Raw genomic sequence first — 57671 nt, 5'->3', positions numbered from 1 at the left:
AGTCGGATTGGAAACTGGATGAATGAACCGAGCAATTCCTCTTCTATCTTCTGTTCCTTCTCATTGAAGGTATAGCGCATATTTTCCCAAATGGCACGTTCTACGTCGTGCTCATGACCAGTCTCGTCGCAAATGGTGATGATACCTTCTTCTTCGTCAAGGGCGACGACAACCCCTAAGGTACCATTGACCCATCGGTGTTCTTTGTCGTTCTTGATAAAGATCACCTGTGCGCCAGGTTTCACCTCAAGCGCAATAGGGGCAGGGTAGGAACTCTCAGGAAATTCTCCAAGGACTTTTCCGTTGAAGACGGTAGCTTTGCCTTCAAGAGCTGCCAGTTGTTCGTTGTTGATGTGTTCAGCAGTATCTCGACGGGTAGTCAAGGTAATAGCCATTTCATCTTGGCTGTTATGGAAAGAAGCCCCCAGTCGTTGATTGATGATTCGCAGGTCATGATCCGTTGTGGTATTGCTTCTGATTCGGTCCAGTATGTGGATGAAATCTTCATCCTTTTGCCGATATACTTTCCGTAATTCTATGCTAACGAGATCCATCTTTTGCCAAACGGAGGCAGAGAAGAAATAGGCAGAAGCATAGAATGGTTGCATGAGTTGCCATTCGTCAGACTTCACCACAGGCTGTAACTGGAAGATATCGCCAACGAGTAAGAGTTGTTTGCCTCCGAATGGCTCACGCATATTGTGGCAGTAGATGCGCAATACTTTGTCAATGAAGTCGATGATATCAGAACGAACCATCGATATTTCATCGATGATGATGAGTTCCAACTCACGCAACATCTTGATCGTGTCTCCGCTATATTTCAAACTTTTGCGGATATGGCGTGCATCATACCGGCTGTCGTTGGGAAGAAGCGGGTGGAAAGGGAGTTTGAAGAAACTATGGATTGTCTGTCCTCCTGCGTTGATGGCAGCAATACCTGTTGGTGCGAGGATGACGTGTTTCTTCTTTGTATGTTCAGACACATAACGCAGAAAAGTAGATTTACCCGTGCCTGCCTTCCCAGTAAGGAAAAGCGAGCGACGGGTAAAGTTGACAATCTGGAGTGCCGATTGCCACTCCGCATTGGTAGTGTCTATAGACGATTTCAATACAGAAGGTCTGTTAAAGGTCTTGCAATATTAAATTTCCGTATGTTTGGGCTCCTCTGCAGCCTTCGGTTGGGAGGGCGTTCCGTGTTGGTTACCATCAGGTGATGGCGTAACAGGAGCAGCAGGATCAACAGCATTCTCATTGGGCTGTTCCAGTTCGATATGCTGGATACTATCACTGGCAATAGAGTCTGAATCGGCAGGCTCTTTGAAATAGCCACCGCAACTATACATTTGCATGGTGATGTCGGTATCGTGTGGTTTGTCGAATTTAGCACGATACATTTTGAATGCAGGGTCTCCAAGAACCTGTTCTAAGAAGTCTCCACAGATGGGAAGAGCTGTCTTGGACCCTTGACCTAATGCTCCAGTACGGAAGTGGATACAACGGTATTCACCGCCTACCCATGCTCCGACAACGAGATGTGGGGAAACACCAACAAACCATGCGTCGGAATGGTTGTTAGAAGTACCAGTCTTACCGCCGAAATCTGTATCACGAGCAAATTGGTTGGTCCAGCGTCCCAATGCAGAACTTGTTCCTTGCATACCGCCCTGCAGCAATTGTTGGAGGAGAAAAGCACTCTTGTAGGTCAATACTTGTTTCTCCTCTTCAGGAGCAGTATAGATTTCTTTGCCGTCGCGATCTACGATACGGGTGACAAGGACGGGGTTGTGTGTTTTACCGTCATTGACCGGTGTACAATATGCATTGACGAGTTCAAGGAGGTTGACATCGCTACTACCCAAGGCGAGTGCAGGGGTAGCATCCAACTTACTTTTTATACCCATATCGTGTGCGGTTTTTACAATATTGGGAATACCACATTCTTGGCCGAGTTTGACAGCAATAGAGTTGATACTCATGGCGAAAGCCTGTTTCAGCGTGACATTAGCACCGGAGAAACGTCCGTTGGCATTGGTTGGGGCCCATAATACTTCTTCGTTTTTCTTGCTGTCGAAGACTTTCATAGAGAAATAGGAGTCCTCACGTGTGTCACAAGGAGTAATACCTTGGTTCATGGCCTCAGCATAGACAAAGAGCTTAAACGTAGAACCTGGTTGACGCATCGACTTCACCTTGTCGTACTTCCATGTTTTGAAATCGAGGTCACCGACCCATGCTTTTACGTGACCCGTCTCGGGTTCCATTGCAACGAATCCACAGTGCATGAAATGTTCCATATAACGGATGGAGTCGAGCGTTGAGATATTTTTCTCGATGATGCCTTCGTCGTAATCAAACAACTTCACAGGGTGTGGAAGGTTCAGATAGTAGTTGATAGAATCGGTATTATTGTCGTATCGTTGACTCAGATATTTGTAATAAGGCAATTTTTTGGCAAGATCTTCAATGAAATTAGGAATTTCCTGATGGCGCTCATCCTGCCATGGGTTCTGGCCAGACCAGTGGTTGTTGAAGTTACGTTGGATGATACGCATCTGTCGCTTTGCAGCCTGTTCTGCGTATTTCTGCATACGCGTATCAATAGTGGTGTAAATCTTCAAACCGTCTCTGTAGAGATCAATATCATTGTCCTTACACCAGTCGTGAAGTTCATCAGCAACGGCCTCACGGAAATACTGTGCCTGTCCATCGTAATTGTTCTCCACACTATAGTCGAGTTGGATAGGTTTCTTGGAAAGGGTGTCGTAAGCTTCACGTGTCAGATCCTTGTGTCGACGCATGTTGTCGAGTACCACATTACGACGTTTGAAGGAATTGTCGGGATTGGTTCGGGGATTATAATAGGTTGTAGCCTTGAGCAGACCGACAAGAATAGCAGCCTGTTCAGGGGTCAATTCCTTTGGTGTGGTACCGAAATATGTTTTTGCTGCAGTTTTGATGCCGTATGCATTGGACCCAAAATCCACTGTATTAGCATACATGGTGAGGATGTCTTTTTTATCGAAAAACATCTCAATCTTCACAGCGGTAATCCATTCCTTACTTTTCATGATGAGCATTTTTACACCAGGGATGTTGCCCAACAGACCTGTGGAATACTCAGTACGAACACGGAACATATTTTTCACCAACTGTTGGGTGATGGTTGAGGCACCACGAGCATCATGGTGAACCACAAAGTCTTTTGCTGCTGCAAAAACGCCCTGGAAGTCAATACCGAAATGATGGTAGAAACGTTCGTCTTCTGTGTCTATCAAAGCTTTCCAGAATACAGGGTTAATCTCTTCGTAGGCAACAGGGGTTCTGTTTTCGCTGAAATACTTACCAATCATGACACCGTCAGCACTGTATAGTTCTGATGCTTGTATGGTTTTTGGGTGCATAATAGCTCTCAAGGACGGTGACTTGCCGAAGAGCCACAGAAAATTGACATCTACCATGATGAGGTAGAAGATGAAGGCTATAATTAACGAGGCAAATCCTACACCACCTTTCACGTACCAGGCACGTCCCTGATACAAGCTTTTATACCATAGCCATGATTTCTTGAGCCACTGACGTGCTTTTGCTGTAAACTCAACGATTCTCTCTTTCATAGATTATCAATATACTTCAAAATGTCTTTTTCTTCTTCAGGATGAAACCATCTCATGGCTTCGTCACGTTTATACCAGGTCAATTGCTTACGAGCATAACGACGGGTGTTACCCTTGATACGCTCTATGGCTTCTTCTAATGACCAGCGCCCATCCATATAGTCAAACAGTTCCTTATAGCCAACGGTATTGAGTGCGTTGAGATGTCGGTATTCACGGAGTGCAGCAGCTTCTTCTAAAAATCCTTGCTGCATCATTTCGTCAACTCTCGCGTTGATCCGTTGATAGAGTTGTTCACGGTCTCTGTTCAGTCCTATCTTGATAATACGGAAGGGTCTTTGTTTTTTTTCTTGTGTTCTAAATGATGTGTAGGTCTTCCCTGTCTGATAGCAGATTTCTAATGCGTGTATCACGCGTCGATAGTTTTGCTTATCTACTATCTCATAGTGTTCTGGGTCCAGACGTTTGAGGTCTTCACATAAAGCCTCAAGACCTTCTTCTGTATAACGACGTTTCATCTCCTTTCTGACGTCATCACGTATGGTAGGAATATCGTCAATACCATTGCAGACAGCATCTATATACATCATGCTTCCTCCCGATAGGAGTGCATAAGGATGATGGTCGTCTTGGAGTAATTGCATCACTTCCTGCTCATACATAGAGGCATTATAATAGTCTGCAATACTCTTGGTGCCTACAAAATAATGATGTGCTTGTTGTTGCTGCTCTATGCTCGGTGATGCTGTACCGATTCTCATCTCCCGGTATATCTGACGGGAGTCGGCATTGATGATGGGAATACCTAAATGATTGGCCAAACGTATGGTCAATGCGGTTTTTCCCACTGCCGTAGGACCGGTGACGACAATCAACGTATGCATATTAGCGGATTACTCCACGCTTGGAGTTCTCTATGAATGAGCAGATATAATCGACCTCTTTTGAGTCGGGATATTTGGCACGTGCCTCTGCAACACCCTCTTTGAGGATTCCCTTAGAGTAGATGATGCGATAGCTGTCGTGAATGGCCTCGATGGTCTCGTTGGAGAATCCACGACGACGCAGGCCGATCAGATTGACGCCAGCATAGCGTACAGGTTCCTTACCTGCAATCACGAAAGGAGGAATATCCTGGCTGGTACGTGAGCCGCCTTGGAACATGATATAGCTTCCGATATGGATAAACTGGTGGAACAGGCAGCATGCAGAGATGATGGCAAAGTCGTCAACGATGACTTCGCCTGCAAATTTGGTAGAGTTACCAATGATACAACCGTTGCCAATCTCACAGTCATGACCGATATGCATATTCTCCATCAACAGATTGCCGTTGCCTACAACGGTCTTTCCTTTTGAGGCAGTACCACGGCTGATGGTAACGTTCTCGCGGATAGAGTTGTTGTCGCCAATCTCACAGGTTGTATCTTCACCTTTGAATTTCAAATCCTGAGGTTTGGTGGAGATTGATGCGCCAGGGAAAATCTCATTACCGTTGCCCAAACGTGTACCATAGTGTAGTGTGACTCCGTTGTAGAGCTTGTTGTTATCGCCAATGATAACATTCTTGTCAATGACACAGAAAGGTCCAATCACATTGTTGTCACCGAGTTTGGCCTCGGGATCAACGATAGCCATAGGATGAATCTGATTCATATATTATAAAATTAAGAGGGTCTGCATATGTTTGTGTATGCAGACACCGTGATGTTATTATTTGTTTTTTACTATTTGTGCGGTAAAGGTGGCTTCTGCTACCACGTGATCACCCACGAAGATGTATCCCTTCATGCTGGAAATACCGTGGCGTACAGGTGCCAACAGGTCAACTTTGAACAGCAACGTGTCGCCCGGTACTACCTTCTGGCGGAATTTTACATCGTCAATACGCATGAAATATGTGGACCAGCGCTCAGGTTCTTCCAGTGTGTTGAGTACTAGCAGACCGCCACATTGTGCCATGGCTTCAATCTGTAACACGCCAGGCATGACGGGTTCTTCGGGGAAGTGGCCTTGGAAGAAAGGTTCGTTGCTTGTCACATTCTTCACTCCGACAATGCTGCTGGCTCCTAAGGCGATAACCTTATCAACCAGTTGCATGGGATAACGATGGGGCAGCAATTCACGAATCTTGTTGATGTCCATCACCGGTTCGTCGTTGGGATCGTAGATAGGAGCTTGGATTTCGTGCTTGCGAATCTCCTTGCGCATCTGACGGGCAAACTTGTTGTTGATGGTATGGCCTGGACGGGTAGCTATGATACGTCCCTTGATGGGTTTGCCGATGAGAGCCATATCGCCGATGATGTCAAGCAATTTGTGGCGTGTACATTCATTCTCCCATACCAATGGCTTGTGCTGAATATATCCTAAATCCTCTGCGTTAAGGTGGGGCACCTGAAGCATGTCTGCCAGTTGGTCGAGTTGCTCTTGACTAATCTTTCTCTCATAGATAACGATGGCATTGTCCATGTCGCCGCCTTTAATCAGATTAGCTTGAAGCAGGGGCTGTATGTCTCTTACAAAGACGAAGGTACGTGCTGCAGCAATCTCTGTGGGGAAAGCTTCAATCTTTTCGAGGGTTGCAAACTGAGAGTTGATGAACTTCGACTCAAACGAGCACATGGCTGTGAGTGAAAATTCTTCGTCAGGCAGAATGGTGATGGTAGAGCCGCTTTGCTCATCTTTTACCTCAATCTTCTTGCGGATGATGTAATAGTCTTTCGGCGCATTCTGTTCCTCAATGCCCACTTCGTTGATTTTGTTGACATACTGTATAGCACTTCCGTCGAGAATAGGAAATTCAGGACCATTCACCTGAATACGACAGTTGTCGATGCCTAAGGCGTAAAGGGCGGCAAGACCATGCTCTACGGTACTTACGCGGGCTTCTCCTTTAGCAAGAACCGTGCCACGCTGGGTGTCAACGACATTCTCTGCAATGGCATCGATGACAGGCTCCCCTTCAAGGTCGATACGCTGGATTTTATATCCTGTATTCTCTGGAGCAGGATTGAAAGTCACGGTGAGGTTCAGACCGGTGTGCAGTCCTTTTCCGAAGAGGGAGAAACTGCCTTTCAAAGTTTTCTGTTTCATATTTATTTTTGTTTTTTCAATTCATCGAGTTCTTTACGAAGCATGTTGAGTTCACGATACATATCGGGCAACTTACGGAAAATGGCAGAGGATTTGAAGAATCCCTTTGGTTCAATGGCAGGAGAACCAATCAATTGCTCACCATTGCCTTTTGTGTTACTGATTACGCCAGCCTGTGCGCCGATGAATGTCTTGTCTGCCACGTGGATATGACCAGAGAATCCTGCCTGTCCACCTACCATACACCAAGCGCCTATCTTAGTAGAACCAGCAAGGCCAACCTGGGCAGACATTACCGTGTTCTCACCAATCTCACAGTTGTGAGCCACCTGGATGAGGTTGTCTATCTTCACACCTTTATGAAGTACGGTCTGTCCCATGGTAGAACGGTCAACACATGTGTTGGCACCAATTTCTACATGATCTTCGATGATCACGATACCAATTTGTGGTATCTTATCATAACCCTCTTGGCTGGGGGCAAAACCGAATCCGTCTGCACCAATCACGCTACCAGCATGGATTGTTACATCGTTACCCAGACGGCAACCCTGATAAATGGTGACGTTGGGATAGAGTAGGCAATCGTTGCCGATGCTCACGCCGTCGCCTACTACAGTATGGGGGTAAATCTGAGTGTTGTCGCCAACTGTTGTGCCGTCTCCAATGTATGCAAAGGCGCCAATATATACATCTGCGCCGATTTTTGCGGTTGGGCTAACGAATGCCAGTGGATCGATACCTTTCTTCTTGGGCATGCTTGCGGCATAGAGTTGCAACAATTTAGCCACACACTCATAAGCATTTTCCACACGGATGAGTGTGGCTTCTACAGAGTGGTCCAGAACCAAATCGTTGTTGACAAGAACAATACTTGCCTTGGTGTCGTAAATATACTGTGTGTATTTAGGATTTGACAAGAAGGTAATGGAACCTTTTGTGCCTTCTTCAATTTTCGAAAAAGTGTGTACAGTGGCGTTATCGTCACCTTCTACACGACCACCGATAAAATCGGCTATTTGTTTGGCTGTAAACTCCATATTTTTGTTTGTAATATTATTAAATTGGTGCAAAGTTACAATTTTTTTCTCAAACTCTTTGGTAACAAAGGTAATATTTGCGTATTTTTTTGGAAAGTAGTTGTACATTGAGAATTTCTGAAGCCTCTGAAATATCCTTAACGGTACCGTCTTTGTAAAGAATACCGATGCTGTCGTCTTCTGGATTGTACATATCTTTGCCTATTTCAGCGACGGATACCATGTATTCAGTTTCTTCGAGAGAGATGTCTAATGTGTCTGCAATATTCTTGCGTATCTCGTTGATAGTATGCTTGTCAGGAGCGTTTTCAAGAACTTCTACTTTAAATAGTCTTCTGTCGAGCATGTCTGTGGCAAGAGTGGAAAGAATTTTGTCTTCGTTGTATCTCCATACCTTGAGTGTACTCCATATATCGCAATCGTCAAGGTCGGCATAATGGCGTAATGCAGCACTTTGGGTCCGGAAGTCTTCTGCGCTGATGTCGTTGTTCAGAAAATAGGCGAGGGCGGGAGGGGCGAAAAGGGAATTTCCTTTTCTTACGAGGTCTTTTGCTCTTCGTAGTGTGTTGATCAATACTTTTTCGTATCCTACGGCGGTTTTGTGCAGATAGACCTGCCAGTACATCAGACGTCTCGTTGTCAGGTAGTTTTCTATTGAATATATACCTTTCGACTCCACCACGAGTTGTTCATCCACCACGTTGAGCATCTTGATGATTCTATCGCTGCCAATGTTTCCTTCAGTCACTCCGGTAAAGAATGAATCGCGACGCAGGTAGTCGAGACGGTCCATGTCCAATTGGCTGGAAATGAGTTGGTGGAATATCTTGTTGTGGTATTCGTCTTTGAAGATAGAAATGGCGAGGTTGAGAGCGCCATGAAAGTCTTCATTCATGCGTTCCATCATCATCATGGAAATCTCTTCGTGCGATATGTCGTGGATGAGCGTATTCTCCAGGGCATGTGAGAAAGGGCCATGACCGATGTCGTGCATGAGGATGGCTGCAAGAACAGCTTCCGCTTCCATGTCGAAGATATATACGCCTTTCTCAAGTAACGACTTGATTGCTTCTGACATCAAGTGGTAGGCGCCGATGGAATGCTGGAAGCGTGTATGTCGTGCTCCTGGATATACCACAGATGCGAGTCCGAGTTGGTTGATGCGATTCAAGCGTTGGAACAACTGGTGTTGCACGATATCGTAGTGCAGTCCTTTTCCGATTTTTATAAAACCGAAAACCGGGTCGTTGATGATGGAATATCCGTTCATGGGCAGGTGGTTTTCAAAATGATACACAAAGATACGCATAATATTTCTAAAAAGCAAATCTTCTGTGTTCTTTCGTTTATTTTCGTTGTACCCGTAAAAACTGAAGAGGAAAATAAGCCACACATTTTTTTTGTGGACTGGTTGATTATGTCCTGGTGGAAGCTATGTGGCTTGTGCAGTATTTTATGATATAGAAAAAGAGAGTCTTGTGGACTCTCTTTCTGTTAACCTTACTCTTGAGGTGCCTGGCGGATTCGAACCGCCGTAGACGGTTTTGCAGACCGTTGACTAAGCCACTCATCCAAGGCACCTTGTTGTTAAGCGAGTGCAAAGGTAATACTATTTTTTTGAACAACCAAATTTTTTCCTGTTTTTTTTGCTTAATTCGCATCCTTTGCAGCCTTGACATGGATTTTCGTGGTCAGAAAGCTGACGGTAAATGTGCCAAGCAATATATCCCACGCATAAGACAAGGACTATGAAGACAAGGGTGTATTGCATGTTTTTTATAATTTGGATAGTTTACGCAGCATTAGTTTGTTCATGGCTTGAATACGTCTGCCACTTTTCTCAATATCCTCGCGAACATTATTTATATTATTGAAGAAATCGCTGAATGCGTTGAGGAAAGGATTGGGTTGACAGGGGTCTTCCATGGCATTGGGGTTGGTGACGATACGGATTCCTGCCGGTTCGATATGCACATCGACATCGGAACTTGTCATGATCGGGTCTCCATCGTAATGGATGGCGCCAGGTTGGGAACGGTGGATATGAATGGACCGCGTCTTAAAGGTTTTGATTTTAGAATTGTTGGTCAGCGTCTTGTTCATCAGGTCGATGCTGATCTGTGGTGCTTCCAATGCTGTAAATGGCTCCATGATGATGACGTCCATCATACCGTCTTTCATGGTTGCGTTTGGTGCAATATAGGCATTGTTGCCATATTGTGATGCATTGGCACAGGCAATGAGGAATGCTTTGTAGCTTCGTGCACCGGTATCGTCGGTGACTTCATAGGTTTCTGGCTTGTATTTCAGACCTTCTTTTAGCACATTTTCTATATAGGTGAGCGGTCCACGCTTGCCGGCTTCTGCGAACTTGAGTGAGATGAACGCGTCGAATCCCATGCCACAGGTGCAGAAAAACGGCAGTCCGTTGATGACTCCATAGTCGAAACTTTCTACGACATCCCGGTTGATGACTCCTAATGCCTTGCGTGGATTGAGCGGCAAGCAAAGATGGCGGGCAAGGCCATTTCCAGAACCGCAGGGCACGATTCCCAAAGCCGTGTCTGTGTGGGTGAGTGATCGCGCCACTTCATTGACGGTTCCGTCGCCACCAACTGCCACGACGATGTCGGCACCATTGTCTGCACACTCGCGTGCGATTGATGCAGCATGGCCGGCATGTTCGGTCAATCGGATAGTAACATCGAAGCGTTGTGCATCGATTTCGCTGGCAATCATGTCAGGAATAGCATCCTTTCCATGCGTTCCCGATATGGGATTGACTATGAATGTTATTCTTTTCTTTTCGTTCATACGATGCAAATGTACTAATAATCGTTCAAAAAGTATGCAAAAATAGATAAAATTACATTTTAATAACGAATAATATTTCTTTTTTTGCACGTTTTGATAAAATTTGTGTAACTTTGCAGTTCGAAACGAATAAAAACAGCTCAGCTGTAGATAACTATTCTCATGGGACAATTACAAGAAAGATACAAAAACTATCGCGAGCCTCAGAAATTTATGGAGGCTGGTGTTTATCCCTATTTCCGTGAAATTACAGGAAAACAGGGTACGGAGGTAGAAATGGGCGGCCACAAAGTTTTGATGTTTGGCTCTAATGCTTATACAGGATTGACTGGTGACCAGCGAATCATTGATGCTGCTAAAGCTGCTTTGGATCAATATGGTTCAGGCTGTGCAGGTAGCCGTTTTCTTAATGGTACTCTTGATCTTCACGTCAAGTTGGAAAAAGAAATCTCGGCGTTTGTTCATAAAGACGACTGCCTCTGCTTGTCAACTGGCTTTAGTGTGAATCAAGGAGTGTTGGCAATGGTAGTGGGTAAGAACGACTACATTATCTGTGATGATCGTGACCATGCAAGTATTGTTGATGGACGTCGTCTCTCGTTTGCTCGTCAGCTACATTACAAGCATAATGATATGGCAGATTTGGAGCGTGTGCTTCAGAATCTTCCTCACGAGGCCGTGAAACTTATAGTGGTGGATGGTGTATTCTCGATGGAAGGTGATTTGGCTAAACTTCCAGAAATTGTAGAGCTGAAGCATAAATACAACTGTTCTATCATGGTTGATGAAGCTCACGGTATTGGAGTATTCGGAGACCATGGACGTGGAGTTTGTGACTATTTCGGTTTGACCGATGAGGTAGATCTTATTATGGGAACATTCTCTAAATCTTTGGCTTCTATTGGTGGATTTATTGCAGGAGATAAAGATACCATCAATTTCCTGCGTCATAATTGTCGTACCTATATTTTCTCGGCTTCTAACACTCCGGCAGCTACAGCCGCAGCTCTTGAGGCTCTGCACATCTTGCAGAAAGAGCCAGAGCGCATAGAGGCTTTGTGGAAAGTAACGAAGTATGCTTTGAAGCGTTTCCAGGAAGAAGGTTTTGAAATTGGAGAAACAGAGAGTCCTATTATTCCACTTTATGTGCGTGATGTGGAGAAGACATTCCTTGTAACAGCACTTGCCTTTAATGCAGGAGTATTCATCAATCCTGTTATTCCTCCTGCATGTGCACCTCAGGATACTCTCGTGCGCTATGCACTCATGGCTACCCATACTGAAGAGCAGGTGGAGCGCTCTGTAGAAATTCTGAAGAAGATATTTGTCGAGCAAGGCATTATCAAGTAAAAGAGAAAGCCAGTTTTTACCACTTTTTACGTCGGATGCATTTTGTAAACCCAATGTAGAGTGAGTGAATAAGCGGATAATAAAGTGGCAGATGAAAGACTAAAAGGTCTGAAGTCTTAAAATAATGTTAAAAACGAAAGATTTTTCTGTTTTTAGTCTTTTGTCTGCCAAATTATTTGTACCTTTGCACCCGCTTAGATAAAGCAACGAGGTGTAGCGCAGTTGGTAGCGTTCCTGGTTTGGGACCAGGCTGTCGCAGGTTCGAGTCCTGTCACCTCGACAAAACATAAGAAAGATCCTATGAATTTAATATTCATAGGATTATTTTTGCTTGCAGAATAATGCTTTCTAAATAGTTGAGTAACGAATTTATCTCAGCCGATGGCAAGGGGCATCCCGAACACATTCCGGGCACATCCCGAATGTCTCCTGAGTTCCTCCCTTGTTTCTTCCTAGTTTCTCCCAAATAGCTCCCTACGGTAAAAGCCATCTGTAGAATAATCAACAGAAGTGGAAAATAACAAGCATTTTGTACCTTACCAAGCAATTTTCGGTTCAAAAACTTGTTTTTCACAAGCATTTTGCTTAACTTTGCGACAAGTTACATGACTACTAAACCGAAAATGACTAAACGAACAATAATTTGCTGTGTGATAATAGCATTAATGCTGTTTTTTGAACCATTTTATACCAAAGCAAACGAAGCAGATCGGGTGTTCAGGGTTTATACCTCGTCACACGGCATGATAGATAATAGTGCGCAGACGATTAGTTGCACGACAACGGGCCGCATCATCCTCACCACACTTGGTCACGTGAACTTCTTTGATGGCGTGACATTCACACATATAGACCCACAGCCGTCTAATGTCTATCCCTTGGCAAAATACACAGGTTATTCGCATGTCTATTTTGATAATAATCAGCATCTCTGGGTTAAAGACACCCATCGTGTCACATGTGTGGATCTAAGAAAAGAAGAGTTTATCGATGATGTACAAGGCGTGTTCAACTCTTATGGTATCAAAAACAAGGTAGATGACTTATTTGCTGACGAGACAGCTACCGTTTGGGTGGTGTTGGGAGACAAATTGGTCAACATTCACACGAAGTGTACGCTTAAAATCAAGCGTTACCCTTTGCAGGATATTTCCCGTTTTGAAAATCGGCTATTTCTCTTTTATAACAATGGCGATGTAGATGTGTATGATATTAACACAAAAAAAATACTATACACGATACATACTTTGACAGCAGAAGCTGGCAAACGCTACAATGCAACCAGCGTCTTGTGTAAAACCGAACAAGGTATTTTTCAGATTCGTACAGGAGTCAATAAATCAATTTTGCTTTATTTAGATGTTAAGAAGCGGAGTGCCAAAACAATTCTCCAAACTCCTTACAGTCTAAACTCTATGGTCGTTCATGATAACAAACTCTATATTGCATGCGTAGAAGGTTATTGGACATATAACCTGGCAACTGAAGAAACAAAACACCATGCTGAAATCACATTAGACAACGGTCAACGAATGGTTCCTGACATTAATGCCCTTACCTTCGATAAACAAGGCGGTATGTGGCTTGGAAGTAAACACAGAGGATTACTCTATTGCAAACCATATGCGTCGCCTATACAACAATACGGAACCAATACCGATTTTTTTAAACGCTACGAGTCCCAGATGGCTAAAGCGATTAAAACCAATACAAAAAATCTGCCTCCAACAATCACTTGCTCGTTTGTAGATAGCAGAGGATGGACTTGGCAAGGAACCTATAGCGGAATACGTCTTATGAGACCTAATGCAAAGACTATAGAGTATGGCTACAAGGATGGGCTTGCCAATGAGGTAATACGTGCTGTGATAGAAGACAACAACCACAATATTTGGGTTAGTACAAGTTATGGTATAGCACATATAGATGTCAAGAACAACAAAGTCAAGCATATTGAGTACTTTGCAGGAATAGATAACGTACCTGACGAAGCGTTTACAGAAGGAGCAAGTCTCAAGCTGGCGGACGGTACCATCATTTTCAAGTCGCTTGACCACATGGTGACATTCCATCCTGACAAGTTCCACACACAGGCAATCAAAAAAATCCGGTTAACTCCCCAAATGTGCAAAATCCTGATGAATGGTCATGAAGTGCATCCGGGAGAGCGGTTTAATGATAACGTAGTAACCGATGTAGCTATCTCGCGTACACGTGATATGTACTTCAATTATGACCAAAACTCTATTACGTTGATGTTTGTCAGTCTGAACTATTTTCGTCCGTTTCAGACCTATTATAGAGTACGCGTAAAAGGATGTGAACCATATAACGAATGGACCGTTTTATCAACCTACAACGGAAGGGGATTGGTGGATAAGAAAGGCGCTTTGCATTTACCTTTGTCGGGAATAAGCCCCGGACATTATGAAGTGGAGCTACAAGCATCTATGAGTCCTGAGTATTGGACAGAAAAACCATACGTGTGGCATATTTACGTGAAAGAGCCATGGTGGCGCACCACTATCATATATGTCCTTTTAGGATTGACGCTGTGTGTGTTGATTGTAGGCAACCTAATGGTGTACAACAAATATATTCGTATGCGCGTGAAATGGATTAATGTTGAAGCGCAGGTAATGAAACGATTGAAAACATTTGTGCAACGCTGTAAACAACATGAGAACTCTGTACTTGAGCCATTAAACAATAATGGTGCCGCGGATGACAAGGGGGATGTAGGAGAATATATGTTCGAGCAAATGATGTTGAAAATCATGCCTCATCTGCTCATCGATCACAACGAACATCTTTCGCTCAGACGATTGGCTGAAAAGGCTGAAGTGGACGAAGTGGAACTTTCGAAAATGGTAATGGCTAACAGCCATAAAAACCCAATCCATTTCTTGATATCGCTACGCCTTGAAACATCAAAGAAGATGCTGAGTGAATCTACAATGGGTATTCCTGAAATTGCCAAAATGTGTGGTTTCGTATCGGCAAACTACTTTATTGCATGTTTCTATCATCGCTATCAATGTACTCCAATAGCCTATAGGACAGAACAAAGGAAGAATGTTCTTAAAACAACAAGACTATCTTGATAATAATTCGCAAAAGCCGACTAAAAGCCATGTTCGTCCACCTATAGGACGATAATATGCGAGCATCTGGTAGCTATTGCTTGTTTGGAAGAAATTTCCTTCTGTTTCTGCCGGAAGACCTTTATCATCAACATAGATATAGGAATAATAGCCTTGTTTCTGCATGATAGTTGCATGATATGATGATGTGGTATTATCATAGTACATCAAATAGTCTCGACTGTCTGACGAATTGGTCCATTGCCCAAAAATGTATCTGTTGCCATGATAGGGGGCTTGTAATTGATAGTTTACAGAAACATAGTCGCACGTTACATCATCTTCCTGTCGGTCGCTATTACGAACAAGTGAAAAACCTTTAGCGGCTTCATCGGTTAGGTAGAACGGTCTGGGAACATCGGGATGGAGATATGCGTCATATTGATGGCCATTCCATTCGATACGTTCTATGCCCATTGTTGGGTGGCTGGTGGCAAGTATTTCAAACTTGTGATATTCGTTGCCTGCCAAGAAAATGTAGTTTTCATCGTGGTCCCATTTCATTCCGCTTTTCATTTGATATGTAGGAGGAACGTTGATTCGTGGGCAATGCCAGTTCTGCATCATAACGGTATATAACTGTCGTTCTCGATCGGAAATATTAAGTGATGGATATTCTAAGGTCGCAGAAATCTGCTGATGTTTTCCGTTTACGTCCTTATCGGTAATGGTTGTCATAGTCAAGGCTACCTTAGCCTTCGGTTCAACAACCATGAAGCAAACTTCTGCTACGGGTTGATCAAGGCGATGATTCCTGTCGAATATTCTTAATCGGTAGTTTCCACTCATCGTAATCTGACATTGTTCGTTGGGAATCGTAATCGTATAGTGTGTATAGTCGATGGTGGTATTGATGGAATGTTGGTAATCCAATATCGGAAATTCTGAGAATCCTTGCATCCAGTCGTTTTCAAAAACAAATTGAGAAGTAGTCCAGTCGGGTTCACACCGTTCCAGTCTGCAAATGTAGTCGTGGACTTCGTGAGACATTTCATCAAAGCCAACTGTCATTCTTTCGTTTGTTGCATGAAGATGGAGTAGGGGCAACGTTTGCCAATTGTCATTCACAATAGCGGTAAGGGATTTTAATTGCGAAACATATAGTCGCGTGGAATTTACCCACTCGCCAGGACCTGACGTTTGGAAATGCTGACCATTGGCAACTGTAGAAATTGCTGTTATCAGGAATAGGAACAATAGAAAAAAGTTCCTTCTGCAATTGAACGTTTTCATCATAATGGCGCAAATTTAGTAATTTCTTGTTAGAAAACAGAATAGATTGAAAAAAAATTGCTACATTTGCATTCATGATGAAGAAATCTATAATTTGGGTAAGTGCTGTCTTACTGATGATGGCGTTCGGTTGTCGCAATCACAATCGAATGGCGGAGTATCAGCGTAAGATAGACAGTATTAAAAAAGCGGAAACCACGAAAGCTATGTTGCCTGTACCCGATAACCGTGAACCTTTGACTGTATTTTTCGACAGTCTTTCTATGATTGCGTTGCCTTTGTATTATACCCCTGAGTTTGTGGAATATCTTCCCCAGATGACGCCTGTTCCAAAACTATTCAATAGTAGTATGGGGTGTGAGGGAGACCAGAAACTCAAAGCTGCGATTCTTCCACCAACCCCTCATTTTAATATGGTACTGTTGGCAGAGCGTATGGATTCTATAACTCCACCAACTTTATACCTTTGTGTTTTTGATCACGATAACGTCATGCAAGACCGGTTGACCATTTACGAACGTGCCGATGGTGATCTGAATGGTGAAATTGGAAGTATGAAACTTGAATATTCTGTGACGAGCCGTTACGAAGTGACATTAATGCGCTTCTTTCGTTCGGACAATAAGCCGGATGCTGATTTTGAATGGAAAGAAAGTCGTAAATTCCATATCAATCGTGAAGGTCATTTTGAAGAGGAACCGGCAGATTTATAATTATCGATAATGAGTATGTGGAATATTTAATGAAGGGATAAAATACAAAACCGGCAGTACTATAGGGATGTCTGTGTAGTACTGCCAGTTTGTATATAGGAAATTATTCTATAAAGCAATTTTCATAAATACGGGATAGTGATCAGAGTATGTAAGCTCACGTTTGTAATAGGTAAGACCTTTGAGCATCTCATCATGGAAGATGTAGTCAATGCGGACACTTTTCTTTCCACCACGGAAGGTACTCATCCAGCCGAAACCACATTCTTTGAATCCGTCAACCATGTTGCCTAAAAGTGTCTTATACACATAAGAGTAGGGCACATCGTTAAAGTCGCCGCAGATGATACGTGGGTGTTCTGTCTGTCGCATATTGTTAGCTATAGTCATCGATTGGCCTGAACGAATCATCAGACCTAAAGTGTAATTGCCATAAATGGCGCGCAAAATAGAACTTTTATCTACATTTATTCCGTGATAGTTAGCTTTGGCAACTTGATGGAGTGTGCCGTTGATACCTGTTGTCTGCAGGTGAACATTATAAACGCGGATGATTTTTCCGTTTACCTCTATGTCTGCCCACATGGCACTATTGTTGGAATATTCAAAGAGAATCTTATCCGTTTTACGGATTGGATAGCGGCTGTAGATGATCATATCATCACGTCCATAAGCTTTGTAAGGAAAGTAGTTCTTATATGAATCAGACACTTTCTTATCGCCACTTGCATCAAGATACTCCTGAAAACAAAGCACATCTACTTTTTGGTTTTTCATTTCTGCCAAGATGTCTTGAGAGATGAAACCTGATGTCTCCCTTCCAAACATGGCAACGTTGTATGTGGCGATAGTTAAACCGTCTTGAGCTGCAACCGCTTTGGTGTTGTCAGACCGGAATTGGACTAGCGTACCAATATAGGGAATGCAACAAAGTAATGTGATGATTGGTACAAATGTCAACAGCCAGTTCCGTTTAATCAACCAATATACCAACAATAGTAGGTTGGCAAGGATGAGCAGGGGCAAGATATAAACTATCATTGCCTTTGCATTATTTCCTACTGGCGAATAGTTTCCTCCAAACAAACCGAGAATCGTGAAGATAGATACTATAATCTGCATTATAAGAAACATCATAGCCACATAGCGATAAACAGCAAGTTTTCCCATATAATTTGTGTCAAAAGATTTATAATAAACTTATTCGGTCAAATAGTTGTGAATCTTATCCAACAAGTCTTCCACGCGGAATGGCTTTGAAAGAAATCCGTTGCATCCTGCAGCTTGGGCCTCTCTTATATTTTCCTCAAAGGCATAGGCGCTGAGGGCAATAATGGGTACGTCTGGATTTACTTCTTTGATGATTCGAGTGGCATCGAGTCCATCCATTTCCGGCATTCTGATGTCCATGAGAATAAGGTCGGGATGCTCGTCTTCACAAAATGTTACGGCTTCTATTCCATTGTGGGCGCGTAGCAAGCGATAGCGTTTGGAAAGCACGACCTTAACCAGCTCATAGTTGTTGTCTTCATCTTCTGCAACGAGAATAAGTGGAGCATCTTGCAAATTGCCATGTGTACTAACTCGTATGGTTCGCGAATTAGTGGTGATGCGTGAGTTTTTGGCAAGTCCTCCAACTGATCCATCGAAAGGTATTGTAAAGCGGAAGGTCGAACCTTGGCCGAGCTTGGAAGATACGCTGATGGTTCCTCCGAGTTTTTCTACAATAATCTTGCTTAAAGGCAAACCGAGGCCAAATCCGTTTTGAATAAAGTCGGCATCTTTCGAAACATAGGTCTTGAAAATGTTGTCTATGTCTTGTGGGTCAATACCTGAACCGGTATCGCTCACATAAAATTCTACGTCTTGCCCGTCGTTAATCAGTCTGTATCCATAAGAAATGCTACCTTGTGTGGTATGCTTCAGAGCGTTGCTGATTAAGTTTGAGAATACCTGCGAAATACGGTTACCATCAGTATTGAGCATGACAGTCATATTAGGTTCTTCCCACACCATGTTGACAGTATCAGGACATCTAAACTTGAATGTGTTGTTGAGTGTTCTACAAAGTTCGTTGAGGTCTGTTAACGACTTCTTTATCGAAACTTCTCCGGCTTCTACTCGTGAAAGGTCAAGAATTTCATTGATAAGTGTCAGCAAACGCGAATTGTTGCTCTCAATAATCTCCATGTATTTCATGCGTTCTTCCTGTGATTCAGTTTCACACATGACTCTTGAGAAACCTTCGATTGCATTGAGCGGTGTTCTTATTTCATGGCTCATATTGGCCAAAAACAACGATTTCATGCGGTTTGCCCGTTCGGCCTCTTTTGCTTTTGCTTCATATTCGCCTATCTTTTTCTGGAGACTCAAAAATTTGATTTCAGCAGCATCAGCTCTGGAATTTGCTTCGTTTATCTTTGCTATAAGCTCTTTGCGTTCATCTTGGTTCATAATATTTAATTTTTCAAGATGTAATTAGTTCTTGTTTGTAATATACTTCTGCAAAGATATAATTTTTTTTTTATTCCGCCAAACCTGGGGAGTATATATTTTAAGCGCGTTTGCTTTTTTCCCATTTTCCACTATTCTTATGTGATTGAAGATAAGATATTCCGTAGAATACATTCAGGTTCATAAATACAAAGTAGCAAGGGATATATAGAAATTTGTTCTTCTTTCCATTGAGTTCTTGCATATAGCCACACAATGCTGCAAGATAGAAAACTATCTGCAATATCCAAATCACGTTGTAAACCATGCCTGCTTTCATCAAGACAAGGGCAATGTTAAGTGGAATCAAACAGAAAAGTGCGAAAGGGGTAATGGTCCAACGGAGTACACGATGTGAAACAAACTGAAAAGAAGCTATGGGATAGCGTAGGGGATTCATGAGTTGACGAAGCCACCAGATACTCTGTAGTCCACCTGCTGCAATACGTTTTTTTCTTTTGGCTTCTTCTGCTAAATTGGCAGATCCGTGCTCAAGTGCATAGGCTTTTGGAGTATAAGCAATACGATAGCCTTGCATCAGCATTCTCAACGACATGACAAAATCATCAAGCAAAGCGTTCTCTGGCATGGGTTCGTATAGAGAGCGGCGAATGGCACAAAGCTCGCCTGCAGCTCCCATGGCTGAATAGAGTTCGCTGTCAAGTTGTTTAAGTTTGCTTTCATATTTCCAGTAGAGGCCTTCACCTTGAGCTGCTGCTTGTTGTGGGCCTTGCTCGTTGGCAGCAACACGCTTTTCTCCTGCTACGCATCCTACTTTTGGATCAAGAAAGCATTTCACGATTTCGCGTATGGCATTGCTGTTGAGCATGGTATTAGCGTCTGTCATCACTACAAGTTCTGTATCAACCAATGCCAAGCCATGATTAAGTGCTGCGGTCTTTCCACGACGCTCAGGTGAAAATATCACCTTCACGTCGTAGGAAGACAGCTTTAGGTTGGTATCGTCATCCGATCCGTCTGTAACCCATACGGTTTTTAGTTTCGGATAATCGATTGCCAACGTATTGTTCATTTTGTCGTTGACAATATCCTGTTCGTTGTATGCACATATCATCAGCGTCACTTCAGGAAGCTTGTTGTCTTCCGGCAGTTTCGTCTGTTCCTTTTTGCCTTTACTTAAAAGCCGTTTCACTCCGACTATGATATAAAGTAAGATTCCATATCCGAAGTAGGTATAAAATACCAGCGCTATAGCTGACCAGAATACGATTTTCAGTAAAAGCATAAGAAATGATATTGTGTCTGTTGTTTAGTTTTTACTTTCCACTTCTTCGCGCATGTCGATGAAATGGCCTTTTTTGTCATAGAACTCGTATTGCAGGAATGCCAGTTTCTGCGAAGGGATTATGCGCACTCCAAGTCCATATTTAATTTGCCAGCGACGCTTCATGGAAATCATTCCTTGATTGATGTATGCTGCCACATAGGGATGGACATGGAGGGTGAATTGCTTGATTCCAATCTTGTTGACCAGCTGGTCAATCTTATTTTCCAATTGGTCGGTAAAGAGTATTGAGGACTTGATTTTTCCTGTTCCGAGACATGTTGGGCACACCTCTTCCACATTCACATCCATAGCAGGGCGTACACGTTGTCGTGTAATTTGCATGAGGCCGAATTTGCTAAGCGGAAGAATGTTGTGTCTTGCACGATCTTTCTGCATGTTCTTACACATTCTTTCGTAGAGCAATTGTCGATCTTCTGCCAAATTCATGTCGATGAAATCGACAACAATGATACCTCCCATGTCTCTTAGTCGCAATTGTCTTGCCAATTCATCGGCCGCTCCGAGATTTACCTCGAGTGCATTGGCTTCCTGTCCGTTTTCAGCCCTTGTTCTGTTTCCGCTGTTTACATCCACCACGTGCATGGCTTCTGTATGCTGAATAATCAGATAGGCTCCTCGTTTGTAGTTGACAGTTTTGCCGAATGATGACTTCAACTGTTTGGTTACGTTGAAATTGTCGAAAATGGGGACGCTTCCTGTGTAGAGCTTGACAATATCTATCTTGTCTGGGGCAATAATCTCGACATAGTTCTTGATTTGCTTAAATACCTCTTTGTCGTTGATGTAGATTCCGTCGTAAGTAGGATCAAACAGGTCGCGTAGCAAAGCTACTGCACGACCTGTTTCTTCGTGTATGAGTTGTGGCGATGTTGTGGCCTTCTGTGCATTTTCTATGGCTTCATCCCATCGTTTTAACAGTTGTTTCAGTTCTGCATCAAGTTCTGCGACACGTTTTCCCTCTGCTGATGTCCTGACTATAACTCCGAAATTTTTTGGTTTTATACTCTGAACCAATTGTTTGAGTCTGGCTCTTTCTTCTCCTTTTTTGATTTTTGTGGAAACTGATACTTTGTCTTGGAAAGGCATCAGTACCATATATCGTCCCGCGAAACTTAACTCGCAGGTAAGTCGTGGTCCTTTGGTTGAAATGGGTTCTTTCACCACCTGGACAAGAATTTCCTGACCAGGCTTCAGCGTATTTTGCACGCTTCCTTCTTTGGGTAAGTCTGGCAGTCGTGTAGCTTTAGAGATGGGGAAGAGTTTTCTTCTGTCGCTTTGTACTTGTTTAAGGTATTTCTCGTACGAACAGTAATGTGTTCCTAAGTCAAGATAATGCAAGAAAGCGTCGCGTTCCGAACCGACATTGACAAAGCATGCGTTGAGTCCGGGCATGAGTTTGTGTACTTTTCCCAGATAGATATTGCCTACAGAAAACGACATCTCACGCTTTTCGTTTTGGTATTCTACCAAGTTCTTGTCTTCGAGAAGTGCAATGGAGATTTCTTTCTGTTGTACGTCAATGATAACTTCACTTGTCATTCTTAATAACTTTTTGTATTTGTATTTTGAAATACAGAAAGGGGTGTACTGAGAATTGTCGGCACTCGACATTTTCTCGGTACACTCCTTTCATTTTTCTCGTTGAGCTTATATGCTTATGGCTTACTTGCTCTTGTGACGATTCTTGCGCAGTCTTTTCTTACGCTTGTGAGTAGCCATCTTGTGGCCCTTCTTTTTCTTTCCGTTTGGCATAATGTGTATAAATTAAGTTGTTGTTATAATTATTTCATTTTGGCGATAAAGCTCTTTGCAGGCTTGAATGCAGGGAAGTCGTGTGCATCGATAACAAGAGTGGTGTTCTTGGAAATGTTGCGTGCAGTTTTCTGGGCACGGTGTTTAACGGTAAATGTACCGAAACCTCTGAGATATACGTTTTCTTTTCTCACTGACATGCTCTGGCGTATTTCTTCCATGAATGCTTCAATGGTGCCTGCAACATCTTTTTTCGAGATTCCTGTTTCAAGGACAATCTTGTTGATAATTTCTGCTTTCGTCATGTTTTCTAACGATTTTATTTTCTTTCTGTGATTATAATTTTTATTTCGGAGTGCAAAGATACTGATTTTCAGCGTGAAACGGAAATATATTTTCGTTTTTTTTTGATAATCAGTATTTTTTGTGCTATTTTTGTGGTCTTACACCTTATATTATAGGTGTGGTCTGCTGTGAATTTTGTTATTTCAACTGTTGTAGCCGTGCGATGTATTTGCCTATAATGTCAAACTCAATATTGACAACACTTCCTTTTTCGATATTACAAAAATTGGTATGTTCAAAGGTGTAGGGGATGATGGCTACCTGAAAGCTGTTGGCGGTAGGGTTGCAAACTGTAAGGGATACACCATTGACGGTAACCGAGCCTTTATCTACTGTAAAATAGCCATTGAGAGCCATTTCTTGGTTTTCTTGGTATTCAAAAGTAAAATAGGTAGAGCCGTTGGCGTCTTCTTTTGCGATGCACACAGCGGTTTGATCGACGTGTCCTTGTACAATATGTCCGTCGAGACGTCCGTTCATCATCATCGATCGTTCCACATTGACTTTGTCGCCTATGTGAAGTAGTCCTAAGTTGGTGCGCTCTAACGTTTCTTTCATGGCTGTTACCGTGTAGCAATCGTTGTCAATGGCTACTACGGTAAGGCATGTTCCGTTGTGTGCTACACTTTGGTCGATACCTAACTCGTTAGTAAACGGACAACGTAATTTTAAGTCGATATTGTCGCGGTCGCGTATGATATCAATAACTGTTGCGGTTTCTTCGATTATTCCGGAAAACATATTATTAATGTTGGTTTAATATTTCTTTGATTATTTTGATGAAAAAGAAAAAAGAGGCCGCACCGGTGATGTGATGAAAACTCCTTTCTTAGAAGATATGGGGTTCTCCTGCCTTTGTAATCCACTGGTCTGTTGCCAAACTGCTCCTTAGGAGTTGTGGCCCGCCATTGTACAGGAAATACGCCCTGTTTTCATAGTAATTTGATGAGTATCCCTATCGAACCGATACGGCCATTCTCTTTCTGTTTGCAAAGATACGAAAAAAAATGGAGAGCACGAGGTTTGCTCAACATTATTTTTCATGTTTCTGATAAAAAAAACAGTTCTGCGTGACTTTTGATGTCAGCAGAACTGCTTTGTATTTAGTTGTTTGAAGGGTTAAAACCTCTTGCTTTTCAATAGTTTAGTAGGCAAAGAGTGGATATTCCTTCATGCGTTCGTTGACGCGTTTGCGAACACTTGCAATAACTTCTGGATTTTCGGGATCGTTGAGTACTTCTTCGATGAAAGCGGCAATTTCTACCATTAAGTCTTCTTTTGCACCACGTGTAGTGATGGCAGGAGTGCCGAGGCGAATACCTGATGTCTGGAAGGCAGAACGGCTGTCGAATGGTACCATGTTCTTGTTGACTGTGATATCTGCAGCAACGAGGGCATTCTCTGCTACTTTACCGGTCAAATCGGGATATTTTGTACGCAGGTCAACGAGCATAGAGTGGTTGTCTGTACCGCCGCTTACGATGGTGAAACCACGCTTGATGAGTTCTTCAGCCAATACCTTGGCATTCTTTTGTACTTGTTTGGCCCACTCTTTGAACTCTGGCTGTAGTGCTTCGCCAAAAGCTACTGCTTTAGCAGCAATAACGTGTTCCAGAGGACCGCCTTGCTGTCCAGGGAATACTGCTGAATTGAGCAGTTGTGACATCATTTTGGTGACACCCTTAGGCGTTTTGAGTCCCCATGGGTTTTCAAAGTCTTTACCCATCAAGATGATACCTCCGCGTGGACCGCGCAGGGTTTTATGTGTGGTAGAGGTTACGATATGAGCCCATTTCACCGGGTTCTCGAGGAGTCCTGCGGCGATGAGACCTGCTGGGTGTGCCATGTCGATCATGAGCAAAGCCCCGACTTTATCTGCGATTTCGCGCATGCGCTTGTAGTCCCATTCGCGGCTGTATGCTGATCCGCCACCGATGATGAGTTTTGGCTTGTGCTCGAGTGCTAATTGCTCCATTTCATCGTAATCTACACGTCCAGTTTTCTCATCAAGATTGTATCCTACGGGTTTGTAGAGGATACCGCTGGTATTGACGAGTGAGCCATGTGAGAGGTGACCGCCGTGAGCCAGGTTAAGGCCCATGAATGTATCACCTGGTTTCAGTACGGCGAGTAGTACTGCTGCGTTTGCTTGTGCTCCTGAGTGGGGTTGTACGTTGGCGTATTCAGCTCCGAAGAGTTTGCAAACACGGTCGATGGCGAGTTGTTCTACTTCATCCACGACCTGACAGCCACCATAGTATCGGTGTCCAGGGTAGCCCTCAGCATATTTGTTTGTCAGATAGCTGCCCATGGCTTCCATCACTTGTTCGCTGACGAAATTTTCTGACGCAATCAGTTCGATGCCTTTGAGTTGGCGCTGATGCTCTTTTTCGATGAGCTCGAAAATCGTGTTGTCTCTTTGCATAGTTGTAATTATTGGGATGATTTAAAGGTTATCCATTCATTGTGGCCAAGAATTCCTCGTTGTCCATGGTTTTAATTATGCGGTCTCGCATGGTATTCATGGCTTCAAGAGGATTCATGTCTGCAATAAAATTGCGTACAATCCACATACGCTGGAGTGTGGTTGGATCCTGCAACAAGTCGTCGCGTCTGGTAGAAGAGAGGACGAGGTTGACAGCAGGGAATATGCGTTTGTTGGCCAATGTGCGGTCGAGTTGTAATTCGGAGTTACCGGTTCCTTTGAATTCTTCAAAGATTACCTCATCCATTTTTGAGCCCGTATCTGTAAGAGCTGTGGCTATAATAGTGAGTGAACCTCCGTTTTCTATATTACGTGCAGCTCCGAAGAAGCGCTTTGGTTTCTGTAGTGCGTTGGCGTCAACACCACCTGTGAGTACCTTTCCTGATGCAGGACTTACGGTATTATAGGCACGTGCCAATCTTGTGATGGAATCGAGGAAAATTACTACGTCGTGTCCACATTCAACCATTCTTTTTGCTTTTTCCAGTACGATACCGGCAATTTTTACATGTCTGTCCGCTGGTTCGTCAAAGGTAGATGCAATTACTTCTGCGTTGACAGTACGGCTCATGTCTGTGACTTCCTCAGGTCTTTCGTCAATGAGGAGCATCATGATGTAAGCCTCTGGATGGTTGGCTGCTATTGCGTTGGCAATGTCTTTCATCAGTACTGTCTTACCTGTCTTTGGCTGTGCCACTATGAGTGCGCGCTGTCCTTTTCCTATAGGTGAGAAGAGGTCAACGATGCGTACACTTGGATTTGTGGTGGCGCTATTGCCGCAGAGGTTGAATTTTTCATCGGGGAAGAGTGGGGTGAGATGTTCGAAGCTTACGCGGTCTCTGACCTCTTGTGGGTTTCTTCCGTTGATGCTTTTTATTTCTGTTAAAGCAAAGTATTTCTCGTTATCGTGCGGTGGTCTTACGGTACATTCCACCACGTCGCCTGTTTTGAGACTATAGCCTTTTACTTGTTGTGGACTTACGTAAATATCATCGGGTGATGAAAGGTAGTTGTAGTCGCTTGAACGAAGGAAGCCGTATCCATCTTGTAGTATTTCGAGTACTCCGTTACCAGAGATAATACCGTCGAAGTCGTATTTATCCTGTGCAGGTTGTTGTGGTGCAACAAAAGTGCTGGCTGTTGGGGCGTTACTGCTGATGGGTCTGTCGAAGATGTCGAGTGAAGGTAGTGCCTCTTGGTCTTCTATGGGCAGGTCGACAACGGTAATAAAATCAGTACCGTCTCCTGGGTCTCCACTCCAAACATCATCTTCTGTCATTGGACCTTCGTTGTAGTCTGTGTTATTGTTTTGCTCCATGTTCTGAGCTTCGGACTGTGGTTCTGTCACAGGCTCCTCTTGTGCAACAGTATTGGGGTCTACGTTTTCAATCTGCTCTTGGGGCTCGTTAGTTTCGGGTTGTTGCTGAATAAGGGCCGCTTCTTTTGCAGCCTTTTCCAGTTCGAGAGCTTCGAGTTCCTTTTTCGATTTCCTTCCTCGTTTTTTAGGAGCAGGCTTATCTGTAGCTTCTTTTTCTGCCTTTTCCACAGGTGCTGTTTCTGTTTCAGCATCTTTTGCTGTTTCTATAGATTGTGGTGCAATGGTTTCGCTGTTGTCATTTTCTTCTGTGGGAATAGCTTGTTGTGCGGCAGTAGCAAGGAGTGTGTCGAGAGAAGGTTTCTTCTCGCGTTTTGCAGGCTTTGTATCAAGGTTTTCTCCGTCTTTTCCGCTGACAGTATATACTTTATCTTTTTCTTTTTTAGCTATACGTGTGCGTTTGCGTTTGGTGTTAGCCACAGACTCCGCAGCAGAATCTATGGCATGTTTATCGAGTATGGCATAGATTACGCTTTCCAAAGAATCGTCAGGTGACACTTTTACACCTACTTCATGGGCAATCTCCATAAGTTGAGAGATTTCCATTTTTTCCAAATCTTCTTTTAAGTACATATTTATTTCTAAGTATTCTTGGTATGAATGTGTGCGACAGGAATTTGTCGCAATACTATTGTTTCTCGAATGGAAACAAGGGAATGATTAATATCGGCTGCAAAAGTAATCAATATATTTGAGATTTCCAAACTATTTCAACAAAAATAATCTGATAGAGATTCAAATTATTCAATTATGTTTGGTGTTCAAAGACTTTTATCTGCTTTTTTTATCTCATAATATAATAAGGTTAGCACATCGGCAGTTCTTACCTATATGGTCCTATCATGTTCCTATTGTTGTGGACATGATTTTGGGACTTACTTGGGATTTACTTGGGAGCTTCTTGGGACATGTTACGCGATTTCTGTTCTTCGCTTTTTTCACGGAAAATCTCGAACGGATCATTTGACTTAACAAAGTTGAGGACGATTACCTGAACGAATCCCGAATGCAACTCGAAGATAAAAGGTTTTGTTTGCTTATTCGTACCTCTGAGACTGTTGTCTCTTGGGTACTTTCGTTCGATAATCCAAAAAGAAAATGTGTTTTTCTTTTGGATTCTGCTCGCTTATTCGTACCTTTAATCCTTCGGATTTTAGGTACTTCCGCTCGGAAAAACTCAAATAAGTTTGGTTTTTCCCTCGCTTATTCGTACCTTTGCACGCGGAAAGAATTCCATAATAAAAATATATAAGAAAATGAAAGCATTTGTATTTCCCGGTCAGGGAGCTCAATTCGTAGGAATGGGCAAAGACCTCTACGACAACAATCCTAAAGCAAAAGAACTTTTTGAAAAAGCCAACGAGATTCTTGGCTATCGTATAACCGACATTATGTTTGAAGGTACTGACGAAGACCTCAAACAGACCAAGGTAACGCAACCCGCCGTTTTCCTTCACTCTGTTATTTCTGCCATCTGCATGGGAGACGCATTCCAACCAGCTATGGTTGCAGGACACTCTCTTGGCGAATTCTCGGCACTTGTTGCTGCTGGAGCATTGAGCTTTGAAGATGGTCTTAAACTGGTTTATGCTCGTGCCATGGCTATGCAGAAAGCTTGTGAGGCTCAGCCCTCTACCATGGCAGCCATCATCGGTTTGCCCGACGATAAGATTGAAGCCATTTGCAAAGAAGTAAGCAAGATGGGTAAGGGTGTTGTGGTTCCTGCCAACTATAACAACCCCGGACAGCTGGTAATCTCTGGTAATATCGAAGCCATCAACGAGGCTTGCGAACAGCTGAAAGCCGCCGGCGCTAAGCGTGCTCTGCCTTTGAAGGTGGGTGGTGCATTCCACTCTCCATTGATGCAGCCTGCTAAGGACGAACTTCAGGCCGCTATCGAGAAAACTGAGTTTACCGCTCCCAAATGTCCCATTTATCAGAATGTAGATGCCAAGCCACATACCGATCCTGCTGAAATCAAGCAAAACCTGATTGCTCAGCTGACAAGTTCGGTTCGTTGGACACAGATTGTGCAGAACATGATTGCCGTTGGCGCAGACGATTTTACAGAGTGCGGTCCAGGTAAAGCCCTTCAGGGTATGATTGCAAAAATCAATAAGGAAGTAAGTGCTCATGGCATTGCTTAATCCTAATGATACTAAAACAGAATTAAATAAATAATAGGCGTGGGCTATACCTGCGCCTATTATCTTTACTCGTTAAATCTTTATGACAGGTAAACAGGTTATCTATCAAGTTTTTACTCGCCTTTACGGCAATCGTTGTATCACCCGTCACATGAACGGAACCATTGAAGAGAATGGTTGCGGAAAAATGGATGATTTCACCCCAAAGGTATTGAACCGATGGGCAAGAATGGGCATTACTCATGTCTGGTACACGGGGGTTATTCGTCATGCGACGAGGACAGATTATTCAGCATATGGAATCCCAAAACAACATCCTGCAGTTGTGAAAGGATGTGCCGGTTCGCCATACGCTATTGCCGATTATTATGATGTTGATCCAGATCTCGCAACAGATGTTGACCACAGAATGGAGGAGTTTGAAGCCTTGCTTCAGCGCACCCACGAGGCTGGTCTCAAAGTGATTATCGATTTTGTGCCCAACCACGTTGCACGCCAGTATCATTCCATTTGCAAGCCAGCAAATGTTAGCGACCTTGGAGAAGACGATCATGTGGATAGAGGCTTCGACCCGGTAGATAACAATTTCTATTACTGTCCAGGACAAGCTTTCGTGCCTTGTTTTGACCTTTATCACGGCGAAGCAACACCTTACGAAGAATATCCTGCCAAAGCCACGGGCAACGACCATTTTGACAATGCGCCAGGGAGGAATGACTGGTATGAAACGGTAAAACTCAATTATGGTGTTGACTATTACGCAGGTGGAGTATTGTACGACAATCCCATGCCCAATACCTGGAAGAAAATGACCGACATCCTCTTGTTCTGGGCAGCCAAAGGTATAGACGGTTTCCGTTGCGACATGGCTGAGATGGTGCCGGCAGCATTTTGGAGCTATGCTACAAAAGCGGTAAAAGAACAATATCCCGACATACAGTTCATCGGTGAGGTATATAATCCGTCATTATATCGTAGTTATATTTCAGCCGGCTTTGACTTACTCTACGACAAAGTAGGCATGTATGATACGATGCGCGCCGTCATAACCGGACAGGCTGCTACCTCGGCAATTACTTCTGCCTGGCAACAAACAGACGATATTCGTCAACACATGTTGTACTTCTTGGAAAACCACGACGAACAACGTATTGCAAGCACATTCTTTGCAGGCGAAGCCCGTCGCGGAGTCCCTGCTATGATGGCATCCATGCTCATGCAACAGAATCCTTTTATGCTCTATTTCGGAGAAGAGTATGGAGAGCGCGGAATGGACCACGAAGGATTTAGCGGATGCGATGGACGAACCACAATATTCGACTACTGGAGTATCGATACCCTATGTCGGGCAGCCTCCAGAAAATTGACCGCCGACGAAAAACTGGTTTATGCACAACATGAACAAACCATGCAGATTGCTCGTCGCGAGAAAGCCATAAGCGAAGGCACATTCTTCGACCTGATGTATGTGAATCCACATTTGCACCGTCAATATGCGTTCCTCCGCCACATCGGACATGACCTGCTCTTGGTGGTAGTCAATTTTGAAGACCACGAAGTTGATGTTGATGTCAATCTGCCGAAACACGCCTTCGACTTCTTGCAAGTTGCCTCGGGCGAATATGTTGCCACAGAACTGTGGAGCAAAACAAAAACCAACATTGACCTGCAGCCAGATAAGGCCGTTCGACTGCAGGTAGGCGCCAATGGGGGCGTGGTGATGAAGATGAAAGTTACAGTATCTGAAAATCATAAAACAATGGAAAATATCATTCTCAACGAACACCACAAAGAGGAATTTCCTCCGGCTCATACAGCCGAACACCTGCTCAATCAGACCATGATGCGCATATTCGGTTGTGAACGTTCTTTCAACGCACATATCGAGCGCAAAAAGAGCAAGATGAGCTTTCATCTGAGTCATAAACCTTCGCGCCAAGAGGAGAAGGAAATAGAACAGACGATGAACCGACTTATTGAAGAGGATTTGCCTGTGGAGTTTGAATTTGTTGACCGCAACAATCTGCCAGAGGGCGTTTCGCCAGACCGACTGCCAGAAGATGCGTCGGAAACCATCCGACTCGTACGCATAGGCGATTATGACGTTTGTCCGTGTATCGGCAAACACGTGCGATCAACCAGTCAGATTGGCCGTTTTGAATTACTTGGAACGAATTGGGACGAAGAAAACAAGGTATTCCGGGTTCGTTTCAAAGTGGTGCAATAAAAACAATAAGAAACAATCGATTACATGGTGACACAGCAGGACTATATCAACAAATATATAATCATTTAAAACCCACCTGACCGCATGAAACAAGACATCGAAATTGCACGCGAAGCAACATTGAAGCCAATCAGCGTGATTGCTGCCACGATGGGCATCAACCAAGACCTGATTGAACCGTATGGAAAATTTATTGCCAAAGTGCCAGGCAAACTGATTGATGAAGAACGAGTTGAAAAGAGTAACCTCATCCTCGTAACAGCCATTACTCCTACAAAGGCAGGAATCGGAAAGACAACCGTCTCCGTCGGTCTCTCGCTCGGATTGGCACGTATAGGAAAAAGAGCTGTTCTGGCACTCCGCGAACCATCACTCGGTCCGTGTTTCGGACAAAAGGGTGGAGCTGCCGGAGGAGGCTACGCACAGGTGTTGCCCATGGATAGAATCAACCTGCATTTCACAGGCGATTTCCATGCCATTACCACGGCAAACAATATGATTGCCGCTTTGCTCGACAATTACATCTATCAGCATCAGACTGAAGGTTTCGGAATGAAACAGATACTATGGCGAAGAGTCATGGATGTGAACGACCGATCGCTCCGACACATCGTAACAGGACTAGGACCTCATGTCAACGGCTGTCCGCAGGAAAGCGGATTCGACATTACTCCTGCCAGCGAGATTATGGCAATCCTTTGTCTTGCCTCTGACCTTGAAGATTTAGAACGAAGAATCAATCACATCCTACTGGGTTACACGCTCGAAGACAAACCGTTTTATGTGAGCGATTTGGGAGTAGGGAGCGCTATCGCAGTATTGTTGAAAGATGCACTCAATCCTAATCTCGTTCAGACCACAGAAAATACGCCTGCCTTCATCCATGGAGGACCATTTGCCAATATCGCACATGGTTGCAATTCTATTATAGCTACAAAGATGGCGATGACGTATGGCGACTATGTAGTGACAGAAGCAGGATTTGGTGCTGATCTGGGTGCAGAGAAATTCCTTGATATCAAGTGTCGTAAAGCCCATATTCAACCCAAACTGACGGTCCTTGTGGCTACGCTACGCGGATTGAAAATGCATGGTGGAGTGGAAGAGAGGGCAATCCGTCTGCCTCATACAGAAGGGGTTTGTCGCGGCTTGCGCAATCTTGACAAGCATATTCACAACCTCCAGAAATTCGGTCAGACCGTACTCGTTTGTTTCAATCAATATGCAGATGATGATGCACAGGAAATAGAAATGGTACGTCGCCATTGTAAGGAACAGGACGTACCCTTTGCCTTAAATAACGCCTATGCACAAGGGGGCGCAGGTGCTGAAGACCTTGCCCGTCTGGTGGTCGAGACGATAGAGCAGAAACCGTCAAAACCACTCCAGCTGATGTATGCAGACGAGAGTCACATAAGTGCAAAGATTGAAGCTGTTGCACGCAGAATCTATGGCGCCTCGCATGTGACATTCTCAGCAGATGCCCAGCGCAAGATGAAACGCGCAGAGCAATTAGGTTGCAGGACCTTCCCCGTGTGTATTGCCAAGACCCAGTATTCGTTCTCGCAAGACCCGAAGGCATACGGAGTGACCGACGGATTTGATTTTGAAATCCGTGACATCGTCATCAATTCCGGAGCCGAGATGATTGTGGCTATTGCAGGAAGCATGATTCGAATGCCAGGACTTCCAAAATCTCCTCAGGCATTACATATTCGCTTGGTAGATGGTGAGATAGATGGTTTAAGCTAAAGAAAAGAAACAATCAAACAAGTTAAGAAAATGAGATATTTCGTATGGTTTGGTTATGATGGAACACGTTATCATGGATGGCAGTATCAGCCCAATGGTATTACAGTTCAAGAAGAATTGGAACGTGCACTTTCACTCCTTCTCCGTGAGGATATTCACGTGACAGGAGCAGGACGAACTGACACAGGAGTTCATGCACGCCAAATGGCTGCACATTTCGATACTGAGGTTGTTTTCGATTGTGTACACATGGTCAAGCGCCTCAATGGCGTATTGCCATACGATATAGGAGTTTCTAAGGTAGAGGCGGTTGCAGCCGATAAACATGCTCGTTTTTCGGCTACCGCCCGAACCTACCATTATTATATCCACTACGGCAGGAATCCCTTTTGCCAGCAGTTTAGCCTGCAGATGCATTATCAGCTCGATTTCGGACTCATGAATCAAGCTGGGGCTATACTGATGGAATATGACGATTTCGGTTCGTTTTGCAAAACCGGAAGCGACGTCAAGACCACGCTCTGTAAGGTAACCCATGCACAATGGCATCAAACCGCTCCAGAGGAGTGGTATTTCGAGATACGTGCCAATAGATTTCTTCGGAATATGGTAAGGGCCGTTGTCGGTACGATCATAGAAGTGGGGCGAGGCCGCATGACCCTTGAGGAGTTTCGACGGGTTATTGAGAGTGGACATCGTACCCAAGCAGGCGAGTCGATGCCCGCCAAAGCATTGTTTCTTGAACGGGTAGAATATTAAGTATTTCAAACAACGATACATTTTTTCAAATAATAAACACATAAAAGATTGTTAAAAAGATGACTTGGTTATTATTGGCTTTTTTGTCGGCAACATTATTGGGCTTCTATGATGCATTCAAGAAAGAAGCTCTACGCGAAAATGCCGTCATTCCTGTGTTGTTTCTCAACACCCTGTTCTCGTCGATAATCTTCTTACCATTCATCATTCTGAGTGGTCAGACAGAAATTCTCGACAATACCATATTCCATGTTGCTTCAGGCGGATGGGAGATGCATAAATACATCGTCCTCAAATCCTTGATCGTGCTGAGCAGTTGGGTGTTAGGCTATTTCGGCATGAAACATCTGCCCTTGACGATAGTAGGTCCGATTAACGCCACACGTCCGGTCATGGTACTTGTAGGAGCGTTACTCGTATTTGGAGAACATCTTAACGGTTGGCAATGGATGGGAGTCTTGTTGGCCGTCATGTCGTTTATGATGTTGAGTAGGAGTGGTAAAAAAGAAGGAATAGACTTCCGGCACAACCATTGGATCTGGATGATAGTTGGTGCTGCTGTTCTTGGAGCGATTAGCGGACTTTACGACAAGTACCTGATGGCTCCCGAAGGAAGCGGAGGCGTTGGGCTTGATCGTATGATGGTACAGTCGTGGTATAACATCTATCAATGTGGTATGATGCTCATCATGCTTGCCATTCTCTGGTGGCCCAAACACAAGCAGACCACGCCATTTCATTGGCATTGGTCAATTATCGGAGTCAGCATTTTCCTTTCTACAGCTGATTTCGTGTATTTCTATTCCCTCTCGTTGCCCGATGCCATGATATCTATCGTGTCGATGGTGCGTCGTGGTTCGGTTATCGTGTCGTTCCTCTTTGGTGCTGCCTTCTTCCATGAGAAGAACCTTCGCGCCAAGGCTGTCGATTTGGCGTTGGTGCTGCTGGGAATGATATTCCTGTATATTGGTTCGCATTAACAAGAGAAAGTGGACATATTTCTTTGAACCGTTCAAACACATTTGTCTGTTCAGCCAAACGGCCTGATTATGGTAAAATCAGAACGCAAGTTAGTTGTTGAACAGATAAAATTTGTAGGTTTGTTTTGTATTTCCCCTGAATTGCACTACCTTTGTAAACAGAATGCGACATACGATCATGATAATAACAGGAGTCATAGGGTTGATGCTCTGTGGCTGCTCAGAAACCAAATATGTGCCAGAAGGCCAATACCTGCTCAATAGAGTCAAGGTGGAAAGTGACGGAAAATACAGAGATGTAAATTCCGCCAATCTCAAATCGTATGTACGCCAAAAAGGTAATACAAGATGGTTCTCGTCGTTCAAACTACCATTGTCAACCTACTCGTTGGCAGGTAAAGACTCGTCGAAATGGATCAACCGTACCCTAAAAAACATAGGAGAGGCTCCTGTCATTTACGACACGTTGAGTACTACACGCTCCATGCAGGATTTACAGATGAGATTGCAGAATATGGGTTATCTGCGTGCTTCTGTAGATGCGACATTCAAAGAAAAGAAACGTAAGATCAACGTGACGTACCATGTTCACCCTCGTGAGCCTTATTATTTGGGAAAGGTGAATTATGAAGTACGGGATACTGCCATTGCCAATCTGTTGCGTTTGGACCTGCCTGAGCATAGAGGGCTGAAAGAGAATATGCGCTTTAGCGTTGAGAATTTAGATAACGAACGCAACCGATTAGTCGGCGAATTGGCCAACAGGGGATATTTCAGATTCAACAAGGATTTCATCACCTTTCGAGCCGATTCTATGCCGGGTGAAAAAGCTATCAACCTGACACTTGTCATCCATGCCAATACCGACCATGACGGGAATGAAATACCACACCTCAGTTATAGGATAGGGAAAGTCAACCATCTGAGTGGAGATAGCGAAGACAGTATCATTCATCTTCGAAAAAGAGTCTTGCAACGCAATACTTTTATACGTTCGGGAGAATTGTATTCGGCAAAGAAATTGCAAGATACCTATGCACATTTCGGAAGACTCGGAGCCGTCAAATACACCAGTATTTCATGGGAAGAACACCAGCGAGAACGTCTTCTCGATTGTAATATCCATCTGAGTACCAACAAACCCTCCACCATCTCTTTTCAACCCGAAGGAACGAATACAGCAGGAGATTTTGGTGCTGCTGTTGCGCTAACCTATCAGAACCGCAACCTCTTCAAGGGAGCAGAAAACCTTACCATAGAACTGCGTGGCGCGTTTGAGGCTATCAAGGGGCTGGAAGGCTATGGTAACGACAATTTTGAAGAGTATAGCGTAGAAACCAAATTGACATTCCCAAGATTCATCGCACCTTTTCTTGCCAACAGCTTCAGACGTCGCATTAATGCCACAAGTGAAGTGTCGATGCTATACGACCTTCAAAACCGACCGGAGTTCCATCGACGAGTCTTTTCTGTAGCATGGAAATACAAATGGAATGACAGTAGGCATCATGACCGTTATCGCATAGACCTGCTTGATCTCAACTATATCTCCATGCCATGGATAAGTGAAACGTTTCGTAATGAGTATCTTAACGATACCGAAAGCAAGAATGCCATCCTGCGCTATAATTACGAGAACCTTTTCATTATGAAAATAGGTATGGGGTATACCTACAACAACGGACGTATTGCCATTAAAGCCAATGCAGAAACAGCAGGCAATCTGCTTCATGGCGCAGCACATGCGTTGAATTTCCATAAAAACGCACAGGGACAATACACTTTCCTTGATATTGCCTATGCACAATACGTGAAGGGGGATGTTGACTTCACACGTAACATACAGTTGGACTACAACAACCAACTCGTATTCCATGCCGGATTTGGAATTGCTTATCCCTATGGAAACAGTACTATCCTGCCGTTTGAAAAACGATATTTCGCGGGTGGAGCCAATAGCGTGCGCGGATGGAGTGTTCGCGGACTTGGTCCTGGTTCGTATGTCAGCAAGGACGGACGTATCGACTTCATCAACCAGACGGGAGACATGAAGCTGGACCTTAACATGGAATATCGCACACATCTGTTCTGGAAAATAGGAGGTGCGCTTTTTGTTGATGCCGGTAACATCTGGACCATCCGTTCTTACGACGACCAACCGGGTGGACAATTCAAGTTTGACGAGTTCTTGAAACAACTCGCAGTAAGCTACGGAATGGGATTCCGATTGAATTTTGGATACTTCATCCTTCGCTTTGATATGGGTATGAAAGCCGTTAATCCTGCTTATACTACATCAAAGGAACATTACCCTCTGTTACATCCGGATTTTAGTCGCGATTTTGCATTTCATTTCGCGGTAGGCCTGCCATTCTAACCATCCAATGGCCATGACGTTTTACCACAGTAACGGTCGTGTGGTATTCGTCAACGAGATGAGCTCGGGAACCTATGGAGTCGGCAACAAAGGCATTATCCACAACCAACTTTATCAGGCACATCGTATCACCCGGAAGTTCCGTCACATCGTCGATATGTGCCGACGTGGAGGCATCCTCCGAATTGGCGAAATCCAAATCTTCGTCTGTAATGTTAGAAGCCATGAAATGTAACCAAGGCCGACTCTCTTCAACTGTCAGTTGGTTGGCACGTGCAAGGTCGAAGCTGAAAAAGGCTTCAGCCCATGATTTTGCTGCAACTTCAGACTCCTTTTGATGCACTTCTATCAGGCTACAAGACGCCATAATCATGGTGCAAATGTATAATACAATTTTCTTCATAAGTTTAAAATATCCAAAAATCGTTGCAAAGATAAGAAAAATGTGACTTTTTTTTATTACTTTTGCAGATAAATTTAAAACCAAATGCTAAGATTTATATCCTTTGGAAGCGGCAGTAGCGGAAATTGTTATCTGTTGACTACGCCGACGGATGGACTATTGATAGATATCGGAGTAGGACTTAGAAGTTTGAAAAAGAACTTCAGAGATTATGGATTAAGTTTCTCACAGGTGCATCATGTACTTGTGACCCATGATCATGCAGACCATATCAAATCGGTAGGTTCGTTCAGCAAAGACCAACACGTTCCTGTGTATACGACGAAAGTGGTGCACGAAGGTATTACCAAAAATTATTGTGTCCAACAGAAAGTCCCCTCAGACTATGTAAATTATGTAGAAAAGGGCACTTCTTTTACCATAGGCGACTTCAAGATTACTCCCTTTGGCGTTCCACATGACAGTAGCGATAATGTGGGGTATATGGTAGAAGCGGAAGGAACCGCATTCTGTGTGATTACTGATGCTGGTTATGTAACCGATGAAATGAAAGAATACATCAGCAAAGCAGATTATCTCGTCATCGAGGCTAACCACGATGTTGAAATGGTGAAAAACGGTCCATATCCGGCTTTTCTTAAAGAGCGCATACTCTCGCATACCGGACATCTCAGTAATGTAGAATGTGGAGAAGCACTTGTGGAGAACATGAGCGAACACCTGAAGCATGTCTGGCTTTGTCACCTGAGTGAAGAGAACAACCATCCGGAACTTGCCCGTAAGACCGTTGAGGCCATTTTGCGTAACCATGGTATCGTGGCGGGTGCCGACCTGCAACTGGAAGTACTCAAAAGAAAGAGCCCGACAGGCATTTTTGATTTGGTATAAATCTCAAATATACAGCTAAAATGTTATGATATGAAAAAGTTTCTTAAATTGTAAGACGTAGGAAACTTTTTTAATATTATTTAGATACTTGCATGAGAACTTTCCTATAGGAATTGATTACTTTTGCATCACGTAAAACAGAAATAAACAAAAATAGAATATAACTATGGCAGAATCAATTGATATCCGGGAGCTTAACATCCGGATTGAACAGCAAAGTGGATTTGTCACCAATCTCGTGACAGGAATGGATCAAGTAATAGTAGGACAGAAGCATCTCGTAGAGTCGTTGCTCATCGGACTTCTCAGCGACGGAAACATATTGCTCGAAGGTGTGCCTGGTCTGGCAAAGACACTTGCCATCAAGACCCTTTCACAACTGATTGATGCAACTTACAGCCGCATACAGTTCACACCAGACCTCTTGCCTGCCGACGTGACAGGTACGATGATCTATTCGCAGAAAGACGAGCGCTTCCAGGTGAAACAAGGTCCGGTATTCGCCAACTTCGTATTGGCAGATGAGATCAACCGCGCTCCTGCCAAGGTACAGAGTGCGTTGCTCGAAGCCATGCAGGAAAAACAGGTGACTATTGGCAAAGAAACATTTGATTTGCCCACACCATTCCTTGTGATGGCTACACAAAACCCCATCGAACAAGAAGGTACCTACCCACTTCCAGAAGCACAGATGGACCGTTTCATGCTGAAGGTGGTGATCGACTATCCTACACTCGAAGAGGAGAAACGCATCATCCGCGAGAATATCGCAGGAAAACTTCCTGAAGTGAAACCTGTCGCTACGGCTCAGGAAATCCTTAATGCAAGAAACGTGGTACGCGAGGTCTATATCGACGAGAAGATCGAACAGTATATTGCCGACATCGTATTTGCCACTCGCTATCCTGATCGCTATGGACTGAAAGACATGAAAGACCTCATAGCATACGGCGGAAGTCCGCGTGCGTCTATCAATCTGGCGAAGGCTGCCCGCGCTTATGCCTTTATCAAACGTCGCGGATATGTTGTTCCTGAGGATGTACGCGCCGTGGCACACGATGTATTGCGTCATCGTATCGGTCTGACCTATGAGGCAGAGGCAAGCAATGTGACAAGTGAGGAAATTGTTTCAAAGATCATCAATAAGGTGGAAGTACCTTGATTGTCGCCTGTCTTATTGAAGTGATTATAAACAACGAATCAGATCAAACAAATGGAAACCGCTGAAATACTAAAAAAGGTAAGAAAGATAGAAATCAAGGCCAGAGGACTGAGCGTTAACGTCTTTGCAGGCCAGTATCACTCTGCTTTCAAGGGCCGTGGAATGGCTTTCAGCGAAGTGCGCGAATACCAGTACGGAGATGATGTCAGAGATATCGACTGGAATGTGACAGCACGCTTCCATCGCCCTTATGTCAAGGTCTTCGAAGAAGAGCGCGAACTCACCGTCATGCTACTCATAGACGTCAGCGGATCGCTTGACTTCGGCACGCAAAGCCAAATGAAGCGCGATATGGTGACAGAAATAGCTGCCACCATTGCTTTTAGCGCCATTCAGAATAATGATAAGATAGGAGTGGTATTCTTTTCCGACCATATCGAGAAGTATATCCCTCCGAAGAAAGGACGTAAACACATCCTTTATATCATACGCGAAATGCTCGACTTTCACCCTGAAAGCAAGAGAACGAACATAGAGGGAGCGTTGCAGTTTCTTACAAGTGTTGTTAAACATCGTTGTACCGCATTCGTGTTGAGCGATTTTTACGACCAGAAGGATTTCTTGCATCCCCTTCAGATTTGCAACAGAAAACATGATGTTGTTGCAGTTCAGGTCTATGACCGTTTTGCCAAGTCATTACCCGATGTGGGATTGATGCGTGTGGTTGATGCTGAAACCGGCTATGAACAGTATATTGATACCAGCAGCAAGCGCTTGCGACGTGCTCACGAGCAATATTGGAATCGGATGCAACAGCATTTGCGAGAGACCATGAACAAGAGCAATGTTGACATGGTAAGCATTTCCACAGGTGATGATTTTGTCAAACACCTGTTGCTGCTATTTAAAAAGAGAAGTTGATAAGCATGAAACACCTGATATTATTTATCCTTGCATTATTGCCTGCTACGATCTTGGCGCAGGTGGATGTAGAAGCTCGTATCGACTCACTTGAGATGATGATAGGAGAGCAGGTGCATGTGACTGTGACCGCAACAGTTCCACAGCAGTCTAAGGTCAACATGCCGAGTTTCAAACCTCGTGAGAATATCGTACCGGGAGTGGAGGTGTTGGCTGTAAGCGACGAACAGACTGAAGATGTGAGCGATGGACGCATGCAGGTTAAACGCATCTATACCTTGACGTCTTTCGACGGAAAACTCTATTATCTGCCCGCATTTCGCGTTAAAGTAAACGGGAAAGTATATCCTACTAAGAGTCTGGCACTAAAGGTGATAGAAGTTGAGGTTGATACAACCAAACTCGATAAGTTCTATGGTCCGAAGGATGTACAGGACAACCCATTCTCATGGGCTGAGTGGGCTCTTCCTTTTTGGTTGAGCATTCTCTCTTTGCTCCTGATGGCTGTGGCTTATTACCTCTACCTTCGCCTGCGCGACAACAAACCTATCATCAAGACTTTGCGTATCGTGAAGCGACTGTTGCCACACCAGAAGGCCATGAAGGAGATAGAGCAGATCAAGGCAGAACGTATGGTGTCGTCGGAGAATCCGAAGGAGTACTATACGAAACTTACCGATACGCTTCGTAAATATATAGAGGAGCGCTACCATTTCTCTGCCATGGAGATGACAAGTGGAGAGATTATAGAACGCCTGACGTCTTCGCGCGACCAGGCTATGATCGACGAACTCCGCCAGCTGTTCATCACGGCCGATTTGGTGAAGTTTGCCAAATATTCTACACTCATCAACGAGAACGACGCCAACCTGGTTAACGCTATTGCCTTTATCGACCAGACGAAACAGGAGGCGGTTGCCACAGAGGAAGTCCAGAAACCTGAGTTGACAGAAGCTGACCAACGCTCTCTGAAAACAAGACGACTGCTCAAAACCGTTATCAGCCTGATTGTCGTGGCATGTGTGGCTATGCTCGTTTATGCCGTTTATCATGTGTTGCTTCTCGGCGAGTGGATATAAATAATGAATTAGAATGGAATTTGCAAATAAAGAATATTTCCTGCTGCTGTTACTGCTGATACCGTATGTGATATGGTATCTGATGTATCGGAAGAAAACCGAACCTACCGTGCGGTTGAGCGATACCCATGCCTATAGGTTTGCAGCACGGAGCTGGAAGGTGACCTTGATGCCGATACAATTGTTGTTGAGGCTGGCGATTTTCGTACTGTTGGTATTGATATTGGCACGACCTCAAACCCATAACTCCTGGAAAAACAAATCGGTGGAGGGTATCGATATCATGATGGCGATGGACGTCTCTGGATCTATGCTGGCAGAAGACCTAAAGCCTAATCGTATTGAGGCTGCCAAACAAGTGGCTGCTGAGTTTATTGCCGGCAGACCCAACGATAATATTGGTCTGACGATATTTGCGGGTGAGGCGTTTACACAATGTCCTATGACGACCGACCACGCTTCGGTACTCAACCTGCTACGGGGTGTCAGAACCGACTTGGCAACGAGAGGACTTATCGAGGATGGAACAGCCATCGGAATGGGACTTGCCAATGCTGTCAGCCGTTTGAAGGATTCTAAGGCGAAAAGCAAGGTTGTCATTCTGCTGACCGACGGTAGTAACAACCGTGGCGACTTGTCGCCCATGACATCTGCTGAAATTGCCAAAAGTCTTGGCATCAGAGTTTATACTATCGGTGTAGGTACCAATAAGGTGGCTCCTTATCCCATGCCTGTTGCCGGTGGTGTGCAGTATGTCAATATCCCTGTAGAAATAGATAGTAAGACCTTGAGTGAAATTGCCGCAGCAACAGATGGCGGCTTCTATCGCGCAACAAACAACCGGGAGTTGCAGAATATCTATCGAGAAATCGACAAACTCGAAAAGTCTAAACTCAACGTGACGCAGTTCAGCAAACGCTATGAGGCTTATCAGCCCTTTGCCTTGGCAGCATGCCTCCTGTTGCTTCTCGAATTGCTCTTACGACTTACCATATTCAGAAAACTACCTTAAAATTATCGGAGAACTGCATTATGTTTCGATTTGAAGACCCCATATATCTCTATTTGCTGATATTGATACCGATTCTGGTGTTGATGCAATTCTGGATGGTGTATCAACAAAAGAAACGCCTCAGACGATTTGGCGATATCAATCTCGTACGCGAGTTGATGCCCAACGTTTCTCGCCATCGTCCACGGGTGAAATTCATATTGCTGATTGCAGCCTTGGCGCTCATGATCGTGATGCTGGCGCGTCCGCAGATGGGTACCAAGATCAACCATGAGAAGCGAACGGGTATTGAAACCATCATCGCCATGGATATTTCCAATTCTATGTTGGCGGAAGATGTGGCACCAAGTCGTCTCGACAGAGCCAAAATGATGGTAGAAAACCTTGTTGACCATTTCACCAACGACAAGATCGGACTGATCGTATTTGCCGGCGACGCCTTTGTGCAACTGCCTATTACGAGCGACTACGTTTCTGCTAAAATGTTTTTGAGCAATATCGATCCCTCGATGATTGATGTACAGGGTACCGACCTTGCTGCCGCCATTAAAATGGCAACAAACAGTTTTACGCAGGAACAAGGTATTGGCAAGGCCATCATCGTGATAACAGATGGAGAAGACCATGAGGGTGGGGCGCTTGAGGCTGCACGTGAGGCAAAAGACAAAGGCATGCGTGTGTTTGTTCTTGGCATAGGATCTCCTAAAGGAGCGCCTATCCCCATCGGCGGCGGTAACGATTACATCAAAGACGAAACAGGGCAGACTGTCATGTCGGCTTTGAATGAAGATATGTGTAAACAGGTGGCTGAAGCTGGAGGCGGAGCCTATATTCACGTGGAAAACAATTCCAACGCTCAAGAGCAACTCAACGCAGAACTCGACAAACTCTCTAAGAAGGAAACGGCTGTAACTATCTATAGCGATTTCGACGAACAGTTTCAGGCGGTTGCCATCCTCGTCATGCTCTTGCTGATCATAGAAATCTGTATCCTTGAGGTTCGCAATCCTCATCTCAGCAAGCTTCACCTCTTCAGCCGAAAGAAACCCATGATGCTCCTGCTCTTGCTTCTTGCGGCTACGCTCAACGTGCAGGCGCAGTCCGACCGTGACTATGTCAGAAAGGGCAATCGACAGTTCAGGGCTGGCAATTATGCTGAAGCGGAAACCAGCTATCGCAAGGCGTTGGAACGCAACGACCGCAATCCTCAGGCTATATATAATCTGGGTAATGCCCTCCTGATGCAACGCAAAGACTCGGCTGCCATACAGCAGTTTCAGAGTGCTGCCAAACTGGAACAAAACCCGTATCGTCGTGCGCAGGCTTACCATAACATAGGTACCGTTTGTCAGACGCTCAAGATGTATGGCGATGCCATAGAGGCGTATAAGGAGGCTTTGCGCAATAATCCTCGCGATAACGAGACGCGTTACAACCTTGAACTCTGCAAACGTCAACAGAAACAGCAGAAGCAACAGCAGCAACCTCAACAAAACAATAAAGACAAAAAAGACGATAAGCAAAAGCAGCAAAAACAGGAGAATAACAAGCAGAAGCAAGACAAGCAGAAGCAACAACAGCAACAGCAGAAACCACAGATGAGTAAGGAAAATGCAGAACAACTGTTGAATGCTGCCATGCAGGAAGAAAAGAATACGCAACAGCGCATCAAGAAAGCTCAACAGCAGCATCAGCAGAAACGCAGGTTGCAGAAAAACTGGTAATGGATACAAGCTATTTACATAATAACTATTCAGTTTCAAAGTCAAGACCCATTGAACAGGAAAGAAATGAAGAACAATACCACAGATAGAACTATTCAACATGCACAATGGCTGATCCCATTGGTCGCGATGCTGCTCATGTCGGTAACGACATTCGGACAGCACCTGGTGGGACGTGCTCCCTCGCAAGTTGCCGTAGGAGAACAGTTCCGTCTTACCTATACGGTCAATACGGATGATGTAAACGATTTTCGTGCAGGTAATATCCCGGAAGCCCTGGAGGTGCTGATGGGACCGCGTACCAGTACGCAGTCGAGTTTTCAGATGATCAACGGAAAGACTTCCAGCTCTTCGTCGGTTACCTTTACCTATATTGTCTGTGCAAACAAAGCTGGAAACTATACCATTCCTGCCGCACGTGCTGTGGCAGCAGGAAAGCAGATCCACTCCAACGTATTACGCATCAAGGTGTCGGGCTCTGCCTCGTCTTCACAGCAAGGCCGTGGACAACGCTCGGAGAATCATGGTTCTGCCATGAGCAACCGCATCACGGGTAATACGCTCTTTATGAAGGTTAGCGCCAACAAGCGACGCGTCCACGAACAAGAGCCTATCTTGCTGACCTATAAGGTCTATACCTTGGTCAATCTGACCTCGCTCAATGGTAAGATGCCTGATCTGAAGAGTTTCTATACCCGTGAGGTTCCGCTACCACAACAGAAGAGCTTCCATGTCGAGACCCTCAACGGACGTCCTTATCGTACCGTTACCTGGCAACAGTATGTGATGTTCCCGCAGACCACAGGACGCCTTGAAATTCCAAGTTTGGATTACGAGGGCATGGTGATGCTTGAAAACCGCGACGTCGATCCCTTTGAAGCCTTCTTCAACGGAGGTTCGGGATATACAGAGGTCAAGAAGATTATCAAAGCGCCGGGACTGACCATTACCGTAGATCCGTTGCCTGCACGTCCTACCAATTTCTCTGGTGGAGTAGGAACGTTCTCGCTATCTGCCTCTCTCGACAAACAAGAGGTCAAGGCCAACGATCCCGTGACCATGCGTATTGTCGTGAGTGGAGTGGGTAATATGAAGCTCATCAAGCAACCGGCTGTCGAACTGCCCAAGGATTTTGACCAGTATGATGCGAAGATAACCGATAAGACAAAACTCTCTACCAACGGTATTGAGGGTAGCATGATCTACGATATCCTCATCGTACCTCGCCATCAAGGCAATTACGAACTGAAACCTATCGAGTTTGTGTATTTCGATACCAAGACGGGCAGTTATAAGACGTTACGCTCACAACCCTTTACCTTGAAGGTTGCTAAGGGTAGTGGCAGTTCGTCGTCAACCTTTGCTAGCGAAGAACTGCAACAAGTCAATAAAGACATCCGCTTTATAAAGACCGGAGAGGTCAATCCCAGAATGTTGGGCGACACCTTCTTCGCGTCAACAGCCTACTGGACTGTCCTTGTTGTCCTGCTGGGCATCTTCGTTACCCTGTTTGTAGTATTCCGCCAGCGAGCCATCGATCAGGCTAACGTAGTGAAGATGCGTGGCAAACGGGCCAACAAGGTGGCCATACGACGACTTCGTACAGCCGCCAAACTCTTGAAGGCCGACAAGCAGAATGAGTTCTACGACGAGGTGTTGCGTGCCCTTTGGGGATACGTGGGCGATAAACTCAATATTCCTGTTGCCGAACTCTCACGCGAGAATATCAGCCAGCGCCTTGGCGATCGTCAGGTAGATGGCGAAACTATCAAACTCTTCATCGGAGCCCTTGATGAATGTGAGTTTGCGCGCTACGCTCCTGGTGATGCGCATGGTAATATGAACAAGGTGTATGAAGCTGCCATAGAGGCTATTACATATATCGAAAAAGGAAGAGAGGTGAAGTCATGATAAAATATGCTATACAACATACCACAGCTGCCAAACGCTTTGTTGGAACAATAGCCTTGGGATGCTGTCTCACGCTGATGTTGATGATGCCGTTGACGCTACAAGCGCAAAAGGTGACGAAGGCTGATGCCGATAGCGCCTATACCCATGAGCGCTACCAGCAGGCCATCCATATCTACGAGGAATTGCTCAAGCAAGGGGAGGATGCCGACCTCTACTACAACCTGGGTAATGCCTGGTATCGTACCGATAATATCACACGGGCTATTCTCAATTATGAGCGTGCACTACTCCTTTCGCCTGGCGACGAGGATATTCGTTTCAACCTACAGATGGCACAATCAAAAACCATCGATCGCATCACACCGGAAACGGAGATGTTCTTCGTCACCTGGTACCATTCCCTGGTCAATCTCATGAGTGTTGACGCATGGGCATGGTTGGCGCTTGTCTCGTTAGCGCTTGCCATCATACTGGCGTTGGTCTATCTCTTCGTAGATCGCGTGTGGATGCGAAAGACGGGATTCTTCGGCGCTCTCGCCTTGGTGATGATATTCCTCTTGGCCAACCTCTTTGCTTGGCAACAGCGCGACAAGCTCCTGCATCGTGATGGAGCCATCGTCGTGGCGCCTACCGTTTCGGTCAAGAGTACCCCGGCGAAAAACGGTACCGATCTGTTTACCATACACGAAGGAACACGTGTCACCATCACAGACAATACGATGAAGGGATGGCGCGAGATACGCTTGGCAGATGGAAAGCGCGGATGGATTGCCGTAGAAACCATAGAGATTATTTAGGCTGTAACCCACATGGAAACAATCATTCAGTTTGACCAGCAATTGTTGTTGATGCTCAACGGTAGCGACTCGTTGTTTGTTGACCAACTGGCAGTAATCCTGACCAATGCCCGTACGTGGATTCCACTCTATATCGCATTATTCTATATGGTGCTGCGATGCAACAATAGCGTTTCACAGGTGCTTCTGGTATTAGGCGCAGCAGGTCTCTGTGTGGTATTGGCAGGAACCATCGACGACACCATTGTCAAACCGTTGGTTGCCCGATGGCGACCTACCCACGACCCACAGATAGGTATCCTCGTCGATGTCGTCAACGACTATCGTGGCGGCAACTACGGTTTCTTCTCCGCCCATGCCGCCAATACGTTTAGTTTGGCGGTCTTCTTCTCGTTATTGACACGCAACCGCATCCTATCGTATTTTCTGATAGGCTGGTCGTTGGTCAACTGTTGGACGCGCATATACCTTGGCGTGCATTATCCTGGCGACATCCTTGTCGGTCTGCTCTGGGGCGGACTGGTAGGCTATGGCGTCTATCGCCTCTATCTCCGTGTTGCGAAACCCGTAGCCTATGGCATGTATTTCTGCGAGATACCCGTCCTTGTCCTTGTCCTGACAGCCTTCTGTGCCGTACTCTACAGCCTCGTTTGTTCATAACAAGGCGGTCCAACCGTCTCGATAGACTGAAACAAGGAATGAACGACGAGAGACGATATCGTTTGTAATCCTCGTTTTCAACGGTTGGAAGTTGGGGTAGGGAGAACCTTTTCACGTATAACTTTATAAAGAAAAGTTTTGTGATTTCGTTTTTTATTAGTATCTTTGCATCCGCTTAAACAAAAAGGCGTTCTTTGAATGTTGCCGATATGGCTCAGTTGGTAGAGCAACGCATTCGTAATGCGTGGGTCGCCGGTTCGAGTCCGGCTATCGGCTCATTTCATACAGGAGTTAGAACCTATGTTCTGACTCCTGTTGTCTTAAAAGACACATTATTTTTCTCCATGCGGATTTAGCTCAGTTGGTAGAGCATTGGCTTCCCAAGCCGAGGGTCGCGGGTTCGAGTCCCGTAATCCGCTCCTTTTTTATCTCCCCCGAAAAAGTCACACGGAATTTTTTTATCCACAATCACACGGAATTTTTTTATCCGCGGATCACACGGATCACACGGAAAAGATTCTAGTTAAAGATTCTCTTAAAGATTTTCGTTAAGATTTCGAGCCGTAAGGCGATCCATAATAAAGTCCTTCCCAGAAGCGAGGAACTCGAGCGCATTTTCAGTCGAGATTTTTGTTGAAGATTATATTTTTAGTTGCCTGTCGGCAAGATGTTTTGGAGTAGCGAAGACAGAGTGAGAGCTCGCTTTCACTATGCTGAGTCACGACAAAACAAACCATAGGTAAATCTTAGAGGAAATCTTCATGTAAAATCTAAGGACCTAAACGGTCCAGAAATCTATTTAATAATATTGTTATCTTCCTAAAATATTTCTTGCCGTAGGCAACATCTTAAACAAGATTTCCTCCAAAGATTTCTAGCCTTCAGGCTACCAAAAAAAAATCCGTCTAACATCCGTCTAAGATCCGATGATGATTGATTTCTGGCCAAAGGCCATATTTCATTAAAGATTTCCTCCAAAGATTTCTTGCGAAGCAACCCCAAAAACATCCCTCTAAGATCCGATGATTGATTTCCGTGCGACATTAGAAGAATCCGTGTCATCTGTGTGCAACCTTTCACCGGATGGCAGAAGGACAGAGGTCGCGCAGGAAGCAATCAGCACAATGGGGCTTGCGAGCCGTACAAACGTAACGACCATGGAGCAACAGCCAATGGTGAGCAAGGGGAATATCGGCAGAAGGGATGATGCGCAAGAGTTGACGCTCAACCAACAAAGGAGTAGAGGCAGACCTCGTGACGATACCTAACCGATGGCTGACGCGGAACACATGGGTATCTACAGCCATGGCAGACTGTCCGAATGCCACACTCAATAGCACATTGGCCGTCTTACGACCCACGCCGGGAAGTGTCAGAAGATCTTCCATCGTCGCAGGAACCTCCCCATTGTGATGCGTCATCAATTCACGAGCCATCTCAACCAGATGGGCGGCTTTGGCATTGGGGTACGATACGCTCCTGATGTACTCATAGACCTCATCGGCTTCTGCTTCTGCCAGACTGCGTGCATCAGGAAATTGTTTGAAAAGAGCAGGCGTAACCTGGTTAACGCGTTTGTCGGTACATTGTGCACTAAGCATTACCGCCACAAGTAGTTGGAAGATGCTGCCAAACTGCAATTCTGTTGTTGGATTGGGCATCTTCTCGCGAAATCTCGCAAAAATCAAAGCATCACGTTCATTCTTTTTCATATTCGTTGTTTTATCTTACACGGTCACACGGAATTTTTTTATCCACGGATTACACGGAACACACGGAAAAAAATCTAGTTAAAGATTTTGTTTTGTGTTGCTTACGCAAGAAATCTTAGAGGAAATCTTCATGTAAAATCTAAGGACCTAAACGGTCCAGAAATCTATTTAATAATATTGTTATCTTCCTAAAATATTTCTTGCCGTAGGCAACATCTTAAACAAGATTTCCCCCAAAGATTTCTTGCCGTAGGCAACTAAAAAAATCCATCTAAGTTCCGATGATTTCATCAATGTGACATTTTATTGAGTTCCTTTTTGAATCTGATGTAGTATAGGAATCCCGCGATGGTCAGACCAAAGGGGAAAGCCGTCCAGATGCCATAGATACCCAGATCGCAGATAAAGCCGAGGGTATATCCCAAGGGTAGGCTGACCACGAAATAGGCGATGAAGGCATAGGTCACCATCGGTTGTACGCAGGCTATTCCACGTAAGGCATTGGCAAACGCGTATTGCATGCCGTCGCCAAACTGATAGAGCGCCAAGATGAGAATCAACCCCGACACATACAGTTGCACCTCGATATTCTCGCTGAACAAACCGCCGATATGGTTGCGGAACAGCAAGATTGGGATGCTCAGCACCAAGGAGATAAAGAGGTTCAGACGGAAACCATCCATCGCATTAGCCTTCACGGCAGCAAAGTCGCGTTGTCCCACGAAATGGCTGACGCGTATCGCCATGGCAGCTGCCAATCCCGACAGAATCAGGTAGAACAGTTGCGAGATGGTAATCATCACCTGATGGGCAGCCAAAGGAATCGTACCCAACCATCCTGCCATCACACAACTCAGACTGAACGCAGCACTCTCCATGCCGAGTTGCAAGGCAACAGGCCAGCCCAAGCGGTTCATTTCTATGAAATCCACTTTGTTGATAGGATAGGAGAGGAAGTGGAGGCGATAGGTCTTGTAGCGTCGGCAGGAGAGCATCACGCCAACGAGGACGAGAGCCATGAAGACACGCGACCCTAATGTGGCAATACCGGCACCCAGGAGTCCCATTTCAGGAAAACCGCCCACGCCATAGATGAGAAGCCAGTTGAAGAGAATATTCAGCAGGTTACCGCCCACCATGGTCCACATCGCCACTTTGGTTTGTGCAATACCGTCAAAGAATTGTTTCAGCGTGTTGAAGAGACCGACAAAGAGGATGCTCGCCAGATTGACCAGGAAATACGGCCGGATGAGCGACAGCAGTTCGTCAGGTTGTCCGATGTGTTCAAGATTGAAATAGAGGAAGGTCATGACGGCTGTAAACAGCAAGCCGACAACACCGTTGGCCACAAGAGAGTTTTTCACTTTTCCTCCTACGGCTTCGTTTTGCCCCATACCATAGAGTCGTCCTACGACAGGCGTCAGTCCGTAGGAGAAACCCATATAGGCGATAAGTACAAGACCGAAGATATTGTTGACCAGGCCGGCGGCAGCCAGTTCTTCTGTGCTGTGATGACCTATCATGAGCGTATCGGCAAAACCGAGTACGATGGTGCCCAACTGGCCGATGATAATGGGAATGCCCAGCACGAGCAGTTCGCGGTAATGATGTCGTTGTTGTGATGTTGTAAGCGTCATTTCTTTCCGAGTTTGTCAGTCTGCGGGCCATTACCTGTGAAAGCCCAAATATGGGAGCCGGCAAAAAGTCTGTCGGCTCCCATATCGTATAGAGAGAGGGAGTGGGAACTCCCTGAGTATGTTATTATTTAGCAGCGTTGATGCGTTTCTTCACCTTATCCACGTAGGCATCGATGGTAGCAACAGCCACGATATTCACCACGTCGCGCACGCTGGCTCCGAAGTCGATGAAGTGGATAGGTTTGTTGAGTCCCATCTGGATCGGGCCGATAATCTCGACGTCCGCATCCAGCATCTGCAGCATCTTATAGCTTGAGCGTGCTGATGAGAGGTTGGGGAATACGAGTGTGTTCACATCCTTACCATTCAGGCGACTGAAAGGATACTGTTCGTCGCGGAGTTCGCGGTCGAGGGCAAAGCCCAGCTGCATCTCACCGTCGATAGCCAGTTCAGGATATTGCTGCTGCATGATTTCCGTAGCCTTGCGCACTTTCTGTGCCCCATCAGAAGTAGAGCTGCCGAAGTTAGAGTGAGAAATCATCGAGATAACCGGTTTCTCGTTGAAGAAGCGTACGCTGGTAGCCGCCAGACGTGCGATATCAACAAGTGCGTCGGTATCAGGATTCTCGTTCACCATGGTATCGGCAATATACAGGGTACCCTTCTGAGAGTTGATGATATGCATCGAACCGAAATGCTTGTATTCCGGACGGATGCCAATTACCTCTTTTGCCACCTTGATGGTGTTGCTGTATTTGGTATAGAGACCCGTGAGGAAAGCATCAGCCTCGCCAGTCTCCACCATCATCATACCGAAGTAGTTGCGCTCAAACATCTTATCGTTAGCCTCCTGGAAGGTGTATCCGTCGCGCTGGCGTTTCTCGGTCAGGATACGTGCATAACGCTCGCGGCGCTCCTGCTCGTCAGGATGACGCAGGTTGATAATCTCGATACCGTCGAGGTTGAGGTCCAGCTGTTTGGCCAATTTCGCAATCACCTCGTCGTTACCCAGCAGGATGGGGTGGCAGATGCCTTCAGCCTTCGCCTGTACGGCAGCTTTCAGCATAGTGGGGTGTACAGCTTCAGCAAATACCACACGCTGTGGATGAGCCGAGGCAGTAGCGTAGAGCTTCTGAGTCAGTTTGGTTTCCTGACCGAGCAATACCGACAGCGAACGCTTGTATTCATCCCAGTCCTCGATGGTCTTGCGGGCCACGCCACTCTCGATGGCAGCTTTGGCAACGGCAGCACTCACCTCTGTGATGAGACGAGGGTCAACAGGTTTCGGAATGAAGTACTGGCGACCGAAGGTGAGGTTGTTCACCTTATAGACATCGTTGACCACGTCGGGTACAGGCTGTTTGGCAAGATCGGCAATAGCGTGAACGGCAGCCAGCTTCATCTCTTCGTTAATGGCGGTAGCGTGAACGTCGAGTGCACCACGGAAGATGTATGGGAAACCAATCACGTTGTTGATCTGGTTAGGATAGTCAGTACGACCTGTTGACATCAAGGTGTCGGGACGAGCCTCCATGGCATCCTCGTATGAGATCTCAGGTACGGGGTTAGCCAAGGCGAAGATGATAGGATCTTTAGCCATCGACTTCACCATATCCTGCGAGAGCACGTTACCCTTCGACAGACCTACGAAAACGTCGGCTCCGTTGACAGCCTCTTCCAGGGTATGCACATCACGACGATCGGTAGCAAAGTATTTCTTCTGTTCGTTCAGGTTCTCGCGGTCAGAAGTGATCACACCCTTCGAGTCGAGCATCAGGATATTCTCCTTTTGAGCGCCGATAGCCATATAGAGTTTGGTACAAGAGATGGCAGCAGCACCCGCGCCGTTGACCACGATCTTCACCTTTTTAATATCCTTACCAATCACTTCAAGGGCATTTTTCAGTCCGGCAGCAGAAATGATAGCCGTACCATGCTGGTCGTCGTGCATCACGGGGATGTCGAGAGTACGCTTCAGGCGCTCCTCGATATAGAAGCACTCAGGCGCCTTGATATCCTCAAGGTTGATACCGCCGAAGGTAGGCGCAATCTTCTCTACCGCTTCACAGAATTTCTCAGGGTCCTTCTCAGCCACCTCGATATCGAACACATCGATGCCACCATAGATTTTAAACAAGAGGCCCTTACCCTCCATGACGGGTTTGCCGCTCATGGCGCCAATATCACCCAGTCCAAGAACAGCCGTTCCGTTAGAGATTACAGCCACGAGGTTTCCTTTGTCAGTATATCGATAGGCAGCCTCAGGGTCTTGCTGGATCTCAAGACACGGATAGGCAACACCAGGAGAGTAGGCGAGCGACAGGTCTGTCTGTGTACGGTAAGCCTTGGTAGGCTTCACTTCAATTTTTCCAGGACGGCCAGCCTCATGATAGTTGAGGGCGGCCTCTTTAGAGATTTTTACCATAATAATATAAGTAGCTTTACGTTTGTTCCATTAAAAACAGCACAAAATTACAAAAAATGAGCGAAAATACGCGAAAAAACATCAACCTTTTTAATCTTTTTAGTAACTTTGTGGGCAAAATGGTTACTTATGCAGGAAATAACAAGAGATTTGACTGATTATCGTATAGGATTAAGGGATAAGATACTGGAAACAGCCATGGCTGCGTTTGAGAAAAAAGGTGTAAAGGCGGTTAAGATGGACGACATAGCAACAGCCTTGTCCATATCCAAGCGCACCTTATATGAAATATATGATGACAAAGAGGCTTTATTGTATGAAGGCATCAGCAAGCGCGACCGTCTGCGTCACGACCAGATACAATCCTATGCCAGCAAAGGTCATAATGTGATGGAGATACTGAAGGAAGCCTATCGCGTCAATAGTAACGCCTCCCGCAATATCTGTCCTGCATTCTACGAAGACATCCATCGCTATCCTAAGATAGAGCAATACATGCAGAAAGTCAGGGCCCAGAAGTGCGCCGAGATATTAGATTTCATGCATTTAGGTGTTAAGCAAGGTTTCTTCCGTTCCGACATTAACTACAATCTCTTTCTCATCCTTTGTGACTCCGTCACCGATGCCATCATCGAAAACAAGCTCTTGTCAACCTATACCATGGACGAGCTCTACTACAATTTCTTCCTTGTTCCCCTCCGTGGTGTATGCACAGAAAAAGGCCTGCAACTGGTAGCGGAAACCTGGAAATAGCCTTGCACACGGAGTTTATAGGTTATGGGTTAGAGGTTAAAGGTTAAAGGTTAAAGGTTAAAGGTTAGAGATTATTTTTAAGATTATCGTAGGATGATAAACCTCAGCCTTCAGACCTCAGCCTTCAGACCTCAGACTTCAGACTTCAGACTTCATTTTTGTTAAAGATTTTATTCAAGATTCTAGTTTAGATTTCGAGCCGTAGGCGATCCATAATAAAGTCCTTCCCAAAAGCGAGGTATTCGAGCGCATTTTCAGTCGAGATTTTTGTTGAAGATTATATTTTTAGTTGCCTGTCGGCAAGAAATCTTAGAGGAAATCTTTGGTAAAAATCTAAGGACCTAAACGGTCCAGAAATCTATTTAAGATTCTATTTCCTTAAAATATTTCTTGCCGTAGGCAACATCTTATTAAAAAAGATTTCCTCCAAAGATTTCTTGCCGTAGGCAACCCCAAAAACATCCGTATAAATTCCGTATAAATTGGCATACGCCTTTGTTTTCTCGCCATGGCATAATTAAAGCGAGCTTAACTTCGTTGACTTTCCTCACGATCGGAAAACTTCAAGCGAGCTTGATTTTTCGCTCACTTAATCGGAAAGTTAGATTCTGCTCATGGCTTAACGAAAACAATCCGATGATCCGATGATCCGTGAGCCATTTCTGGCAGAAAAAGCCTAAAAACTTGCATAAAAGAGAAATATTGCTTATTTTTGCAAACGGATTTAAACCACAGACAGATGGGAACATATAAGTATTTCTTCTGGAATTGTTTCCAATAACGATGGCAACATCACACCCCCAGCCAGTAACGGACATTATAACCTATTTGAGTTTCCATCATGTGACTTATCCAAAACATTTAAATTAGAGAAGGACAAATTATGAAAACAATAAAAGGTATAAGCATCAGGAATCGCAATTTCGACAAGTTCAAGAAAGTGGCCGATCTTATATATTTTGATGGACCATTGTTGTCACACTATGTAACTATCAATGGCGACAACTATCTCTTCTATTGGATAGACCAAGATGATGCAGACAATCGTTGGATGTTCATCAGAACCGATTACGACACCATCCTGAAGTACACCCAAAAAAAGCAGACATTACGTAATATTTTAAGTTCGCCATTAGACGACATAGTATATACTGTTGATATAGATAACGAAGGACATCATCACAATTTCCAAGCCCATTCCATAGAAGATTTTCCAGAGGATTATCTCCCCTCTGAAGATTCTTATTATGAATTTGAACCTGAAGATGTAAACAAAGAAAACTTATCCATAGCAGAAATGAGTGGCAAAAAACTCGATTGGTTCCGCAAAGTCTGTGCTGCGGTACTATAATACTTTTTAATGTCACACATGGTCACCCGTTCACCCGAATTTCACGGATTACATGGAATTTTTTTTATCCACGGAACACACGGAGCACACGGAACACGGAGGTTATAGGTTATAGGTTAAAGGTTAAAGGTTATTTTTAAGATTTTCGTAGGATGACAAAGACCACTCCTTCAGACCTCAGACTTCAGACCTCAGACTTCAGACCTCAGCCTTCAGACCTCAGCCTTCAGACTTCATTTTTGTTAAAGATTCTTCTAAAGATTTTCGTTAAGATGTCGAGCCGTAGGCGATCCAAAATAAAACCCTTCCCAGAAGCGAGGTATTCGAGCGCATTTTCAGTTGAGATTTTCTTAAAGATTTTATTTGCTGCCTCCCTGAATTTCAGATTATTTCTTGCGTAAGCAACTTCTTTAAAAAGATTTCCACAAAAGATTTACCTATGGTTTGTTTTGTCGTGACTCAGCATAGTGAAAGCGCGCTTTCACTCTGTCTTCGCTACTCCAAAACATCTTGCGCTCGCGCAACCAAAAAACATCCGTATAAAATCCGTCTAATATCCGATGATCCGATGAACCGATGAGTCATTCCAGGGAAGAAAAGTGTTAAATCTTGGAAAAACGGACAAAAATACGTATGTATATCTTGGAAAAACGGACAAAATTTATTATTTTTGCCATGGAAAAACGGACAAGCAACCCCCGTTTGGCATTATAAAAGAAAATAGAAGTATGATTAAACGCAAGATAGACAACTATTTAGCAGACTTTTTCGCTACAGATAAGAAAGCGTTGATGCTGACAGGAGCAAGACAGATAGGAAAAACATATTCTATCCGTCGTTTTGGACATGAACATTTTGAAAGATTCATAGAAATCAATTTCATCGAAAATCCTGGCTTGGTAAAGGTCTTCAGCAAGGCGAAGAATAGTCAAGACATCTTATTGCGTCTCTCCACGGTAACCAGCCAGGATTTAATCAAGGATAATACCCTTGTGTTCTTTGATGAAGTGCAGGAATGCCCCGAAATCGTAACCGCCATCAAATTTCTGGTAGAAGAGGGGAGTTATCGCTATATTTTAAGCGGCAGCTTATTGGGAGAGGAAACTAAGAACCTCCGTTCTGCACCAGTGGGATATATGGATGTGAAAGACATGTATCCGCTCGATTTGGAGGAGTTTGCTGCAGCCGTTGGTATCAACGATAGAATCATAGAAGCTTTAAGGAATCATTTTGCAGACGGTACTGTTGTAGATGACTTCATCCATGAAAAGATGATGGAGATATTCCGCCTTTATCTTATAGTAGGTGGAATGCCGGCAGCTGTTGATAAATATCTCACTACCAATAATCTGCAAGAGGTCATGGCAGAACAACAGGCCATCATACGTCTGTATAAGCAGGATATTGCGAAATATGACCCCAATCATAAATTGTATATTCAGGAAATCTTTGACAGGATACCTGCTGAGCTTGATGCCAAGAACAAGCGGTTCATATTGAAGAACCTGAATGAAAACATCAAGTTTTCACGTTATCAGAATAGTTTCCTGTGGTTGAAAGATGCTGGTGTGGCCTTACCCGTATATAATGTAGAGGAGCCTACTGTACCTTTGATATTGTCGAGCAGCCGAAACTTATTCAAGCTGTTTATAGCAGATATCGGTCTTTTGGCAAGTCTTTATGCGGATGGCATTCAATTGAAGATTTTGGATAACGAACCATCCATCAACTTTGGTTCGATATATGAGAATGCAGTAGCACAAGAACTCTGGGCACATGGTTTCCCGTTGTATTATTATAACAACAAGCGACAGGGAGAGCTAGATTTTGTTATAGAGCAAAATGGAGAGGTGTTGCCGATAGAAGTTAAATCGGGTAAGGATTATGATCGTCACAAAGCACTCACGAATGTGGTGAGTACCACTACCTATCAGATTTCAAAAGCCATTGTGTTGTGTAATGATAATGTGAAGAAAGTTGGAAAAATCACTTATCTCCCTATTTACATGCTGATGTTTATTAAGAGAGAACAGCAACTTCCTACTCAATACACCATAGATCTAAGCGGTCTGGTTTAAGGAAAATCTGCACACGGATTCCACTCTAAGTTTGCAGAAGAATGCGACGCAGTCGCATAAATGTTAAATAATCAAGGTAAAACTATGATTGCTAAAGACAGTTTCGTACCTTTGTTGTAAAAAGGTAGAATCGGTCTGTCGAAGAGGT

The 57671-nt window shown here is 44.6% G+C and carries 42 protein-coding genes and 4 tRNA genes (1 of these 46 running past the window's edge); 24 read left to right on the top strand and 22 right to left on the bottom strand.

Going from position 1 to position 57671, the window contains the following annotated elements:
* The 9 genes from CIK96_RS12425 to CIK96_RS12385 form a co-directional block, all read right to left on the bottom strand.
* A protein-coding gene (locus CIK96_RS12425) for an AAA family ATPase (RefSeq protein ID WP_094440760.1) crosses the window boundary here: on the bottom strand, positions 1-1112 show its 5' portion. The gene continues 616 nt to the left of window position 1, outside the view; the window shows 1112 of its 1728 coding nt (coding positions 1-1112); it begins with the start codon at positions 1110-1112; its stop codon lies beyond the left edge, outside the window.
* Positions 1113-1142: 30 nt separating this feature from the next.
* Positions 1143-3617, bottom strand: a complete 2475-nt coding sequence (locus CIK96_RS12420; RefSeq protein ID WP_094440759.1) for a transglycosylase domain-containing protein — start codon at positions 3615-3617, stop codon at positions 1143-1145.
* A complete protein-coding gene (gene miaA, locus CIK96_RS12415) occupies positions 3614-4501 on the bottom strand; it encodes a tRNA (adenosine(37)-N6)-dimethylallyltransferase MiaA (RefSeq protein WP_094440758.1) in 888 nt (295 codons plus the stop codon). Before miaA ends, CIK96_RS12420 begins: the two co-directional genes overlap by 4 nt.
* Position 4502: 1 nt before the next feature.
* Positions 4503-5273 (bottom strand): acyl-ACP--UDP-N-acetylglucosamine O-acyltransferase, encoded by a 771-nt coding sequence (gene lpxA, locus CIK96_RS12410; protein WP_094391659.1) that lies wholly within the window; start codon positions 5271-5273, stop codon positions 4503-4505.
* A gap of 57 nt (positions 5274-5330) precedes the next feature.
* Positions 5331-6713 carry a bifunctional UDP-3-O-[3-hydroxymyristoyl] N-acetylglucosamine deacetylase/3-hydroxyacyl-ACP dehydratase gene (locus CIK96_RS12405; protein ID WP_094391660.1) on the bottom strand — a complete coding sequence of 461 codons (1383 nt, stop codon included), beginning with the start codon at positions 6711-6713 and terminating at the stop codon, positions 5331-5333.
* Between the two features lie 2 nt (positions 6714-6715).
* The gene (lpxD, locus tag CIK96_RS12400; protein ID WP_094440757.1) at positions 6716-7753 is read right to left on the bottom strand and encodes a UDP-3-O-(3-hydroxymyristoyl)glucosamine N-acyltransferase; all 1038 of its coding nucleotides are present in this window, start codon (positions 7751-7753) and stop codon (positions 6716-6718) included.
* 49 nt (positions 7754-7802) lie between these two features.
* The gene (locus CIK96_RS12395; protein WP_094391699.1) at positions 7803-9023 is read right to left on the bottom strand and encodes an HD domain-containing protein; all 1221 of its coding nucleotides are present in this window, start codon (positions 9021-9023) and stop codon (positions 7803-7805) included.
* Between the two features lie 239 nt (positions 9024-9262).
* Positions 9263-9334 (bottom strand) — tRNA-Cys (locus CIK96_RS12390).
* 195 nt (positions 9335-9529) lie between these two features.
* Positions 9530-10567, bottom strand: coding sequence for a diacylglycerol kinase family protein (locus tag CIK96_RS12385; RefSeq protein ID WP_094440756.1), 1038 nt, complete (start codon positions 10565-10567; stop codon positions 9530-9532).
* Positions 10568-10729: 162 nt separating this feature from the next.
* Between CIK96_RS12385 and CIK96_RS12380 the strand changes: the two genes are divergently transcribed.
* The 3 genes from CIK96_RS12380 (at position 10730) to CIK96_RS12365 (ending at position 15021) form a co-directional block, all read left to right on the top strand.
* Positions 10730-11917 carry an aminotransferase class I/II-fold pyridoxal phosphate-dependent enzyme gene (locus CIK96_RS12380; protein ID WP_094391663.1) on the top strand — a complete coding sequence of 396 codons (1188 nt, stop codon included), beginning with the start codon at positions 10730-10732 and terminating at the stop codon, positions 11915-11917.
* Between the two features lie 207 nt (positions 11918-12124).
* Positions 12125-12197 (top strand) — tRNA-Pro (locus CIK96_RS12375).
* Between the two features lie 370 nt (positions 12198-12567).
* A complete protein-coding gene (locus tag CIK96_RS12365; RefSeq protein ID WP_158214872.1) occupies positions 12568-15021 on the top strand; it encodes a helix-turn-helix domain-containing protein in 2454 nt (817 codons plus the stop codon).
* On the opposite strand, the gene CIK96_RS12360 is transcribed toward CIK96_RS12365, so the two are convergent.
* On the bottom strand, positions 15013-16293 hold the full coding sequence (locus CIK96_RS12360) for a DUF5103 domain-containing protein (protein WP_254047140.1): 1281 nt from the start codon (positions 16291-16293) through the stop codon (positions 15013-15015). The genes CIK96_RS12365 and CIK96_RS12360 overlap by 9 nt on opposite strands.
* A 74-nt stretch (positions 16294-16367) precedes the next feature.
* On the opposite strand from CIK96_RS12360, the gene CIK96_RS12355 reads away from it, so the two are divergent.
* Positions 16368-17006 (top strand): hypothetical protein, encoded by a 639-nt coding sequence (locus CIK96_RS12355; RefSeq protein ID WP_094440752.1) that lies wholly within the window; start codon positions 16368-16370, stop codon positions 17004-17006.
* A gap of 108 nt (positions 17007-17114) precedes the next feature.
* Here the strand turns inward: CIK96_RS12355 and CIK96_RS12350 are convergent, their stop codons facing one another.
* From CIK96_RS12350 to rho, 8 genes are all read right to left on the bottom strand, one after another.
* Entirely contained in the window at positions 17115-18176 is a 1062-nt protein-coding gene (locus tag CIK96_RS12350; protein ID WP_094436285.1) for an endonuclease/exonuclease/phosphatase family protein, read from the bottom strand.
* A gap of 30 nt (positions 18177-18206) precedes the next feature.
* A complete protein-coding gene (locus CIK96_RS13640) occupies positions 18207-19460 on the bottom strand; it encodes an ATP-binding protein (RefSeq protein WP_094391669.1) in 1254 nt (417 codons plus the stop codon).
* Positions 19461-19560: 100 nt separating this feature from the next.
* Positions 19561-20745 (bottom strand): glycosyltransferase family 2 protein, encoded by a 1185-nt coding sequence (locus tag CIK96_RS12340; RefSeq protein WP_094436281.1) that lies wholly within the window; start codon positions 20743-20745, stop codon positions 19561-19563.
* A gap of 24 nt (positions 20746-20769) precedes the next feature.
* On the bottom strand, positions 20770-22347 hold the full coding sequence (locus CIK96_RS12335; RefSeq protein ID WP_094391671.1) for an Rne/Rng family ribonuclease: 1578 nt from the start codon (positions 22345-22347) through the stop codon (positions 20770-20772).
* 242 nt (positions 22348-22589) lie between these two features.
* Entirely contained in the window at positions 22590-22865 is a 276-nt protein-coding gene (locus tag CIK96_RS12330) for an HU family DNA-binding protein (RefSeq protein WP_094391672.1), read from the bottom strand.
* 178 nt (positions 22866-23043) lie between these two features.
* The gene (locus tag CIK96_RS12325; RefSeq protein ID WP_094440751.1) at positions 23044-23646 is read right to left on the bottom strand and encodes a riboflavin synthase; all 603 of its coding nucleotides are present in this window, start codon (positions 23644-23646) and stop codon (positions 23044-23046) included.
* Positions 23647-24049: 403 nt separating this feature from the next.
* Positions 24050-25330: a serine hydroxymethyltransferase gene (gene glyA / locus CIK96_RS12320; RefSeq protein ID WP_094440750.1), complete on the bottom strand. Its 1281-nt coding sequence runs from the start codon at positions 25328-25330 to the stop codon at positions 24050-24052.
* Positions 25331-25358: 28 nt separating this feature from the next.
* On the bottom strand, positions 25359-27338 hold the full coding sequence (gene rho, locus CIK96_RS12315; RefSeq protein ID WP_094440749.1) for a transcription termination factor Rho: 1980 nt from the start codon (positions 27336-27338) through the stop codon (positions 25359-25361).
* A 683-nt stretch (positions 27339-28021) separates the two neighbouring features.
* On the opposite strand from rho, the gene fabD reads away from it, so the two are divergent.
* The 6 genes from fabD (at position 28022) to CIK96_RS12285 (ending at position 37007) form a co-directional block, all read left to right on the top strand.
* Positions 28022-28912: an ACP S-malonyltransferase gene (gene fabD, locus CIK96_RS12310; RefSeq protein ID WP_094440748.1), complete on the top strand. Its 891-nt coding sequence runs from the start codon at positions 28022-28024 to the stop codon at positions 28910-28912.
* 82 nt (positions 28913-28994) lie between these two features.
* Positions 28995-31139 carry an alpha-amylase family glycosyl hydrolase gene (locus CIK96_RS12305; protein ID WP_094440747.1) on the top strand — a complete coding sequence of 715 codons (2145 nt, stop codon included), beginning with the start codon at positions 28995-28997 and terminating at the stop codon, positions 31137-31139.
* A gap of 84 nt (positions 31140-31223) precedes the next feature.
* Entirely contained in the window at positions 31224-32891 is a 1668-nt protein-coding gene (locus CIK96_RS12300; RefSeq protein ID WP_094440746.1) for a formate--tetrahydrofolate ligase, read from the top strand.
* Positions 32892-32921: 30 nt separating this feature from the next.
* Positions 32922-33650: a tRNA pseudouridine(38-40) synthase TruA gene (truA, locus tag CIK96_RS12295; protein WP_094440745.1), complete on the top strand. Its 729-nt coding sequence runs from the start codon at positions 32922-32924 to the stop codon at positions 33648-33650.
* Positions 33651-33709: 59 nt separating this feature from the next.
* Positions 33710-34630: a DMT family transporter gene (locus CIK96_RS12290; protein ID WP_094391680.1), complete on the top strand. Its 921-nt coding sequence runs from the start codon at positions 33710-33712 to the stop codon at positions 34628-34630.
* A gap of 178 nt (positions 34631-34808) precedes the next feature.
* On the top strand, positions 34809-37007 hold the full coding sequence (locus CIK96_RS12285) for a BamA/TamA family outer membrane protein (protein WP_094440744.1): 2199 nt from the start codon (positions 34809-34811) through the stop codon (positions 37005-37007).
* Here the strand turns inward: CIK96_RS12285 and CIK96_RS12280 are convergent.
* The gene (locus CIK96_RS12280) at positions 36961-37410 is read right to left on the bottom strand and encodes a hypothetical protein (protein ID WP_094391682.1); all 450 of its coding nucleotides are present in this window, start codon (positions 37408-37410) and stop codon (positions 36961-36963) included. The two genes, CIK96_RS12285 and CIK96_RS12280, sit on opposite strands and share 47 nt — an antisense overlap.
* 84 nt (positions 37411-37494) lie before the next feature.
* Between CIK96_RS12280 and CIK96_RS12275 the strand changes: the two genes are divergently transcribed.
* The 11 genes from CIK96_RS12275 (at position 37495) to CIK96_RS12225 (ending at position 47986) form a co-directional block, all read left to right on the top strand.
* Positions 37495-38298: an MBL fold metallo-hydrolase gene (locus CIK96_RS12275; protein WP_094440743.1), complete on the top strand. Its 804-nt coding sequence runs from the start codon at positions 37495-37497 to the stop codon at positions 38296-38298.
* A gap of 166 nt (positions 38299-38464) precedes the next feature.
* Complete coding sequence (locus CIK96_RS12270) at positions 38465-39460, top strand: MoxR family ATPase (protein ID WP_094391684.1); 996 nt, start codon at positions 38465-38467, stop codon at positions 39458-39460.
* 51 nt (positions 39461-39511) lie between these two features.
* Positions 39512-40381 carry a DUF58 domain-containing protein gene (locus CIK96_RS12265; protein ID WP_094391685.1) on the top strand — a complete coding sequence of 290 codons (870 nt, stop codon included), beginning with the start codon at positions 39512-39514 and terminating at the stop codon, positions 40379-40381.
* Between the two features lie 5 nt (positions 40382-40386).
* On the top strand, positions 40387-41460 hold the full coding sequence (locus CIK96_RS12260) for a BatD family protein (protein ID WP_173839807.1): 1074 nt from the start codon (positions 40387-40389) through the stop codon (positions 41458-41460).
* A 13-nt stretch (positions 41461-41473) separates the two neighbouring features.
* Positions 41474-42472, top strand: a complete 999-nt coding sequence (locus CIK96_RS12255) for a VWA domain-containing protein (protein ID WP_094391686.1) — start codon at positions 41474-41476, stop codon at positions 42470-42472.
* A 20-nt stretch (positions 42473-42492) separates the two neighbouring features.
* The gene (locus tag CIK96_RS12250) at positions 42493-44196 is read left to right on the top strand and encodes a VWA domain-containing protein (protein WP_094436263.1); all 1704 of its coding nucleotides are present in this window, start codon (positions 42493-42495) and stop codon (positions 44194-44196) included.
* A gap of 66 nt (positions 44197-44262) precedes the next feature.
* Positions 44263-46107, top strand: a complete 1845-nt coding sequence (locus CIK96_RS12245; protein WP_094440742.1) for a BatD family protein — start codon at positions 44263-44265, stop codon at positions 46105-46107.
* A complete protein-coding gene (locus tag CIK96_RS12240) occupies positions 46104-46907 on the top strand; it encodes an SH3 domain-containing protein (RefSeq protein WP_094440741.1) in 804 nt (267 codons plus the stop codon). Before CIK96_RS12245 ends, CIK96_RS12240 begins: the two co-directional genes overlap by 4 nt.
* A gap of 12 nt (positions 46908-46919) precedes the next feature.
* On the top strand, positions 46920-47567 hold the full coding sequence (locus tag CIK96_RS12235) for a phosphatase PAP2 family protein (RefSeq protein WP_094391690.1): 648 nt from the start codon (positions 46920-46922) through the stop codon (positions 47565-47567).
* Between the two features lie 203 nt (positions 47568-47770).
* A tRNA-Thr gene (locus CIK96_RS12230) sits at positions 47771-47843 on the top strand.
* A gap of 70 nt (positions 47844-47913) precedes the next feature.
* Positions 47914-47986 (top strand) — tRNA-Gly (locus CIK96_RS12225).
* 657 nt (positions 47987-48643) lie between these two features.
* On the opposite strand, the gene nth is transcribed toward CIK96_RS12225, so the two are convergent.
* The 3 genes from nth to CIK96_RS12210 form a co-directional block, all read right to left on the bottom strand.
* On the bottom strand, positions 48644-49279 hold the full coding sequence (gene nth, locus CIK96_RS12220) for an endonuclease III (RefSeq protein ID WP_094440740.1): 636 nt from the start codon (positions 49277-49279) through the stop codon (positions 48644-48646).
* 290 nt (positions 49280-49569) lie between these two features.
* A complete protein-coding gene (locus tag CIK96_RS12215; RefSeq protein ID WP_094440739.1) occupies positions 49570-50916 on the bottom strand; it encodes an MATE family efflux transporter in 1347 nt (448 codons plus the stop codon).
* Between the two features lie 124 nt (positions 50917-51040).
* The gene (locus CIK96_RS12210; RefSeq protein WP_094440738.1) at positions 51041-53341 is read right to left on the bottom strand and encodes an NADP-dependent malic enzyme; all 2301 of its coding nucleotides are present in this window, start codon (positions 53339-53341) and stop codon (positions 51041-51043) included.
* 129 nt (positions 53342-53470) lie between these two features.
* Between CIK96_RS12210 and CIK96_RS12205 the strand changes: the two genes are divergently transcribed.
* From CIK96_RS12205 to CIK96_RS12195, 3 genes are all read left to right on the top strand, one after another.
* On the top strand, positions 53471-54094 hold the full coding sequence (locus tag CIK96_RS12205) for a TetR/AcrR family transcriptional regulator (RefSeq protein WP_094440737.1): 624 nt from the start codon (positions 53471-53473) through the stop codon (positions 54092-54094).
* A gap of 883 nt (positions 54095-54977) precedes the next feature.
* On the top strand, positions 54978-55445 hold the full coding sequence (locus CIK96_RS12200; protein ID WP_094440736.1) for a DUF6575 domain-containing protein: 468 nt from the start codon (positions 54978-54980) through the stop codon (positions 55443-55445).
* 728 nt (positions 55446-56173) lie between these two features.
* On the top strand, positions 56174-57523 hold the full coding sequence (locus CIK96_RS12195) for an ATP-binding protein (RefSeq protein WP_094440735.1): 1350 nt from the start codon (positions 56174-56176) through the stop codon (positions 57521-57523).
* Positions 57524-57671: the final 148 nt, after the last annotated feature.

Source organism: Prevotella sp. P4-98 (assembly GCF_002251405.1).
Lineage (GTDB): Bacteria > Bacteroidota > Bacteroidia > Bacteroidales > Bacteroidaceae > Prevotella.
Note: the sequence above shows the minus strand (reverse complement) of the source record. Positions and strands in the feature narration are given on the sequence as shown.

Excerpts from the sequence above, each read along its gene's own strand:
- nth (WP_094440740.1), bottom strand. The coding sequence starts at position 49,279 with ATGAAAAAGAATGAACGTGATGCTTTGATTTTTGCGAGATTTCGCGAG.
- CIK96_RS12245 (WP_094440742.1), top strand. The coding sequence starts at position 44,263 with ATGAAGAACAATACCACAGATAGAACTATTCAACATGCACAATGGCTG.
- CIK96_RS12255 (WP_094391686.1), top strand. The coding sequence starts at position 41,474 with ATGGAATTTGCAAATAAAGAATATTTCCTGCTGCTGTTACTGCTGATA.
- glyA (WP_094440750.1), bottom strand. The coding sequence starts at position 25,330 with ATGCAAAGAGACAACACGATTTTCGAGCTCATCGAAAAAGAGCATCAG.
- CIK96_RS12340 (WP_094436281.1), bottom strand. The coding sequence starts at position 20,745 with ATGCTTTTACTGAAAATCGTATTCTGGTCAGCTATAGCGCTGGTATTT.
- CIK96_RS12285 (WP_094440744.1), top strand. The coding sequence starts at position 34,809 with ATGATAATAACAGGAGTCATAGGGTTGATGCTCTGTGGCTGCTCAGAA.
- CIK96_RS12250 (WP_094436263.1), top strand. The coding sequence starts at position 42,493 with ATGTTTCGATTTGAAGACCCCATATATCTCTATTTGCTGATATTGATA.
- CIK96_RS12350 (WP_094436285.1), bottom strand. The coding sequence starts at position 18,176 with ATGGGAAAACTTGCTGTTTATCGCTATGTGGCTATGATGTTTCTTATA.
- CIK96_RS12325 (WP_094440751.1), bottom strand. The coding sequence starts at position 23,646 with ATGTTTTCCGGAATAATCGAAGAAACCGCAACAGTTATTGATATCATA.
- lpxD (WP_094440757.1), bottom strand. The coding sequence starts at position 7,753 with ATGGAGTTTACAGCCAAACAAATAGCCGATTTTATCGGTGGTCGTGTA.
- miaA (WP_094440758.1), bottom strand. The coding sequence starts at position 4,501 with ATGCATACGTTGATTGTCGTCACCGGTCCTACGGCAGTGGGAAAAACC.
- CIK96_RS12355 (WP_094440752.1), top strand. The coding sequence starts at position 16,368 with ATGATGAAGAAATCTATAATTTGGGTAAGTGCTGTCTTACTGATGATG.
- CIK96_RS12305 (WP_094440747.1), top strand. The coding sequence starts at position 28,995 with ATGACAGGTAAACAGGTTATCTATCAAGTTTTTACTCGCCTTTACGGC.
- CIK96_RS12380 (WP_094391663.1), top strand. The coding sequence starts at position 10,730 with ATGGGACAATTACAAGAAAGATACAAAAACTATCGCGAGCCTCAGAAA.
- CIK96_RS12335 (WP_094391671.1), bottom strand. The coding sequence starts at position 22,347 with ATGACAAGTGAAGTTATCATTGACGTACAACAGAAAGAAATCTCCATT.
- CIK96_RS12330 (WP_094391672.1), bottom strand. The coding sequence starts at position 22,865 with ATGACGAAAGCAGAAATTATCAACAAGATTGTCCTTGAAACAGGAATC.
- fabD (WP_094440748.1), top strand. The coding sequence starts at position 28,022 with ATGAAAGCATTTGTATTTCCCGGTCAGGGAGCTCAATTCGTAGGAATG.
- truA (WP_094440745.1), top strand. The coding sequence starts at position 32,922 with ATGAGATATTTCGTATGGTTTGGTTATGATGGAACACGTTATCATGGA.
- CIK96_RS12260 (WP_173839807.1), top strand. The coding sequence starts at position 40,387 with ATGAAACACCTGATATTATTTATCCTTGCATTATTGCCTGCTACGATC.
- CIK96_RS12395 (WP_094391699.1), bottom strand. The coding sequence starts at position 9,023 with ATGAACGGATATTCCATCATCAACGACCCGGTTTTCGGTTTTATAAAA.
- CIK96_RS12210 (WP_094440738.1), bottom strand. The coding sequence starts at position 53,341 with ATGGTAAAAATCTCTAAAGAGGCCGCCCTCAACTATCATGAGGCTGGC.
- CIK96_RS12405 (WP_094391660.1), bottom strand. The coding sequence starts at position 6,713 with ATGAAACAGAAAACTTTGAAAGGCAGTTTCTCCCTCTTCGGAAAAGGA.
- CIK96_RS12360 (WP_254047140.1), bottom strand. The coding sequence starts at position 16,293 with ATGAAAACGTTCAATTGCAGAAGGAACTTTTTTCTATTGTTCCTATTC.
- rho (WP_094440749.1), bottom strand. The coding sequence starts at position 27,338 with ATGTACTTAAAAGAAGATTTGGAAAAAATGGAAATCTCTCAACTTATG.
- CIK96_RS12200 (WP_094440736.1), top strand. The coding sequence starts at position 54,978 with ATGAAAACAATAAAAGGTATAAGCATCAGGAATCGCAATTTCGACAAG.
- CIK96_RS12235 (WP_094391690.1), top strand. The coding sequence starts at position 46,920 with ATGGAAACAATCATTCAGTTTGACCAGCAATTGTTGTTGATGCTCAAC.
- CIK96_RS13640 (WP_094391669.1), bottom strand. The coding sequence starts at position 19,460 with ATGAACCAAGATGAACGCAAAGAGCTTATAGCAAAGATAAACGAAGCA.
- lpxA (WP_094391659.1), bottom strand. The coding sequence starts at position 5,273 with ATGAATCAGATTCATCCTATGGCTATCGTTGATCCCGAGGCCAAACTC.
- CIK96_RS12280 (WP_094391682.1), bottom strand. The coding sequence starts at position 37,410 with ATGAAGAAAATTGTATTATACATTTGCACCATGATTATGGCGTCTTGT.
- CIK96_RS12420 (WP_094440759.1), bottom strand. The coding sequence starts at position 3,617 with ATGAAAGAGAGAATCGTTGAGTTTACAGCAAAAGCACGTCAGTGGCTC.
- CIK96_RS12270 (WP_094391684.1), top strand. The coding sequence starts at position 38,465 with ATGGCAGAATCAATTGATATCCGGGAGCTTAACATCCGGATTGAACAG.
- CIK96_RS12215 (WP_094440739.1), bottom strand. The coding sequence starts at position 50,916 with ATGACGCTTACAACATCACAACAACGACATCATTACCGCGAACTGCTC.
- CIK96_RS12290 (WP_094391680.1), top strand. The coding sequence starts at position 33,710 with ATGACTTGGTTATTATTGGCTTTTTTGTCGGCAACATTATTGGGCTTC.
- CIK96_RS12195 (WP_094440735.1), top strand. The coding sequence starts at position 56,174 with ATGATTAAACGCAAGATAGACAACTATTTAGCAGACTTTTTCGCTACA.
- CIK96_RS12385 (WP_094440756.1), bottom strand. The coding sequence starts at position 10,567 with ATGAACGAAAAGAAAAGAATAACATTCATAGTCAATCCCATATCGGGA.
- CIK96_RS12240 (WP_094440741.1), top strand. The coding sequence starts at position 46,104 with ATGATAAAATATGCTATACAACATACCACAGCTGCCAAACGCTTTGTT.
- CIK96_RS12300 (WP_094440746.1), top strand. The coding sequence starts at position 31,224 with ATGAAACAAGACATCGAAATTGCACGCGAAGCAACATTGAAGCCAATC.
- CIK96_RS12205 (WP_094440737.1), top strand. The coding sequence starts at position 53,471 with ATGCAGGAAATAACAAGAGATTTGACTGATTATCGTATAGGATTAAGG.
- CIK96_RS12275 (WP_094440743.1), top strand. The coding sequence starts at position 37,495 with ATGCTAAGATTTATATCCTTTGGAAGCGGCAGTAGCGGAAATTGTTAT.
- CIK96_RS12265 (WP_094391685.1), top strand. The coding sequence starts at position 39,512 with ATGGAAACCGCTGAAATACTAAAAAAGGTAAGAAAGATAGAAATCAAG.